The 56236-nt window shown below is 67.7% G+C and carries 55 protein-coding genes and 1 tRNA gene (2 of these 56 running past the window's edge); 31 read left to right on the top strand and 25 right to left on the bottom strand.

The window, feature by feature from the left end; genetic code table 11:
* From AKJ13_RS03385 to AKJ13_RS03335, 11 genes are all read left to right on the top strand, one after another.
* On the top strand, positions 1–582 hold the 3' portion of the coding sequence (locus AKJ13_RS03385) for an ABC transporter permease (protein WP_050732074.1). 225 nt of this gene lie to the left of the window's left edge; 582 of the gene's 807 nt are visible here — the last part of the coding sequence; the start codon falls outside the window, past its left edge; it ends in the stop codon at positions 580–582.
* A gap of 46 nt (positions 583–628) precedes the next feature.
* Complete coding sequence (locus AKJ13_RS03380) at positions 629–1549, top strand: acetamidase/formamidase family protein (RefSeq protein WP_050732073.1); 921 nt, start codon at positions 629–631, stop codon at positions 1547–1549.
* A 391-nt stretch (positions 1550–1940) separates the two neighbouring features.
* Positions 1941–3437 (top strand): ABC transporter substrate-binding protein, encoded by a 1497-nt coding sequence (locus tag AKJ13_RS03375; RefSeq protein ID WP_160320591.1) that lies wholly within the window; start codon positions 1941–1943, stop codon positions 3435–3437.
* Positions 3438–3441: 4 nt separating this feature from the next.
* Entirely contained in the window at positions 3442–4413 is a 972-nt protein-coding gene (locus tag AKJ13_RS03370) for an ABC transporter permease (RefSeq protein ID WP_050732071.1), read from the top strand.
* Positions 4414–4415: 2 nt separating this feature from the next.
* The gene (locus tag AKJ13_RS03365; RefSeq protein WP_050732070.1) at positions 4416–5243 is read left to right on the top strand and encodes an ABC transporter permease; all 828 of its coding nucleotides are present in this window, start codon (positions 4416–4418) and stop codon (positions 5241–5243) included.
* Positions 5240–6856: an ABC transporter ATP-binding protein gene (locus tag AKJ13_RS03360; RefSeq protein ID WP_050732069.1), complete on the top strand. Its 1617-nt coding sequence runs from the start codon at positions 5240–5242 to the stop codon at positions 6854–6856. The genes AKJ13_RS03365 and AKJ13_RS03360 overlap by 4 nt, the downstream gene beginning before the upstream one ends.
* Positions 6853–8034, top strand: coding sequence for an amidase (locus AKJ13_RS03355; RefSeq protein ID WP_050732068.1), 1182 nt, complete (start codon positions 6853–6855; stop codon positions 8032–8034). Before AKJ13_RS03360 ends, AKJ13_RS03355 begins: the two co-directional genes overlap by 4 nt.
* On the top strand, positions 8035–8439 hold the full coding sequence (gene hpxZ, locus AKJ13_RS03350; protein WP_348270929.1) for an oxalurate catabolism protein HpxZ: 405 nt from the start codon (positions 8035–8037) through the stop codon (positions 8437–8439). It begins immediately after the preceding gene.
* Between the two features lie 409 nt (positions 8440–8848).
* The gene (locus tag AKJ13_RS03345; RefSeq protein ID WP_200905575.1) at positions 8849–9679 is read left to right on the top strand and encodes a hypothetical protein; all 831 of its coding nucleotides are present in this window, start codon (positions 8849–8851) and stop codon (positions 9677–9679) included.
* A gap of 234 nt (positions 9680–9913) precedes the next feature.
* Entirely contained in the window at positions 9914–10594 is a 681-nt protein-coding gene (locus AKJ13_RS03340) for a hypothetical protein (RefSeq protein WP_050732067.1), read from the top strand.
* A gap of 11 nt (positions 10595–10605) precedes the next feature.
* Entirely contained in the window at positions 10606–10974 is a 369-nt protein-coding gene (locus tag AKJ13_RS03335; RefSeq protein WP_050732066.1) for a DUF3768 domain-containing protein, read from the top strand.
* A 245-nt stretch (positions 10975–11219) separates the two neighbouring features.
* Here the strand turns inward: AKJ13_RS03335 and AKJ13_RS03330 are convergent, their stop codons facing one another.
* The 5 genes from AKJ13_RS03330 to AKJ13_RS03310 are packed head-to-tail and all read right to left on the bottom strand — an operon-like array spanning position 11220 to position 15639.
* The gene (locus tag AKJ13_RS03330; protein ID WP_082316844.1) at positions 11220–12149 is read right to left on the bottom strand and encodes an arginase family protein; all 930 of its coding nucleotides are present in this window, start codon (positions 12147–12149) and stop codon (positions 11220–11222) included.
* Positions 12146–13429, bottom strand: a complete 1284-nt coding sequence (locus AKJ13_RS03325; RefSeq protein WP_244471496.1) for a M20/M25/M40 family metallo-hydrolase — start codon at positions 13427–13429, stop codon at positions 12146–12148. The genes AKJ13_RS03330 and AKJ13_RS03325 overlap by 4 nt, the downstream gene beginning before the upstream one ends.
* On the bottom strand, positions 13416–14081 hold the full coding sequence (locus AKJ13_RS03320; protein ID WP_050732065.1) for an amino acid ABC transporter permease: 666 nt from the start codon (positions 14079–14081) through the stop codon (positions 13416–13418). The genes AKJ13_RS03325 and AKJ13_RS03320 overlap by 14 nt, the downstream gene beginning before the upstream one ends.
* On the bottom strand, positions 14081–14872 hold the full coding sequence (locus AKJ13_RS03315; protein WP_050732064.1) for an ABC transporter substrate-binding protein: 792 nt from the start codon (positions 14870–14872) through the stop codon (positions 14081–14083). Before AKJ13_RS03315 ends, AKJ13_RS03320 begins: the two co-directional genes overlap by 1 nt.
* 20 nt (positions 14873–14892) lie before the next feature.
* On the bottom strand, positions 14893–15639 hold the full coding sequence (locus tag AKJ13_RS03310) for an amino acid ABC transporter ATP-binding protein (protein WP_280137097.1): 747 nt from the start codon (positions 15637–15639) through the stop codon (positions 14893–14895).
* Between the two features lie 119 nt (positions 15640–15758).
* On the opposite strand from AKJ13_RS03310, the gene AKJ13_RS30180 reads away from it, so the two are divergent.
* Both AKJ13_RS30180 and AKJ13_RS03305 read left to right on the top strand, forming a co-directional pair.
* The gene (locus AKJ13_RS30180) at positions 15759–16658 is read left to right on the top strand and encodes a LysR family transcriptional regulator (RefSeq protein WP_082316843.1); all 900 of its coding nucleotides are present in this window, start codon (positions 15759–15761) and stop codon (positions 16656–16658) included.
* Between the two features lie 218 nt (positions 16659–16876).
* Positions 16877–17119: a hypothetical protein gene (locus AKJ13_RS03305; RefSeq protein WP_050732063.1), complete on the top strand. Its 243-nt coding sequence runs from the start codon at positions 16877–16879 to the stop codon at positions 17117–17119.
* A 365-nt stretch (positions 17120–17484) separates the two neighbouring features.
* Here the strand turns inward: AKJ13_RS03305 and AKJ13_RS31265 are convergent, their stop codons facing one another.
* The 6 genes from AKJ13_RS31265 to AKJ13_RS03280 form a co-directional block, all read right to left on the bottom strand.
* Positions 17485–20415, bottom strand: coding sequence for a hypothetical protein (locus AKJ13_RS31265; RefSeq protein WP_144426172.1), 2931 nt, complete (start codon positions 20413–20415; stop codon positions 17485–17487).
* Positions 20416–20638: 223 nt separating this feature from the next.
* Positions 20639–21028 carry a hypothetical protein gene (locus AKJ13_RS32535; RefSeq protein ID WP_050732062.1) on the bottom strand — a complete coding sequence of 130 codons (390 nt, stop codon included), beginning with the start codon at positions 21026–21028 and terminating at the stop codon, positions 20639–20641.
* Positions 21029–21415: 387 nt separating this feature from the next.
* Positions 21416–21505: transfer RNA gene (locus AKJ13_RS03295), tRNA-Ser, on the bottom strand.
* Positions 21506–21585: 80 nt separating this feature from the next.
* On the bottom strand, positions 21586–22704 hold the full coding sequence (locus AKJ13_RS03290; RefSeq protein WP_007563537.1) for an AAA family ATPase: 1119 nt from the start codon (positions 22702–22704) through the stop codon (positions 21586–21588).
* On the bottom strand, positions 22701–23633 hold the full coding sequence (hemF, locus tag AKJ13_RS03285; RefSeq protein WP_082316842.1) for an oxygen-dependent coproporphyrinogen oxidase: 933 nt from the start codon (positions 23631–23633) through the stop codon (positions 22701–22703). Before hemF ends, AKJ13_RS03290 begins: the two co-directional genes overlap by 4 nt.
* Positions 23634–23704: 71 nt before the next feature.
* Positions 23705–24115 (bottom strand): PaaI family thioesterase, encoded by a 411-nt coding sequence (locus tag AKJ13_RS03280; protein ID WP_050732061.1) that lies wholly within the window; start codon positions 24113–24115, stop codon positions 23705–23707.
* 370 nt (positions 24116–24485) lie between these two features.
* On the opposite strand from AKJ13_RS03280, the gene AKJ13_RS03275 reads away from it, so the two are divergent.
* Positions 24486–24989, top strand: a complete 504-nt coding sequence (locus AKJ13_RS03275; protein WP_050732060.1) for a MucR family transcriptional regulator — start codon at positions 24486–24488, stop codon at positions 24987–24989.
* Between the two features lie 141 nt (positions 24990–25130).
* Here AKJ13_RS03275 and AKJ13_RS03270 read toward each other — a convergent pair whose 3' ends face one another.
* On the bottom strand, positions 25131–25316 hold the full coding sequence (locus AKJ13_RS03270) for a hypothetical protein (protein ID WP_050732059.1): 186 nt from the start codon (positions 25314–25316) through the stop codon (positions 25131–25133).
* Between the two features lie 243 nt (positions 25317–25559).
* On the opposite strand from AKJ13_RS03270, the gene AKJ13_RS03265 reads away from it, so the two are divergent.
* From AKJ13_RS03265 to AKJ13_RS03255, 3 genes are all read left to right on the top strand, one after another.
* Positions 25560–26021 (top strand): GNAT family N-acetyltransferase, encoded by a 462-nt coding sequence (locus tag AKJ13_RS03265; RefSeq protein ID WP_050732058.1) that lies wholly within the window; start codon positions 25560–25562, stop codon positions 26019–26021.
* A gap of 71 nt (positions 26022–26092) precedes the next feature.
* Positions 26093–26446, top strand: a complete 354-nt coding sequence (locus tag AKJ13_RS03260; RefSeq protein ID WP_050732057.1) for a hypothetical protein — start codon at positions 26093–26095, stop codon at positions 26444–26446.
* Positions 26447–26575: 129 nt separating this feature from the next.
* Complete coding sequence (locus AKJ13_RS03255) at positions 26576–27706, top strand: hypothetical protein (protein ID WP_050732056.1); 1131 nt, start codon at positions 26576–26578, stop codon at positions 27704–27706.
* A gap of 132 nt (positions 27707–27838) precedes the next feature.
* Here AKJ13_RS03255 and AKJ13_RS03250 read toward each other — a convergent pair whose 3' ends face one another.
* Complete coding sequence (locus AKJ13_RS03250) at positions 27839–28147, bottom strand: hypothetical protein (protein ID WP_050732055.1); 309 nt, start codon at positions 28145–28147, stop codon at positions 27839–27841.
* A gap of 273 nt (positions 28148–28420) precedes the next feature.
* Here AKJ13_RS03250 and AKJ13_RS03245 point away from each other — a divergent pair, with 273 nt between their 5' ends.
* Positions 28421–30295 carry a PAS domain-containing sensor histidine kinase gene (locus tag AKJ13_RS03245; RefSeq protein WP_050732054.1) on the top strand — a complete coding sequence of 625 codons (1875 nt, stop codon included), beginning with the start codon at positions 28421–28423 and terminating at the stop codon, positions 30293–30295.
* A 27-nt stretch (positions 30296–30322) separates the two neighbouring features.
* A complete protein-coding gene (locus tag AKJ13_RS03240; protein ID WP_050732053.1) occupies positions 30323–31027 on the top strand; it encodes a peptidoglycan-binding protein in 705 nt (234 codons plus the stop codon).
* An 86-nt stretch (positions 31028–31113) separates the two neighbouring features.
* On the opposite strand, the gene AKJ13_RS03235 is transcribed toward AKJ13_RS03240, so the two are convergent.
* On the bottom strand, positions 31114–31371 hold the full coding sequence (locus tag AKJ13_RS03235) for a hypothetical protein (protein WP_244471502.1): 258 nt from the start codon (positions 31369–31371) through the stop codon (positions 31114–31116).
* Positions 31372–31669: 298 nt separating this feature from the next.
* Between AKJ13_RS03235 and AKJ13_RS03230 the strand changes: the two genes are divergently transcribed.
* Positions 31670–32008 carry a DUF1491 family protein gene (locus AKJ13_RS03230; protein WP_050732051.1) on the top strand — a complete coding sequence of 113 codons (339 nt, stop codon included), beginning with the start codon at positions 31670–31672 and terminating at the stop codon, positions 32006–32008.
* A 696-nt stretch (positions 32009–32704) separates the two neighbouring features.
* Here AKJ13_RS03230 and dgcA read toward each other — a convergent pair.
* Both dgcA and dgcN read right to left on the bottom strand, forming a co-directional pair.
* The gene (dgcA, locus tag AKJ13_RS03225) at positions 32705–33688 is read right to left on the bottom strand and encodes an N-acetyl-D-Glu racemase DgcA (RefSeq protein ID WP_050732050.1); all 984 of its coding nucleotides are present in this window, start codon (positions 33686–33688) and stop codon (positions 32705–32707) included.
* A 1-nt stretch (position 33689) separates the two neighbouring features.
* Complete coding sequence (gene dgcN, locus AKJ13_RS03220) at positions 33690–34703, bottom strand: N-acetyltransferase DgcN (protein WP_050732049.1); 1014 nt, start codon at positions 34701–34703, stop codon at positions 33690–33692.
* Here dgcN and AKJ13_RS33035 point away from each other — a divergent pair.
* A complete protein-coding gene (locus tag AKJ13_RS33035; RefSeq protein WP_280137098.1) occupies positions 34593–35552 on the top strand; it encodes a PAS domain-containing protein in 960 nt (319 codons plus the stop codon). The two genes, dgcN and AKJ13_RS33035, sit on opposite strands and share 111 nt — an antisense overlap.
* Positions 35553–35595: 43 nt before the next feature.
* Here the strand turns inward: AKJ13_RS33035 and AKJ13_RS03210 are convergent, their stop codons facing one another.
* Positions 35596–36147 carry an N-acetyltransferase gene (locus tag AKJ13_RS03210; RefSeq protein ID WP_050732047.1) on the bottom strand — a complete coding sequence of 184 codons (552 nt, stop codon included), beginning with the start codon at positions 36145–36147 and terminating at the stop codon, positions 35596–35598.
* A gap of 130 nt (positions 36148–36277) precedes the next feature.
* Positions 36278–37444: a type III PLP-dependent enzyme gene (locus AKJ13_RS03205; RefSeq protein ID WP_050732046.1), complete on the bottom strand. Its 1167-nt coding sequence runs from the start codon at positions 37442–37444 to the stop codon at positions 36278–36280.
* Positions 37445–38278: 834 nt separating this feature from the next.
* Here AKJ13_RS03205 and AKJ13_RS03200 point away from each other — a divergent pair.
* The 7 genes from AKJ13_RS03200 (at position 38279) to AKJ13_RS03170 (ending at position 51010) form a co-directional block, all read left to right on the top strand.
* Positions 38279–38779, top strand: coding sequence for an N-acetyltransferase (locus AKJ13_RS03200; RefSeq protein WP_050732150.1), 501 nt, complete (start codon positions 38279–38281; stop codon positions 38777–38779).
* A 511-nt stretch (positions 38780–39290) separates the two neighbouring features.
* Positions 39291–41390, top strand: a complete 2100-nt coding sequence (locus tag AKJ13_RS03195; RefSeq protein WP_050732045.1) for a HAMP domain-containing methyl-accepting chemotaxis protein — start codon at positions 39291–39293, stop codon at positions 41388–41390.
* A gap of 133 nt (positions 41391–41523) precedes the next feature.
* On the top strand, positions 41524–42966 hold the full coding sequence (locus tag AKJ13_RS03190; protein ID WP_050732044.1) for a polysaccharide biosynthesis C-terminal domain-containing protein: 1443 nt from the start codon (positions 41524–41526) through the stop codon (positions 42964–42966).
* A 121-nt stretch (positions 42967–43087) separates the two neighbouring features.
* A complete protein-coding gene (locus tag AKJ13_RS03185) occupies positions 43088–44275 on the top strand; it encodes an FAD-binding protein (RefSeq protein ID WP_050732043.1) in 1188 nt (395 codons plus the stop codon).
* Between the two features lie 48 nt (positions 44276–44323).
* Positions 44324–45652 (top strand): glycolate oxidase subunit GlcF, encoded by a 1329-nt coding sequence (gene glcF, locus AKJ13_RS03180; RefSeq protein WP_050732042.1) that lies wholly within the window; start codon positions 44324–44326, stop codon positions 45650–45652.
* Positions 45653–46482: 830 nt separating this feature from the next.
* A complete protein-coding gene (locus tag AKJ13_RS03175) occupies positions 46483–49617 on the top strand; it encodes a ribonuclease E/G (protein WP_050732041.1) in 3135 nt (1044 codons plus the stop codon).
* 154 nt (positions 49618–49771) lie between these two features.
* Positions 49772–51010, top strand: a complete 1239-nt coding sequence (locus AKJ13_RS03170; RefSeq protein WP_050732040.1) for a methyl-accepting chemotaxis protein — start codon at positions 49772–49774, stop codon at positions 51008–51010.
* A gap of 3 nt (positions 51011–51013) precedes the next feature.
* Here AKJ13_RS03170 and uraD read toward each other — a convergent pair whose 3' ends face one another.
* The 7 genes from uraD to AKJ13_RS03140 form a co-directional block, all read right to left on the bottom strand.
* The gene (gene uraD, locus AKJ13_RS03165; protein ID WP_050732039.1) at positions 51014–51523 is read right to left on the bottom strand and encodes a 2-oxo-4-hydroxy-4-carboxy-5-ureidoimidazoline decarboxylase; all 510 of its coding nucleotides are present in this window, start codon (positions 51521–51523) and stop codon (positions 51014–51016) included.
* 4 nt (positions 51524–51527) lie between these two features.
* Positions 51528–51881, bottom strand: coding sequence for a hydroxyisourate hydrolase (uraH, locus tag AKJ13_RS03160; RefSeq protein WP_050732038.1), 354 nt, complete (start codon positions 51879–51881; stop codon positions 51528–51530).
* A gap of 27 nt (positions 51882–51908) precedes the next feature.
* Positions 51909–52427 (bottom strand): hydroxyisourate hydrolase, encoded by a 519-nt coding sequence (gene uraH / locus AKJ13_RS03155; protein WP_050732037.1) that lies wholly within the window; start codon positions 52425–52427, stop codon positions 51909–51911.
* A 169-nt stretch (positions 52428–52596) separates the two neighbouring features.
* On the bottom strand, positions 52597–52893 hold the full coding sequence (locus AKJ13_RS33215) for a DUF2934 domain-containing protein (protein WP_050732036.1): 297 nt from the start codon (positions 52891–52893) through the stop codon (positions 52597–52599).
* A complete protein-coding gene (locus tag AKJ13_RS30170; protein ID WP_007567347.1) occupies positions 52893–53063 on the bottom strand; it encodes a DUF3606 domain-containing protein in 171 nt (56 codons plus the stop codon). The genes AKJ13_RS33215 and AKJ13_RS30170 overlap by 1 nt, the downstream gene beginning before the upstream one ends.
* A 230-nt stretch (positions 53064–53293) precedes the next feature.
* Positions 53294–53656 carry a membrane protein insertion efficiency factor YidD gene (gene yidD / locus AKJ13_RS03145; RefSeq protein ID WP_050732035.1) on the bottom strand — a complete coding sequence of 121 codons (363 nt, stop codon included), beginning with the start codon at positions 53654–53656 and terminating at the stop codon, positions 53294–53296.
* A gap of 6 nt (positions 53657–53662) precedes the next feature.
* Entirely contained in the window at positions 53663–54109 is a 447-nt protein-coding gene (locus tag AKJ13_RS03140; protein ID WP_050732149.1) for an iron-sulfur cluster assembly scaffold protein, read from the bottom strand.
* Between the two features lie 250 nt (positions 54110–54359).
* On the opposite strand from AKJ13_RS03140, the gene folE reads away from it, so the two are divergent.
* From folE to AKJ13_RS03125, 3 genes are all read left to right on the top strand, one after another.
* Positions 54360–55196 carry a GTP cyclohydrolase I FolE gene (gene folE, locus AKJ13_RS03135; protein ID WP_050732034.1) on the top strand — a complete coding sequence of 279 codons (837 nt, stop codon included), beginning with the start codon at positions 54360–54362 and terminating at the stop codon, positions 55194–55196.
* A gap of 106 nt (positions 55197–55302) precedes the next feature.
* On the top strand, positions 55303–55725 hold the full coding sequence (hisI, locus tag AKJ13_RS03130; RefSeq protein WP_007567355.1) for a phosphoribosyl-AMP cyclohydrolase: 423 nt from the start codon (positions 55303–55305) through the stop codon (positions 55723–55725).
* On the top strand, positions 55722–56236 hold the 5' portion of the coding sequence (locus AKJ13_RS03125) for a patatin-like phospholipase family protein (protein WP_050732033.1). The gene runs 469 nt beyond the window's last position; 515 of the gene's 984 nt are visible here — the first part of the coding sequence; it begins with the start codon at positions 55722–55724; its stop codon lies beyond the right edge, outside the window. The genes hisI and AKJ13_RS03125 overlap by 4 nt, the downstream gene beginning before the upstream one ends.

Below are 56236 nucleotides of genomic sequence, written 5' to 3'. Positions count from 1 at the left end.
GTCACGGCCCTCGAGACCGGGCTCGGATTCCTCATCGGCAACGTCGTCGGCACGCTCGCCGGCCTGTCGCTCTGGTACTCGACCTTCGTGTCGCGGGTCGTCCAGCCCTTCATCGTCGCGATCGGCTCGATCCCGATCATCGCGCTCGCCCCGATCATCATCATCTGGTTCGGCACGGGGCTCGCCTCGAAGGTCGCGATGTCGACGCTCTCGGTCGTCGTGGTCGCCCTCGTGACCTCCTACAAGGGCGCGCTCGGCGTCGACCCGGACCAGATCAACCTCCTGCGGACCCTCGGCGCGCGGAAGCCGCAGATCTTCGCCAAGCTCGTCGTGCCGTCGAGCCTCGCCGATATCTTCGCCGGCCTGAAGCTCACCGTCGGGTTCGCGCTGATCGGTGCCATCGTCGGTGAGTTCATGTCGTCGTCCGTGGGCCTGGGCCACGCCATCTTCCAGGCGGGATCCCTCTACGCGATCCCGAAGGTCTTCGCCGCGCTGGTCGGCACGATCGCGCTGGCCCTCGTCCTGACCTTCCTGGTCGGCCGAGCTGAGCGGGCGCTCATGCCCTGGCGGGATCGCCTCTGACCCACGCCCCCCTCGACACCAACGCCATCGCCATCGGGAGCCCTACGTGACGCAGCGCATCAGCAAACAGGGAACGATCAAGTACGCCCTCTCGGGTGACGAGCCCTTCGTCGCGACGATCGCACCGGGCGAGATCGTCACGGTCGAATGCGTGATCAACATCGGTGACGGCGTCATCAAGGAACTCGGGCAGAACCTGACCGAGGCCGACGTCACCTTCCCGTTCGTGAATGGGGCGACGGGCCCGATCGAAGTCGCGGGCGCGAAGCCGGGCGACATGCTGAAGGTCGAGATCCTCGACATGGAGCTCGGCCAGCGCGGTTACAGCTCCCTCTGGCCCGGGCACGGCATGTTCCCGGACTGGGTGCGCCGCAAGGAATGGGGCATCCGGACCAAGGTCGTCGACGTGCACGACGGCCATGTGATTTGGAATGACCGGCTCCGGCTGCCGGTGAAGCCGATGGCCGGCGTCATCGGCGTCGCGCCGGTCCACGGCGCGGTCCTGACGGTCGACAACGGCACGCATGGCGGCAACCTCGACGTTCAGGAGGTCACCACCGGCAACACCGTGATGCTGCGGGTCGAAAAGCCCGGCGCGCATTTCTTCATCGGCGATTGCCACGCGCTCCAGGGCGACGGCGAAGCCGTCGGCATGGGGGCGATTGAGATCGGCGCGAACGTGACCCTGCGGGTGAGCCTCGTGCCCGCACCGGTGCGGCTCGGCCACCCGCGGATCGAGACGCCTACGCATCTCTGCACGCTCGGCTGCGCCCGCCCGCTCGAGGATGCGATGCGCATTGCCTTCGCCGACATGATCTACTGGCTCGCCGACGAGTGGAACATCCCTGAGCCGGAGGGTTACCTGCTGCTCGCGCAGATCGCCGAGGCGCGCTGCACGCAGATGGTCAATCCGAAATACACGTACATCTGCAAGGTGCCGAAGGCGATCCTCGCGGCATTCCAATGACTTGAGCCGCCGACCTGCCGTCCGATGATCGGCCGGGTACGAACGGCTGAGCCGCACGGTTCATCGTGCCCGCTGTGCGGCTCCGGGGCCGCGCAGCGGAGCGTCGGCCCCGGACAGAGATGTGCAGAATATCTATCCGGTTCTCGGAGGCGACGGACTGCATCTACAAAAATATTTCCTCCATCATGCGGGATTATCGGTGCTTCCTTCGAAAGCCTGCATGGCATGCGTATTGCTCACCGACGGGAAGTTTCAGGAGTCCTCTGGCTTGTCCCGCACGTTTGACGTCACTGATCTCTCCCGCCGCACGATTCTCGCGCTTCCCATCGGCCTCGCAGCAGCGGCAAGCGGCGCGCGCGCCGCCGAGCCGAAACGCGGGGGGACGATGGTGATGATCGTCCATCCGGAGCCCTCGACCCTGGCGCATTACGCGGTCTCGGCGGGGAACATCCCGCCGATCGCCACGCAGGTCTACGAGGGGCTGTGCACCTACGACTGGGATCAGAGCCCGCAGCCGAACTTGGCGAAGTCCTGGGAGATCGCGCCCGACGGCAAGACCATCACCTTCAAACTTCAGGAGGGCGTGACCTTCCACAACGGCAAGCCGTTCACCAGCGCCGACGTGCAGTACTCCTTCATGGAGATCCTGAAGAAGTACAATCCGATCGCGCCGGTCATGCTCGCGGAGCTGGTGGCGGTCGATACGCCGGACCCGATGACCGCAATCCTGCGGCTGGCCAATCCGGCGCCCTACATCATGAAGGCGCTCTCCGGGCGGGACCTGCCGATCCTGTGCCGCTCGGTGTTCGAGGGTACGGACGTCCTCCAGAACCCCAGCGCCAACAAGCCGGTTGGCACCGGCCCGTTCAAGTTCGTGAGCTGGGAGCGCGGACAGTTCGTGCGCCTGGACCGCAACGAGCATTACTGGAAGCCCGGCCTGCCGTACCTCAACCGGATCGTCGCCCGGTTCATCCCGGACGCGGCCACGCGCTCGGCGGCCATGGAGGCGGGCGAGGCGCATTTCGCCGGGTACAGCGCGGTCAATTACGCCGACCTCGGGCGGATGAAGACCAACCCGATCCTCGATCTCACGACCAAGGGCTACGAGATGACGCCGGCCCAGAGCGTCCTCGAGCTGAACGGCCGTCACCCGCATCTCCAGAAGAAGGAGGTGCGCCAAGCGATCGCCTACGCCATCGACCGCAAGGTCATCCTCAAGGACGTGATGTTCGGCTACGGCCTGCCCGCCACCGGCCCGCTCAGCCGCAAGTTCGCGGCTGCCGGTCTCTACACCGACGACGTGCGCCAGTACGACGTGCCGGACCGGCTGGACATCGCCAACAAGCTGCTCGATCAGGCCGGCGCCCCGCGCGGCGCGGACGGGACCCGCTTCGCCCTGCACCTGGAGGTGAATTCCTTCGGCGAGCAGTGGCTGCGGCAGGCCGAGTACCTGAAGCAGGCGCTCGCCATCGTGGGCATCGCCGTGACGCTCCGCTCGGAGGACACCGCGACCTGGCTGCGGCGCGTCTACACGAACTACGATTACGACCTGAATGAGCCGTTCCTCAGCCAGGGCGTCGACCCGGTCTACGGGCTGAACAAGCAGTTCCTCACCAGTCAGATCCGCAAGGGCGTGACCTTCGTCAACGACACCTTCTACAGCAATCCCGAGGTCGATCGCATGCTCGGCGCGGGCGCGCGCGAGCCGGATGCGGAGAAGCGCGCCGCGCTCTACAAGAAGGTCCAGCAGATCCTGGCGGAGGACAGCCCGATGATCTGGCTCATCGACGTGCAATACGTCAGCGTCTTCAACCGGCGCCTCAAGGACCACACGACCGGCCCCCTGGGAACCCAGCAAGCCTTCGAGCGGGCCTGGATGGACAAGTAGTCCCGTGCGGCTCGCGCGTTTCCTTGGTTACCGGCTGCTGCTGGCGATCCCGGTGGTGCTCGGCATCGTCGTGCTCAACTTCTTCCTGATCCACCTCGCGCCCGGCGATGCAGCCTCCGTGCTGGCCGGCGAGAGCGGGGCGGCGAGCCCCGAATACATGGAGCAGCTGCGCCACAAATTCGGCCTCGACCAGCCGCTTGCCACGCAGTTCGGCGTCTACCTGCTGAACATGCTTCACCTCGATCTCGGCTACTCGTTCCGCAACGACAGCCCGGTGGGAAGCCTGATCGTCGACCGGCTCTGGCCCACCGGGCTGCTGATGCTGACCGCCTTCGCGGCCGCGTTGCTGATCGGCACGCTGCTGGGCCTCGTGGCCGCGACCGGGCGCAATTCCTGGCGCGACGCGGTCATCTCCCTCGTCAGCCTTGTGGCCTACGCGACGCCGGGCTTCTGGCTCGGGCTGATGATGATCGTGGTCTTCGCCATCCGTCTCGGCTGGCTGCCCACCAGCGGCTACGACACGGTCGGCGCCGACAACGAGGGCTGGGACGAGGTCTGGGACGTCGGCCGCCACCTCGTCATGCCGGCGGTGGCGCTCGCGCTGTTCTACCTCGCGGTCTACGCGCGGGTGATGCGCGCCTCCGTGCTGGAGCAGGTCGGCATGGACTACGTCACCACCGCCCGCGCCAAGGGCCAGACCGAGGCAAGGGTGATGACCGGGCACGTCCTGCGCAACGCGCTGCTGCCAGTGGTCACCATGGCGGGCGTGCAGGCCGGCAACCTGATCGGCGGCTCGATCGTGGTCGAGACGGTGTTCGGCTGGCCCGGGGTCGGCACGCTGGCCTTCAACGCGCTCCAGTCGCGCGACCTCAATCTGCTCCTCGGCATCTTCTTCGTCTCGGCCTGCCTCGTCGTGGTGATCAACCTCGCCGTCGACCTCGTCTACGTCTGCCTTGATCCGCGGATGGAGCTCTAGCGATGCGCACGGGCTTGGCGCGGTTCGCGCGCAACCGCCTCGCGCTCGCGGGGGCAATGGTGCTCCTCGGGCTGGTCGCCCTCGTGGCGCTCACGCCGCTCCTCTATCCCGGCGATCCGTTCGGCCTCGTCGGCCCCGCCCTCCAGCCGCCGGGCGGGCAATTTCTGCTTGGCACCGACACGCTGGGCCGGGACGTGGCCGCCGAGATCGCGTACGGCGCCCGCACCTCCCTGATCATCGGCCTCAGCGCCACCGGGGCGGCGATCCTGCTCGGGACCCTGATCGGCGGGCTCGCCGGCTACTACCGGGGCGGCGTCGAGGTCGCGCTGATGCGGCTCACGGAGTTCTTCCAGACGATCCCCGCCTTCGTGCTGGCGATCTTGATCGTGGCGATCCTGTCGCCGTCGCTCTTCAGCGAGGTCGTGGCCATCGTGGCCGTCTCCTGGCCGGGCATCGCCCGGCTCGTGCGCGGGGAGTTCGTGGCGCTCGGCGGCCGCGAGTTCGTGCTGGCCTGCGACGGCCTGGGGGCGGGCGACGCGCGCATCGTCTTCCGCCACATGCTGCCGAACTGCACCTCGGCGATCATCGCGGTCGGCACGCTGCTGATCGGCACGGCGATCCTGATCGAGGCGGGGCTCGCCTTCCTCGGCCTCGGCGATCCCAACGTCATGAGCTGGGGCCTGATCATCAGCTCGGGCCGGGCGGTCCTCCGGTCGGCCTGGTGGATCTGCACGTTCCCCGGGCTGGCGATCCTGCTGACCGTCCTCGCGATCAACCTCGTCGGGGACGGCCTGAACGAGGTCCTAAACCCGAGGCTCCGAGAGCGATGAGCGACGCCGTCCTCAAGATCGAGACGTTGACGATCACGCTGCCGCCCGGCGCGGACCGGCCGAATGCCGTCACCGATCTGGATCTCGTCCTGCGCCCCGGCGCGGTCACCTGCCTGATCGGGGAGAGCGGATCGGGCAAGTCGATGGTGGCCCGCGCGATCCTCGGGCTGCTCCCGGGGCCGCGGGTGCGCGTCGCGGGCGGGCGCATCCTGTTCGAGGGCGCGGACCTCGCGGCGATCCCGCCGCGTCAGATGCGCAAAGTCCGGGGCGCGCGCATCGCGATGATCTTCCAGGAGCCCATGACGGCCCTGAACCCGCTCCACACGATCGGGCGGCAGATCGACGAGGTCCTGCGCATCCACACGACGCTCGGGCGCGCGGATCGCCGGGCGCGCATCCTCGCGCTCCTCGCGAGCGTCCACCTCCCGGACCCGATCCGGCTGCTGCGCTCCTACCCGCACCAGCTCTCGGGCGGCCAGCGCCAGCGGGCGATGATCGCCATGGCGCTGGCGCTGAACCCGCGGCTGCTCATCGCCGACGAACCGACCACGGCGCTCGACGTCACCACGCAGGCGCAGATCCTCTCCCTGATCCGCGACCTGCAGCGCGAGCACGGCACGAGCGTCCTGTTCATCACGCACGATTTCGGCGTCGTGGCCGACATCGCCGACACGGTGGCAGTCTTGCAGAAGGGCGTCTTGGTCGAGCAGGGGCCCGCGGCCTCGGTCCTCGGGGCGCCGAAGCATCCCTACACGCACGCGCTCATCGCCGCCGTGCCGAAGCTCGCGCCGCCGCCCCGCCGGGCCGCCAGCACCGCCCCTCTGGTGGTGGAGGCCAAGAGAGTCGAAAAGACCTACGGCGCCCGCGGCCTGTTCGGGGGCCGCGTCACCCGAGCCCTCGACGGCGTGGACGTTCTGCTTAGGCGGGGCGAGACCCTGGGCCTCGTTGGCGAGAGCGGCTCGGGCAAGAGCACGCTGGCGCGGGCGATCACCCGCCTGATGCCGGTCGATGGCGGCGAAATTCTGCTTGCCGGACACAGCGTCGCCGAGCTGAGCCGCCGCCAGATGCGCCCGCACCGCCGGCGCGTGCAGATGGTGTTCCAAGACCCGTACGGCTCCCTCGATCCGCGCCAGCGCGTGGTCGACATCGTCGCCGAGGGGCCGATCATCCATGGCACCGAGCCCGGGATCGCACGGGTCCAGGCGTGCGAGATGCTGGCGCTGGTCGGTCTCGATCCCACGGCGGTGCAGCGCTACCCGCACGAGTTCAGCGGTGGCCAGCGCCAGCGGATCGGCATCGCCCGGGCGCTCGCCATGAAGCCCGAGATCCTGGTGGCCGACGAGCCGGTCTCGGCCCTGGACGTCTCCGTCCAGGCGCAGGTCCTGGCGCTGCTCGCCGACATCAAGGCGCGGCTGCACCTCAGCATGCTGTTCGTGACCCACGATCTCCGGGTCGCGCTGCAGGTCTGCGACCGGATCGCGGTGATGCGGTCCGGTCAGGTGGTCGAGGTTGCGCCCACGGCCGAGATCTTCTTCGCGCCGAAGCACCCCTACACCAAGGCGCTGTTCGCCGCCGTGCCCGGCGCCCAATGGCAGGAACCGATCCCCACATGACGACCGCGCGGCCCCTCTCGACAGACCCGTTCCTGCCCGGGCCGCGCCTCCGCGTCGCCGGATCCGCGACGGGGCCGCTCGCCGGCCTCACCTTCGCCGTCAAGGACCTGATCGACGTCGCGGATACTCCCACGGGGGGCGGAAACCCGGACTGGCCGCGCGTCTACCCGACGCCGGCCCGCCATGCCGGCGTGGTGCAGACGCTGCTCGATGCGGGCGCCTCGGTCGTTGGCAAGACCGTCACCGATGAGGTCTCGCTGGGGATCCTCGGCGAGAACGCCCACGACGGCACGCCGCTCAATCCCGCGATGCCAGACCGGGTGCCCGGCGGCTCGTCCAGCGGCTCGGCCTCCGCGGTCGCCGCGGGCGCCTGCGACTTCGCCCTGGGCACGGATACCGGCGGGTCCGTGCGCGTGCCGGCGAGCCTCTGCGGCCTCTACGGCATCCGGCCGACGCACGGCCGTGTCGACTTTTCCGGGATCTGCGTTCAGGCGCCGAGTTCGGATACCTGCGGCTGGTTCGCTCGGGACGCGGCGACCTTCGCGCGGGTCGGCGAGGTCCTGCTCGGCCAAGGGATGCCGGACCGTCTGCCGCGCACGCTGCTGGTGGCCGCCGACGCGCTCGGCTTCGCCGACGCGGCGGTCCAGGAGGCGCTGGCGCCGCAGATCGACCGCTTGGCCGCCCTGGTCGGCAATCGCCGCGACGTAACCCTGGCGCCGCAGGGCCTGTCCGTCTGGCAGCGGGCGCAGCGCGTCCTGCAGAGCAGCGAGGCGTGGCGAACCTTCGAGCCCTGGCTCGATGCCTGCAATCCGCGCTTGGCCTTCTCGGTCGCCCGCTCGCTGATCCAGGGCTCGATGATGACCGACGCTGAGCGCAGCGCCGCGAGCCTGATGCGGATCGAGGCCCGGGCCCGCCTCGCCCGGCTTCTGCCCCCCGGCACGATCCTGTGCCTCCCGACCACGCCGTTCCCGGCGCCCCTGCGGGGGTTGCCGCTCGGCGCGCTGCATCTACTGCGTGAGCGCATCGCCTGCCTGACGAGCCACGGCGGCCTCACCGGCGTCCCGCAGGTCAATCTGCCGGGCGCACAGGTCGACGGCGCTCCGATCGGCCTGTCGATCCTCGGTGCGCGTGGAACCGACCTCGACCTGATCCGTACCGCCGTCGCCCTGGAGGCCTGAATGGACGTGACTGTGAACCGCCCCGAGGTCGTGGCCGAGATCACCGCCCTGTTCGAGCGCTACGAGCGGGCACTCGTCGAGAAGGATGTCGCCGTGCTCGACGAGACCTTCTGGGACAGTCCGCACACGATCCGCTACGCCCTCCATGAGAATTGCTACGGCTTTGCCGAAGTCCACGCCGCACGCGTCGCAGCCGATCCGCCGCCGGGCGGGACCAAGGAGGCGCGGATCCGGCTGGAGATCCTGACGCTCGGGAACGACTTCGCTACGGTCAATCTGGAGTTCAAGCCGCGCGGCAAGCCTGGCATCGGGCGTCAGAGCCAGACCTGGATGCGCCTACCCGACCGCGGTTGGAAGGTGGTGTCAGCTCACGTGTCGATCATGCCGGCTGCAGATTGCTCATAGGCGCGTAGGCGGGCTGCTTTCCTGTCAGTTTTTCTCCGAAGCAGCCATTCCGCTTTCGGCCATAATCGGTCATTTGGGATCGCGCCATCTGCCGTGAGAAACGCTCGCGGTGATCGCCTCTCAGAGTTGGGGCAAGATTCCGATCGACCATTGCGCCGGCAACAATAGCTATGAACTAAAATCTGTTTGACAGGCTTATTGCGGCAATTGGTATAGTCGCCGTCATGAAAATAATTTTTCCGATACAAATAAATCTCGTGCTGATCCATGGGATCATTTTTACCGCGTAGTCGAACCAGCGCTTGCCCTCGCTCCGGCCACCTTTCTAAACCACCTAGAAGCCCATCAAAAATCAAACGGTATTTCGCAAGCAGTCGCGACTTACGACAGCGCTCCGATCTTCGACTGGATGATGAGCCTCGTGCCGCTCCAGGGCATCTCCGATCAGATTGCATCCCGCTACGCCGAACAGCATGGCGGGGTGACAAACGCCGAAATCCAGGGGGCCTTGTCGGTACCTCAGGGTTGCTCGCGCCTCACGAGCTACTGGCATTTCGCTGAGTGCAGGTATCGCAAGGTAGGCCGGACCTGCGCCGAACCGGATCACATCAGTTCCTGCCCTTTACCCCTTCCGAGGCTGAGGAAGGGATCGCTTAATCAGGCAGCCTACAGCCTCGCCCTGTTCATTCGCGATGTCTGCGGCGGCGACCTCGTCAGTTGGATCGATGCGCGTCTCGCCGAGGCCGATCCCGACCCGGGGGCACCCGAGCGTGGTCCGCTCATGCGAGAGGCCGTTCTCGATCCCCTCCGGGAAGTCTACGGCATAGGACCGAAGCTTTGGGCGATGATGCTGGCCGACCTCCTGCTCGGCGCCGACCCGAACCGGGAACGCTGGGTGACGGCCGGATCATGGATGATCGCCGTCGACTCATTGGTTCATAATTTCCTGCGTCGGACTGGCACCCTGGCCCGCTTCGACGCCGAACACGCCTTCGGGCCAGCTTGTACCGCGTCTGGCGGCTGTGCGGAGATCATCGAAGGCTTGGCCTGCCAGATCGATGCCCGGGCCTACAACCCAGACTTCCCAGCGACCTTCCCGCGTTTTGTTCAAGCGGCACTGTGGGGCTTTTGCGCGGAGGCTGGCTGGGACATCTGCAACGGCAATCGCATCAACGATCAGGTCGGCTGTCAGCATCAGCAGTGCCCAGCTTTTGAGGTCTGCGACCGTCGCCAAAACTGACGGGCGAAAGTGCGCCGTTGCTCAATAAGTTGACAACAAGATTAAATACCTATATATGCTTTGACGGGCGGTGCAAAGGTGCCCAAAGCCCGAGGTCATGATGATTCGACCGCCGCCCACTCAGAAGCGACCACATCGCCAACAGCGGTCACGGTGTGCATTGAGACTCACCCACCCATCCACACTGAGCAAGGGGTCCCATCCGGGGCCCCTTTCGCATTTCAGGAGCTTGCCATGATCGCCATCGTCACCAGGGCCGAAGACCAGTCGCAGAATCTCGACCCAGCGAGGGGCACCGAAATCGACATCAAGGCGGAAACCCCGGCTACCAAGCCCACACCCGCGCTGATCGTGTTCGGCGCTGATAAGGACGGAAAACCGCACGCCTCCTGGTTCGCCGAGCCCGACGCTGCCCTCGCAATGAAGGCCACCGGGGTGATGAACATGTGGACCCTGCCGCTCAGTACCGAGGCGCATCGAACCTTTGCGGCAGAGCTTCCTCAGGGCCGGGTGTTCGCCTCGGGTCGGGCCTTCGTGCCTTTCGTCAAAAAGGGCGTGTACGACCGCTTGAGTGCCTTGGCTGGGCCTGCCGAGGCACAGTCAACAGCGGCAGGCAAAACCGTTGCGCAGGGGCCAACTACGGCGACGGGCGATGTAGGCGACCAAACCTCCACGGTGACCGCAACCGGCGAAGCCCGATATCCGCGGAGCTGGGCCGGCGTCGCAATCGGCAGCTTGGTGTTGATCTCTGAAGGCGAGCAGGACGGCTGGTACGAGGCAGAGGTGATCGAGGCCAAGGCCGGCGGGATCTACACCCTGCGCTGGCGCGACTGGCCGGACCTGCCCCTCCTCGTGCGCCGGCGCGAGCACATGGCCCTGTTGCACCCAAACACCGCCGCGATCGAAGCGACCTGAGGGGATCTGCTATGAGCACCCAGATCCGTAACGCTGGGTCGAACCCCGCGGCGGCTGACCCCGTCGCGCGGGTGCGGACCCTGAACGATGCCTTCCGGCGCAGATTCGCAGAAGGGCAGGTCGTCGAAACCCCGGGGGTGGTCGAGCTGCGCGAGGCCGACCGCATCGCCTTGTTGCTGGCGGTTCGGCGCTTCGATCGCTTCGACGCCGACAATGATCCTCACGGCGAGCACGATTTCGGCGCGGTCGAGGTCGGGGGCGAGCGGTTCTTCTGGAAGATCGACGCCTACGATCGGGCGCTGCTCGGTCATTCGCCGGACCCAACCGATCCTGCGGTGACGACCCGCGTGCTCACCGTCATGCTGGTTGAGGAGTATTGAAGTGGCTGGCGGGCGCAAGCTACCAGCCCCCGCCATCCCGACCCGCGGCCCCTGGCTGGTACGCGGCACGGCCGAAACGGACGCCGCCCCGGCGGAACTCATGCTCGGCGTCGAGCCTGCGACGGCCGGGCACGCGGGCGGCTGGCTCTACGTCATCCGTCGGAACCGCCCTGTCGGACCCGGCGGCTGCCCCCTACAAATCGCGACCGGGATCCAGTGGCTCGCCGACGCCTGGCTGAGCGGCATCAGGCGAGTAACCCGAACTGACGGGCCAGCAGCACCATCGTCTCCATGATCATATGGGCGCATAGGTGCGCGGCCATGTCGTTCACGTCCTGAGGCGGGCTGACGGTGTTGAAGTCGACCGCGACGATGCGAAGGTCGGTGAGGCTGCGTAGGAGTTCGATCCCCTCCCGTGCAGTCAGGCCGCCCCAACTCGGCGTGCACACGCCTGGAGCAACTGACGGGTCGAACACGTCCATGTCCCAACAAAGATAGACCGGACGTCCGCCCACGGCTTGGCGGAACTCCGCGATGGTCTGCTCGAAGCCGCGCCGCAGCAACGTTTCAGTCGTGATCACCCGGAAACCGAGATGGTCGGCGTGGTCGAGGACGCCGTCGCGAAAGGTGAAGCCGCGGATGCCGACATGCCAGGATAGGGCAGCGTCGACGAGACCTTCCTCGGCCGCGTTCGTGAACTGGGTCGCGGCGTTGTAGCGGTCCTCCGGGACGTAAGGGTAGGCGTCTGTGTGACTGTCGATGTGCAACGCCACGAGACCCGGATACTGGCGAGCGGCTGCCCGCATCAGCGCGAGCGAGACCGACCCGTCGCCGCCGATGCCGACTGGGACCGCACCGGTCTCGAGTATCGCGGCCGCCGCGGCCTCAATTCGCGGCAAGGCATCCTCGATGCGGCCCGGCGTCAGGATCGCATCGCCACAATCGACGGCGCCGAGCAGTGTCAGCACGTCAGCATCAGCCAATGCCGGGTGATATCGGCGGATTAAGCCTGACTGGCGCCGCACGTGGGTCGGACCCTGTCGGGCACCAACGCGGAAGGGGTGGGTGCCGCAGTCGAACGGAGCGCCGAGGATTGCGGCGCGGCAGCCCGGGCCGGGTAGGCCAGCCGGCAGTCCCATGAAGGTTTCGGGGCGGTGGAACAGCGGCTCTGTCATGGCGCGTCCTGAAGCAGGTCGAAGGCTGTCAGCGCATGGACCCGTGCGACTTGGTCGAGTTCGCTGATGAGGACGAACTCGTCTGGGCCGCCCATACCGTTGGGGGTGGGGCCGTAGACGACGGTCGGTAGGCCGGCCATCCGGAACCAACGGGCATCGGATCCCCCGACCCGCATGTTCACGGCGACCTCGCCGCCGGTCACCACGCGAGCTGCCTCTGCGCAGGCCTGCACCAGGGGATGCGTGGGATCAGTGTGGTTAGGGGCGAACCGGCGCAGGATCCGGTGGGTCAGGCCCGGTCCGTCCAGGGCACGGGCGAGGGCTTCCTCCACCACGTCAATCGACAGGCCCACCGGAATGCGGATGTCGAGCGCGGCGGTGGCGCGGGCGGGGACGAGGTTCGGCGAGGTGCCCCCGGCGATCTGGCCAATATTCACGGTCAGGCTACCGAGAACCTCCGCCTCGCCTGCTCCGGCCAGTGGCTCCGAGATCGGCTTCGATGCTGCGATGGCTTCGCTCACCGCCGGCGGAGGCTCCGGCCGCAGATCGCATAGGCCTGCAAGACGGTCGAGAGCGGCCCGTAAGCGATCGATGGCGTTGTCGCCGCGATGCACGTGCGCGCCGTGCGCCGGGCGACCCGAGGCCTCAACCTCGACCCAGAGAAACCCTTTCTCCCCGAAGCGCAGCACCTGCGGTGAGCCAGCATCGCCGATTAAGACGGCATCGCCCGTTGCCCAGACCACGTTGTCCATCAACCAGCGGGTGCCGAGAGGACCCATGGTCTCCTCGTCGCCGCCGAGAGTCAGGACGAGCTCGCCGCGCCAATGTGAGCGGACCTTCGCGAGCGCCGAGAAGGCCAGGATCGCCGCGGCAATGCCGCCCTTCATGTCGGACGCGCCGCGACCGTAGAGCCTGTCTCCATCGAGAGCGCCAAAAGGATTGACCGTCCAATCTTCCGATGGGCCTACGGGATAGGTGTCGAGGTGTCCGTTGAAGATCACGCGCCGGCCTGCCCCGCTGCCGTGAATGCGGGCGGCAAGGTTGACGATACCGGGTGCCGCCTCATGAAGGACGACCTCCGCATCCGGAACGTGTTCGCTGAGGATTGCCGCAGCGACTTCGGCTGCTTCCTTCGTTGAGCCGGGTGGATTCGGCGAAGCGGCCCGGACTAAACGGAGAGCGAGTTCGGCGACCTCCGCTGGTCGGCTCTGTGCGAGCCGGCTCCGGATCTCGGCAGCCGTCAGGTTCTCGGCATTGGACAGATCTTCAACGACGGGCAAGACGGCGCTCCCAGATGCGGATCGACTGCGTCAGCGGCCAGCAGATCGCGAAATAAACCACCCCGATGAATGTGAAAATTTCTAGAGGTCGGAAAGTGCTGGAGGATAATTCCATTCCCCGTCGCGTTACCTCGCCAACGGAAATAACTGAAGCGAGTGAGGAATACTTGATCAACTGCACGAAGTTGGCAGCAAGCGGAGGCAGAATCAGGCGCACGGCCTGGGGCAGGACGATACGAACGAAGGCCTGCCCGCGGGTCAGCCCGAGCACCTGCGCTGCCTCACGATGTCCGACAGGGACGGCTTGGATGCCCGCTCGGAAAACCTCCGCAATGAAGGCGGATGAGTAGATCGATAGCCCGACGATGCTGGCGGTGAAGGCGTCCAGCCGGATGCCGAGCAGCATCGGCAGCACGTAGTAGACCCAGAGAAGCTGGACCAGGATCGGGGTGTTGCGGATCACCTCGCCGAAGACATAGGCAACTGCACGCGCTGGCCACAGCCGCGACGCAGACATCGACGCGATCACAAGTCCGCCGAAGGTCGCGAAGACGAGAGTCAGTGCAGAGATGAGCAGCGTCATCCCAACGCCAGACATCAGGAAATCGATGTTGGCGGGGATGACGTCCCAGCGGAACTGGTAAGCTCCCATCACGGCGCTACGATCGGCCCGAGCCCATTGCGCTCCGCGGCCTTGGCGAGGCGCCCGTCGAGCTTGATCGTTTCGACGAACAAGTTGACGTAGTTCAGCCAGATCTGGTCACCTTGAGGCACCACATAGGCGTAGGGCGTAACGGCCAGCTTCTCGGGCGGAGTGAGGAAATCGGTCCCGAACTCCTTCTTCATCTTCAGCGCGGTTGGGAAGTCCGACATGATGACGTCGGCACGGTTAGACATCAGCTCCGCTTGCACCGTTGCCGGTGCGGTGACAGCGGTAAGTGCTGCGTTCTTTAGGTAGCCCCGCATAAACGGCTCGATGTAGCTGCCGAGTGTCACCGCGACGGTGGCGCCCTTCTTGTCGATGTCGCTCCACTGCTTAATCGAGCCACCTGGCCTGATGACGGCGTATATGTTCGTGACAAGATAGGGCCTGCTGAACGCAACCGCCTGCGCCCGCTTCATGGTTGCGCCGACGCCAAACATGCCGATTTCGCACTTATTGGCTTGAAGATCGGCAGTGAAGGTTCCGAATGAAGTTTCGACATATTCGAGATCTACGCCGAGATCTTTGGCGAATTCCTTCGAAAGGTCGGCGTCTATCCCCTCCAGCTGGCCAGTTTGCGGATTGCGCATCGTGATCGCGTAGTAAAGCGGCCAGACGCATACGCGCAGCTTGTGCGCCTTTGTGACCTGATAGAGCCGAGACTCCATCTGCTGTGCCTGTGCTGCGCCGCCGGAGAAGGCGAAGAGTCCAGCAGCTACCAAAGCCTTGAACCGTCTCATCGATCTCTCCTCGTTCCAGGTCAGTCTTCGAGTTGCGCAAGGAAGCGCTGGGCCCGTTCGCTTGAAGGCGTCGCGAAGAAGCGCGCAGGAGGCGCCTCCTCGACGATCCGCCCCCGATCCATGAAGATAATCCTGTCCGCGACGCGGCGGGCGAAGCCCATCTCGTGGGTCACGACCATCATCGTCATGCCCTCCTCGGCGAGGGCTTGCATAACGACCAGCACCTCGCGGCGGAGTTCGGGATCGAGAGCGCTCGTCGGCTCATCGAACAACAGGACTGCGGGCCGCATCGCCAGCGCTCGCGCGATCGCGACACGCTGCTGCTGACCGCCCGAGAGGCGGGTTGGGTAAACGTCGCGCTTATCCGCCAATCCGACTTTGGCCAGGAGCGCCTCAGCCTGCGCGACCGCTTTGTCCCGTGGAACGCCGCGGGCGCGCATGGGCGCCTCGATGATGTTGGCAAGCACGCTCATGTGCGGCCACAGGTTGAACTGCTGGAAGACCATGCCGATGTCGGCGCGCACGCCCCAAGCCGACTGCCGGATCTTGGCTGATGGCTGTGGTGCGCCGACGATCTGGTCGCGCATGACGATGCGGCCACCCTGCGGCTCTTCGAGCAGTGCTAGGCAGCGAAGCAAGGTCGTTTTTCCGGACCCGCTCGGACCGATGACGCAGACGACCTCGCCCTCTCGCAGGCCCACGTCGACCCCGTTCAGGACGGGGTTCGTGCCGTAGGCCTTTGTCAGGGCCTCGGCCGCAAGAATCATGCCTGGCATCCTCAACTCCATGGCCCAGCATCAGCAATGATTATGCCAGAATTCGAAAACCAGCAACGGCTGACAAAAAAGCCTTTGCCGCTATCGGCTTGATCCCATAAATATGGCTTATGGATACCAGGCAAATTCAGATCTTTGTGGCCGTGCTTGAGAGCGGCTCGATGACAGCAGCGGCTCGATCGCTCGGCGTGACCCAGCCTGCTGTGTCGGCAGCATTGGCTCAGCTCGAACGTCACGTTGGCTTCCGCCTGTTCGAGCGCGAAGGACGGCAGATCGTGCCAACCTCGGAGGCGCTACTGCTGCATCAGGAAGCAATGCATGCGTTGGCCGGCTTGTCTCGGCTTGATGAGGCTGCTGCCGGCATCCAGGCAGCGACGCGCGGACATCTGACTATCGCAACGAACCCAGGGCCTGGCATCGCATGGTTGCCACAGATTCTCGCAGAGTTCCGAAGCACCCGCCCTGGGGTTACGGTCCGCTTCTTGACCCGCAGCTCGCGTGAGGTACGCGACCTAGTCGCGACGCGCGCTTTTGACCTGGGCATCGCCGAGGCGCCGTTCGATCGGACGGATGCCGTCGTGCATCGCTATCGATTCGATTGTGTTGCCGTGCTTCGCGCCGATCATCCACTCGCGATTGAGGGGCAGCTGACACCGGCCCTGCTCGACGACCAACCGCTGATCTGCTTACTACCTGGGCACGGGACCACGATGCCAATCGCTCGCGCCTTCGAGGCCGCCGGCGCCCATGCGAACGTCGTTGCTGAGTGCGAGTTCTATGCGACCGCTCTAAACCTTGTCCTGCATGGGGCTGGGATCTGCCTTTCCGACCCGATCAGCGCAGCACAGGCTGCCCAAGGGCGGCCCGACCTCGTAATCCGGCCATTCCTCCCGATTATTCCTTATGAGGTCGGCGTTTTGCGGCCCTCGCGAGGGGGCACGTCTCGTCTCGCCGAACAGTTTATTGAGGCTCTAGACCGATTTGTATTGCCTCGCCTTGGGGCGCGGTGACGTGCTGATTAGGTCTCCGATCATCGTCGGCTTGACGGTACGCGGCGATGTTCGAGGGACGGCAGCCGGTTCCAGCGGCGTTCGCGGGCGTCTGCGGGCCTGTTCGCGATGATCGACGCGCACTACCCCGAAGATGCCGGCAAATTCGCGAAGTGGCAGAAAGCGGTCCAAGATCCGGCGCTGGTCCGCGGCCTCGCCCCGGCCCTGTAACCGCAGCGGTGCAGGATGACGCGGAGCACCTCGCCCACCTAAGCGCGGCCCGGTATCTCGCTGGCCCGGACACGGCGCTCAACGCTCGCCTGTTCCTGTGGCATGCCCTGGGACTGAACCAGTACTTCGTCGGCGATGGCTGGTCCACCGACCCGCTCACGATGGAACGCGTCGAGGAGTACTTGACCGGCAACGTTCCTCTCGCGACCGTGGCCGAACACCGACTAATCGACCTGCATGTCGTTGCATAATCGGAGCGTCAGGTGCTGTAGACCGCGCCCTGCCTACCGCAACGTTCGCAGGTGTCACTTCAGGGCCTAGGTCTGAACGGGCCGTTGTCACATTGCCCGGTTCGAGCCCACATGTGACGGTCGGCGACGTACCGAATGTGACGTAGCCCCAGGGTATACCCTATAGAAATAACTAGGGAGGAATTTTCGCGCCAAGCTACACGCATGATCAAGAGTCCTTTTCGACCAATCCGGAACATCTGGTGCATCGCGCCGGGCTACATATACATTCTGTCTTTTGATTACTTCAGCACTCGAATCGTTGAGCAGAGAAAACTGTTCGAGGAACGCATCAACGTCGAAGCGCTGCAATCCAAAAAATGCAATCAGTTCGCAGGCTCGAGCTTCAGCGAGCGAACTTCCAACCCTCTCCCTCTACTTTCCCGAACCTGAATAGATACAGGAACTCCCGGTGCGAGGTCTGCTCTCAAATCGTGCGCCACTCTTCGTGGAATATAAACATCCTCACCCGAGCCAGCGATAGTCACAAAACCGAAGCCCTTAGTTTCGTCGTAAAATTTTACGACGCCCTTTGCATTTGTTTCGCCGATCCCTCGATCTCCGGGAATTTCGACCGAGTGGAGCATAACAGCTTGGAGCCTACCCTCTTTGCCGGGGCCAACATCGCAGATAACAATCGAATTTTCCTCAGGGACATCGAGGAAGCGTTCCCGGAATAGTCGAGCCGATAAAAATATGTCTTCACCACTCACAATATCAGTTGCGAAACCGTAGCCTTTGCCAGCGTCAAACCATTTTACTTTCGCACGAACAGAGTCGCGTGTCTCTGCGCCGATCGTGGTGCCTTGGCTTGATCTATTGCGACTTGCCTCCGAACTTGATTCAACCCATCGCGCGACCAAATCAGTTCTCAGTTGTGTTTGTCCGGCAAACATAGAGTCTGCGGGTATATTCAAGAAAACTTTGTCATCCTGAACGCAATGTTTTATGAATATGCCGCACACATTTCGCCACTCATCCCCCTTCATGCTGCTATTTTTAATCGAACGGAGGGCATCAACAACAGCATGAGATCTGATTGGCGTCGCAAATGCCATGTGAGCAACATAAACTTCGTCGCGGAGAGCCATTTCATAATGCATCCGCCCCGCATGTGTGACAGCAAATCTTTGCTGTTCATTGACGTGCCGGTCGTCGGCATCGAACGGCTCTATAAGGCCGTCAGCAAGTGCTCGCTCAAGGCAATCCCTGACGGCGTCGTCTAGTGCTAGCATTGCGCTGAAGTAGCTAGCAATTTGGTCATACGCCGCAAATCCAAGATTTGTGTTGCTTCCTTCTTCTCCAGCTTTGTCAATCAAGAGCTTGATCAAACTTAGTGTGAGAAGAGGACTCGAGGGGAAGTCGGCCGATGTTTCAAATACGTCTCTAATATATCCATGCTTCGATACGTCGAATTGATTATAGTCACCTGAAATTAAAGCCTGCATAAACTTTCTATGTTTTATAGTTACATGCGGCTTCTCTCTTTTCAAATAAGATCCGACAAGCTCGTCTATACTAAGGTACGGGGAAGTGATAATATTTCGAGAAAGTTCCAATCCTTTGCTCAAGTTATGATTAGTCAGCCAGCCAATGCGCCTTGAAATGAAATCCTCATTTACAAAGATCTCCTCCATACAAGCAGCGAAAGCATTTATATCTTTTAATTTTAGATGTATGCCTTTGTCGAGGAAATAGCGTTCTTTGCCCTTATGTTTAGAGCTTCGATCTTTTAGGTAATCAATCCTTTTAGTCAGCACCTCTCTCGTGGACGGTGTTGGAAGATAAAATATCCTAGTCTGATTAAGCCGAAATGGTCCTTCGCGTGACAGTCTCCAAATCGTTTTATCGGAAATCGGGAATATTATGAGACAAACAGGTATTTTCCTTTTTATTGTTTGAGACCATTCGTACACAACTTCCTGAAATGCCACTGAGCGGGAATCTGAATTATCAAAAACAAGAACTGGAACCTTCTTTCGGTTTTTTGCTACATTTTCGAGCATGTGAATAACATAGGTGATCGGATCGTCCCTCAAACTTTCGTCAAGAAATTCTCCAAATTTTACCTTGAATGCTGACTTGTCTGTCTCGTAAAGAGTTTTATGCTGCCCCTCACTCCAGCGCTTATATTCGTCAAAGTACAATCCCAGAAGATCATCATACTTCGGATAACCATCTGAGAACATTTGAGCTTCGAGGAGCTTTTTTGTAACAGAGGTTAGATCGCTCGCCGCCGTTGATGGGTTATCAATAATTTTCGATAGGTCAATTCGTACGATCAAACATTTCTCTTTCAACGAACGATCGAGAATGTCTTCAAAAAACCTATTAATAAATGTGCTCTTCCCTGAACCTTCCCCTCCTGCTATCAAAATCGTACTGCTTCTTCCGGACTCCACAGTTGCGTCAATATGGTCGGCGATTTGCTGCCCTGTATCGGTAGCAATCTGGATCACAGTTGATGAAATCGAACTAATCATTTTTTGCATCGCAAGGTCCGCTGTACGGCTCTCGCGAGTTTCGACGAAGCAGTGCCGCCGAAGGTCTGGATCATCGTGTCCTGCTAGATCACTGAAAAAGCTCGTTAGAATAGGATCTAGATCCTGTGCCAGCTCGCTTTTACGGAGTAGTTTTGCATCTTGCGCCTTGTTTGCGCTGATCAATGGCTCGAAAGATTTGGCAGATACTCCGTCTATTTTTGCAAAATGCGTTCGATAGAGCTTTTTTGACAATCCTTCCTTCGAGAAGAGATCATAAAACGCAGCAAACTCCGTCTCTATCGAATCAAGATTAGGAAATACGATGGCCTTGTATTCACGGTAGGATTTTCCGCCAGATCGGAAGGCGATGAAGGCAATCCATACCTCGCCTGTCGTTAGTGCGGCGAAGTCTACACCGTGCTCAATACAATAAGATACAGCTTGAGAAAATCCGCTACTTGCTGATTTCAGCGCAGGTCCCGATATAACATAACTTCCGTACCGTTTATCCACGGTGTCAACCAATATTTTTCCGACGCGCTTAGCCTCAACTACGAAAGTCGCCGTACCACCTATGTGAAGTAGATAGTCAGTGTAGCCGGCTGTTGTGTGTGGCTCCATCTTGAAATCAGACCGATCCCAGCCAAGTGCCTCAACTAGGAAGCGATCGATCATTCGGAATCGTGCATCAGCCTCTGTTTCAATCGTTGCAAGCTGTGATCGAACGTCGCTTATCAGCGATCGAGCGTGGCCATAAAATGCATCGACGTTCATAGCAGGATCGCTACCTAAGGGTCGGCGTGGGCGCGACCGTTCCGCATATATTCTGCCTTGTAGCACAGATGCAGCCTAGCGGTGCATGTCGAGAGCATTTAGCCATACGCTTATCAAGTGCTATTGCCGCCTGCCGGGCTTGCCGCTTGCACCGACGACATTGGCAAAGCTAAGATTGCGGGTGCTGAGCCATTCCCGCCGCTTTGTTCAGCGCGGCTTCTTGTCACCGTCGCGCACCACGATACCAACGGCCTTCCTCTGTCAGATCAGCACCACCAGTCGCTTGCCGCGCGTGACAGCCGTGTTGAGGAGATTGCGCCAGCGTCATCCAGCAGCCCGTCGTGCATGGGAACATCACTGCGGGATACTGGGCGCCCTTGATGGTGAAGCGGCGACGCGGTCCGCCCTTGCGCTTGGCGAGGATGGTGCCTTCAGACTGCTTCGCGTCGGTAACGAGGCCACCCTTGAAGTCGTCGGTGTCGAGATCCTCGATCCGGAGGATGCCGAGACGCGCGCACAGCTCTTGGATCGGCACGGGCACCGGAAGATTCGACTCGGCCTGTAGGATGCGTTTGACGGTGGCCTCCGGGGAGCCCGCGTCCACGAGTTCCATTTCGTGACCACCGACAACCCTTCGCGCGACGGTTGTGGGACGCACCTCCAGCCGGGACAAACTGTCAGACGCCGGCTGTGACAAGCCTGCGCCGCGCCGTTTCCGAGGGGCCGACCGTGGTCCAGATAGATTTCGCACGCCCGCGACGGTTCCGCTAGGCTCTGAACCGGATCAGCGTGGCCGCCACCTGCCGGATCTCAACGGTGCTGCTGCACGCCACATCACCCTATCGAGGCGAGGCGTCAGCCCTTGCGCGCGCGAGGCCATTGTCCGTCAACGTCCGAAACGATCCCGTACAAGCCGCTTCAAAATGTGGGTTATAAAGTGGGGCTGCGGCCTTGGTTGGACCGATTTTTCAAATCAAAACAATGGTTTATGACAGTTAAGTGGCGGAGAGGGGGGGATTCGAACCCCCGATGCCCTTGCAGGCATGCCGCATTTCGAGTGCGGTGCATTCAACCGCTCTGCCACCTCTCCGCAAGGTGCCTCGATGAGACGGGCGGTGCCTAGCACGCGCGCTCGGGCTTCACAAGCGATGTCGACGCGCCGGGGGCCGATCAGACGACGATCGTGATCGCCTGCGCGGCCCGGGTGAGGCCGGTATAGAGCCAGCGGGCGCGATGCTCGCGGAAGGCGTAGGATTCGTCGAACAGGGTCACCCGGTCCCATTGCGAGCCCTGCGCCTTGTGCACGGTCAGGGCGTAGCCGTAGGTGAATTCGTCGGTCTCCCGGCGCAGGAACAGCGGGATCTCCTCGTCGGTGCCGGAGATCATCGCGCGCAGCACCTTGATGTCGGTGGCTCGGCGGCGGAGCGCCGGGTCGTCCTCGGGGACGACGTCGAGGCGGACCAGGTCCGGGCGCGGCGGGGCGCGCAGGGCCTGGACCGTCCAAGTCGAGCCGTTGAGCAGGCCCTTCACCCGGTCATTGCGCAGGCAGACGAGCTTCTCGCCCACCGCCGGCATCGGGTCGGTATGGCCGGCGAGTTCCCGGAGCCGGTTGTTGTAGAGGCGGCGGGTCTTGTTGAGGCCGACCAGGACCTGGTCGCATTCGAGCACCTCGGCCGGGTCGAGGGTGCGACGGGAGACGATCCGGCTCTGGCCGTAGGTGCCGAGCTCCAGCCGGCCGCCCTCGCGCACGGTCATGGCCATGCGGACGATCGGGTCGTCCTTGGCCTGGCGATGGACCTCGGTGAGCATCACGTCCGGCTCGGCCTCGGTGAAGAAGCCGCCGCCCCGCACCGGGGGCAGCTGCGCCGGGTCGCCCAGCACCAGCACCGGCCGGTCGAAGGACAGGAGGTCGTTGCCGAGGTCGGAATCCACCATCGAGCACTCGTCGATGATGATCAGGTCGGCCTTCGCGGCCGGGCCGGAACGGTTCAGCGTGAAGGTCGGGCCACCCTCCTCCGCCTCCTTAGTGCGGTAGATCAGCGAGTGAATCGTGGCGGCGTCGTAGCAGCCCTTCTGGCGCATCACCGAGGCCGCCTTGCCGGTGAAGGCGCCATAGACCACGGTGCCATCGACATCCTCGGCGATGCGGCGGGCGAGCGTGGTCTTGCCGGTGCCGGCATAGCCGAACAGCCGGAACACCTGGCTTCCGCCCGTCTTCCGCCAGGCGGCGATGGCCTTCAGCGCCGCGTCCTGCTGCGGCGCATAAGCCGACGGCAACCCCGCGCTCACGGCCAGCGCACGGTCGGCGGCAGGGACGAGAGGATCGAGGCGACGTTGCCGCCGGTCTTCAGCCCGAAGATCGTACCCCGGTCGTAGAGCAGGTTGAACTCGACGTAGCGCCCGCGCCGGACCTGCTGCTCCTCGCGGTCGGCCTCGGTCCAGGCGGTCGCGACATTGTCGCGGACGATCGTCGGATAGGCTTCCAGGAAGGCGCCGCCGACATCGCGCGTGAAGGCCAGATCCGCCTGCGGATCCCCCGTCCAGCGATAGTCATAAAAGATACCACCGATGCCGCGGGGCTCGCTGCGGTGCTTGAGGTGGAAGTATTCGTCGCACCACGCCTTGTATCGGGCATGGTCGACCCCGTGGGCCGCGCAGGCGCGCTCGAGGCAGGCATGGAAGTGGCGGCTGTCCGGGTCGTCCTGGTTGCGCCGCCGCTCCAGCACTGGGGTGAGGTCGGCGCCGCCGCCGAACCACGCCTTGGTGGTCACGACGAAGCGGGTGTTCATGTGCACCGTCGGCACATGCGGGTTCCACGGATGGGCGATCAGCGAGATGCCGGTGGCGAAGAAGCGCGGATCCTCGGCAGCCCCGGGCATCTGGGCCCGGAATTCCGGGGCGAACTCGCCGTGGACGGTGGAGATGTGCACGCCGGCCTTCTCGAACACCCGACCCTTCAGCATCGCCATGACGCCCCCGCCCCCGGGCTGTCCGGTATGGTCGGTGCGGTTCCAGGGCGTCTTCACGAAGGTCCCGGCGCCCGTCGGCGCGTCCGGGTGGAATGGCCCCTCGGCCTCGGCCTCCAGGGTCTCGAAGGCCGCGAGGATGCGGTCGCGCAGGGTCGCGAACCAGGCCGCGGCCTCGGATTTCATGGCCGTCACGTCGGCCTCGGACAGGGGGGCAGTCAGGGCTGCGCGGGGGTCGTCCGGCATCGTCATGCGCTAGGCTTTCCCATTGCGCCGATGGGGCGTCAATCGGCGGGCGGCAATTCGCCGAGCCGAATGCGCGATCAGCGGGAAGCGCTCTCGCCCACCGGCTTGAGCAGGCCGGTGGCGCTCGCCACGAGCTCGCCTTGCACGTCGCGGATCTCGGCCTCGCAGAAGATCACCGAGCGTCCGGCGCGGGTGACGCGGCCCTCGGCGAGCAGGACGTCGCGGCCCGGGGCGAGGAAGCGGGTCTGCATGTCGAGGGTGACGACCGGCCGACCGGCCCTCAGCCGTGCGGCGGTGCCGAGGGCGACATCCAGCAGCGTGCAGATCACGCCGCCATGCGCGATGCCGAGATTGTTGGCGTGCTCCGGCCGCAGGGCCAAGCGCAGCCGGGTCCGGCCCTCCTGCACGTCCAGCGCCTCGATTCCGCAATAGGTCACGAACGGGATGTGGGCTCCGAAGACGGTGCCCTGTTCCGATGGTTGATCCACGCCGCTATCCCCAGATCATGTCCCGCCGACATCGTCATCGCGCAGGCGGTATACAATCCCACACGGCCGAACCCACGGAGCGGGACGTGTTTCCGGTCTGTTGCGAGACCGGACAGGGATTTTCGCAGACGAAGCCGGCCGGTTGACGCCCCCCAAAGGCGTAACGTGCGCGGCCCGAAAGGACCCGATCCCGTTCAAGTGCGGCGCGCCGCTATCGGTTTGCTCGGGCGACGATTTCAGGTGCACCCGCGGCTTGAGTAATATGCGTGTTCACGACCGACGCATTGTGTAAGGAAACTCTCGACGACGACTTGATTTTGCTGCACAGACGATAGAACCGTGCACCACCGTCGGATAGAGGGAGTCATCGATGGACGACATCGCCACAGATCAGCAGCAGACCTTTATCGAGCAGGCGTCGGACATCGTGTCCGCGTATGTCTCGAACAATTCCGTCCCGATCAGCGAATTGCCCGCGCTCCTGGCCGGCGTTCACGCGGCTCTGGCGAAGCTCTCCGCTCCGGCAGCCGCCGTCACCGAGACGGCCGACAAGCCGACGCCGGCGCAGATCCGCAAGTCGGTGACCCCGGATGCGCTGATCTCGTTCATCGACGGCAAGCCCTACAAGACGCTGAAGCGGCACCTGTCGCGCAACGGCCTGACCATCGAGCAGTATCGCGAGCGCTTCGGCCTGCCGCGGGACTATCCCTCGACCGCCGCCAGCTACTCGGCCCAGCGTTCCGAGCTCGCCCGCAGCCTCGGCCTCGGCCAGCAGCGCCGCAAGTCCGCGGCGCCGGTGCAGGAGCCCGATGAGGAGCCCGCCGAGAAGCCGAAGAAGGCGACCCGTGGGCGCAAGGCCAAGGAAACAGCCTGATCGAGCAAACGGTCTGATCTCGAGAGACCCGATCCAGGGACCTCGATCAGACCGATGATCCCGGGCGGCGGCGCGCATGCGTGCCGCCCGGATCGTATGGGCCTTCGCCCAGGCTTCGCGGCCTCGCCCCCTCGGCGTCGATCAGGCGAAATCCGCGAGATCGTCGGCCACATCACCCGCGGCCCTCTCCGTCTCGGCCTTTTCGGCCTCACTCTTTTCGGCCGTGTCGGCTTCGGGCCGCCGGCCGGGCGACGGCGGCCGACCGCCCTCCGCCGGCGTATCGCCGTCCGGCCCGTCCGTGGTTTTGTCCGGCACCCGGCTCGCCATTCTGTGCTCTCCCGTCGTTCGCGCGGTTGTCGAGCAAAGACGTCAGTCTTGCGCCCGTTCCGCACCCGCCGCCGCACGGGTGCCGGCTGAGGGGCTGCCGCGGCCTTCCCCAAGACCTTGTAAGCAGTGCCCGGCAACCCGGCGCAGCGCGCAATCCCGGGACGAAGCGCCGCTCGGGCCCGCTTCGCGACGCGCGCGACGATTGCGTAGGATGAACGCAGATTACGGCCACGGGAGCAGGGATTGGGCAATCGCTACGGGCTGGAGATTCGCGCAGCGGCAGGGCCCGATGCTTCAGGCCTCGCCGACCTGTTGGGCGAGGCGGGCGTCGCGGTCGGCGCGGTCGATCTCGCCGCCAGGCTCGACGCTCTTCAGGGTAGCGGCGGCACGGCGCTTGTGGCGGTCGAATGGGGACCGCCGAGTGGGTTGATCGCGCTCAGTCCCGTCCGCACGCTGGATGCCCCGAAGGCCTTGGGCCTCATCACGATCCTGGTTGTCGCGTCGGATTCCCGCCGCAAGGGCATCGGCCGGGTGCTGCTGAAGGCGGCCGCGCGGGCTGCGCGGCAGGCCGGGTGCGAGCGGCTGATCCTCAGCGTCGGCCCCCGCCAGGATGCGTTGCACGCCTTCTGTCTGGCGGCCGGCTTCACAGGCGATGGGCAGATCCTCACGCGCCCGTTGCTGAAGCGAGGCTCCACGGACCCTTGAGATCCGCGACACCATGGGCGCAGCCAGCGGGCCGTGTCGGGCGTTGACCTCACGAGACTGGAGTTCGACCGATGCTGCGATCCGAGACCCCGCCGCCGCCCGGAAACCTGCCGGCCGATGCCCCGCCGGATTCCGAGAACCCGACCTCGGCCCAACTCAAGGGCGACATCGACAGCGGCCGGACCGGCGACAAGATCCCTCATGTCGATGTCGGGGCCGCCCCGCTCGGCACCTGCGACGAGGCCGGAGGCACGCCCCCGACACCGCAGCGGGTCCGGCTCGCCCGGCTGACCGAGCGTGCACCCTCCGAGAAGGCGGCAGCGGGCGTCATGCAGCAGCGCACGCCCTGGATCACCCCGGCCTACGCCGGCGCCATCGTGGCGATCGCGGCCGTGCTCGCGCTCGCCCTCTGGTTGACGCACTGAACCGGAGCCGGAGGCGGACAGTACCGGGATGGTGCAGGACGGCACGGTGCAGATGCGGGCGGCTTAAAGGTCGATTCACGTCGATGCGGTTAGCGTGAGCTTACTGCAGTCTTGCGTAACCCGATCCTCATGCCCCCATCCGTCGACGCTCCGCCGGACCTGTCCGGGCTCCTCGAATTGTCGCGGATCGAGAATCTCGATCTCAAGCCGGTGATCCTCCGGGTGCAGACCGACCTGTTCGTCCGGTCGCCCGGTCGGGATCGGGCCCAGATCGAGATCTTCGAATCCCTGGCCTGCGGCCTGATCCCCACGGTGGACGACGAGACCGCCGAGGTCGTCGCCCGCAAGCTGGCCCCCTTCCCCGAGACGCCCCCCTCGGTCCTGGAGGCACTCGCCGTCCGGGGCGGCGCCGTCCGCGACACGGTGGTGACGTTGGCCCCCGTGCTGAGCCACCGCCTGATCGAGGCCGCGCTGGCCGACGGCTCCGATATCGCCGCCCGCATCGCGGCCCGGATCGGGCTGAGCCGCGAGGCGGTCGACGAACTCTCCCGCGAAGGCCGTCCGGAGATCGACCTCGCCCTGGCGGCCAATCTCGGCATCACCCTGCGCGGGGCGGCGCTGGCCCGGCTCGTGAGCCGCGGCCGCAGCGTCGCCGAACTGGCGCGCCTCCTCCTCGCCCGCCCCGATGTCTCGGCCGCCGACCTCGTGCCGCTCTACCTCCATGCCGACCCGATCCGTCGCGAGGTGATCGGCCGGACCGTCGAGGCGACCGCCGCCCTGCGCCCCTGCCCGCCCCCGCCGCGCGGCCTCGGCGAGACGCTGACGGGCCTCTCTTCCAACCAAGACGTCCCGACCTTCATCGCGGCCCTGGCCGACGGCCTCGGCCTGGCGCACGATTTCCTCACCGTGGTCGCCGAACCCGGGGCGCGCTACGACCTGCTGACGCTCGGCCTCCGCGCCGCCGGTCTGCACGAGGAGGAGGCGGTCTACATCTTCCTCACGCTCAACCAGGGCGTGGCGCGGTCCGCCGAGCGGGTGGCCGGCCTGGTGCGCCTGTTCCGGACCGTGAGCCGGCCGGCCTCGCGCGACCTGATCGCGGCGATCCTCGACACGCCCCTCGCCGAGCGCGGACGGAGCGAGGCCCACCAGCCGCTGCACGGCCCGGAGGCCAAGCTGCGTCAGGGCCCCGACCGCGCCGGCGTGCAGCGCCCGCCCCTGCCGATGCGGACGTTCCGGGCGACCGGCGGCGAAGCCGGCTGACGCACGAAGGTCAGGGATCCAACAGGGTGAGCCCTTTTGCGGGTGAAGGGCGGAGCCCTTCCTCATCAGGGTTCCGCCCTGATGACCCGCCAAAAGGCACAGCCCTTTGGGAACCCGCGGCTCTACGTCGGTTCAGCGAGGCTCCGCCGGCCCATGCCAGGCCGGTTGCCGGTCGGAGGCTTCCAGCGTGTCGTTCGATGCGGGCTCGTCCACGCCGGCGCGGCGGCTCAGCTCGGCCATCAGGCCCCGGGCCAGCACGGCGCGCACCGCTCGGCTCTCGGGGGGGACCGCCTCCAGGGCCGCCGGCAAGGTCGCCTTGGCGCCCGCGACCGCCGATCCGGTGAGCTTGCGCGTCTCCGCGGCCGGATCCGCGCCGTTACGCAGCATCGCCAGATACGAGAGCGCGCCGATCACCAGCGCGGCGCGCAACAGGAAGGTCATCGGACGGGCTCCTTCGCGGACATCGCGCGCTATCGAAACCCGAAAATGCGTCGGGTTTCGTGAACTCCGCCGCAACCCTCCCGGTTTTCGGCATCCATGGTGAACGAAGCCCGTTCCCGGGCGTCTGGTTACCTTGCGGAAAGCATCCCGAGCAATCGGACAAGTCCCGCAACACTCGTTTAAGCCGCCCCTGCGACTGTCCGGTAGTCGTTTTGAAGTCGAGCCGGAGGCGCGAGGAATGTCGATTGGCATTCACCGCGGCGCGTGTGAGCCTTGCCTGTTAAAAAAGCCCTGACTTCTCTGCTCGACCACCGCCTCGCGGGTCTGGTCCACGAATCCGTGGCCGACGATGCGAGCGTGCGGTTCCGGCATGAGCGTTTCCTGGTGTCGCGCCTCGCCACCGGCATGGTGATGATGGCGGCGCTGCCGCCCTATCTCGTCTGGCGCGGGGTCCCGTCGGGCATCGAGGTGCTGGCGATTGCGAGCCTGCTGCTGCCGGTGCTGGCCGCTGTCCTGCTCGCCCGCACCGGCTCCCTCTGGGTGGCGCACGCGGTCTCGTCGGCGGGCCTGACCGGGCTCGTGGTCTGCCTTGCCGGCCTCACCGGCGGCGCCGCCTCCCCGGCCGCGGTCTGGCTGGTGGCGATTCCCCTGGAGGCCTTGGTCTCCGGCTCGATGCGCGCCACGGCGGCCGCGGCCGTCCTGGCCGTGCTCGGCGTGCTCGGTGTCGTCGCCCTCGGCTCCTGGGCCGGCACCGTGCCGATGATGGACATCTCCGCCAGCGTCGCCCTGCCGGTCTTCGCGATCACGGCGATCGGCCACGTCGCCGCCCAGTCCCTGGAGCACATGCGCAACGAGGGCACCTGGCGGGAGCGGCTGCGCGACAACGAGGCCCGCGACCGGCTGCTGCTCTCGGCGATCGACGACCTCGTGACCTGGCACGACCGCAACGGCCGGGTGATCGAGGCCTCGGTCTCGGCGAGCCGCCTGGTCGGCAGCGACGCAGCGCGGCTGCGCGGCCACGGCCTGCTGGAGCGCGTCCATGTCGCCGACCGGCCGGCCTTCCTCAAGGCGGTGAGCGATGTCGCCGCGACCGGGCGGCCCGCCACCCTGCCGCTGCGCCTGCATGTCGAGCCGGCCGCCGGCCGTCCCGACGGCGCCCGCCTGATCCATGCCGAGATGCGCGCCCACCGGATCGAGCACGGTCCCCACGATGCGGCCATGACCGTCGTGGCCGTGACCCGTGACATGACCGAGCATCACCGCCACGCCGAGGAGCTGGAGCGCGCCCGCGCCGAGGCCGAACGCGCCGACGCGATCAAGGGGCGGTTCCTGGCCAACGTCACCCACGAGCTGCGCACGCCGCTCAACGCGATCATCGGCTTCTCCGAGGTGCTGGCCGGCGAAGGCGCGATCAGCCTCAGCCCGGATCAGGCGCGGGAATATGCCGGGATCATCGGCTCGTCCGGCCATCACCTGCTCGGCGTCGTCAACACGCTGCTCGACATGAGCCGGATCCAGAGCGGCAATTTCGACTACGCGCCGGAGATCTTCGATGCCGCCGCGCTGGTCCGGTCCTGCTGCGACCTGATGCGCCTCAAGGCCGACGCGGCCGGTGTCACCCTGGTGGCCGCCGTGTCGGGACCGGTCGAGATCACGGCCGATCCGTCCGCCTGCCGTCAGGTACTGATCAACCTGATCTCGAACGCCGTGAAGTTCACCTCGCGGGGCGGCCGGGTCGACCTGTCCCTGCGCCCGGGTCCGGACGGGATCGACATCGTCGTGGCCGATACCGGGGTCGGCGTCGGCGAGGGCGACCTGCCCAAGCTCGGCACGCCGTTCTTCCAGGCCGGGAGCGGCGGCTACAAGCGCCAGCACGAGGGGACCGGCCTCGGCCTCTCGGTGGTGCAGGGCCTCGTCGGCCTGCATGGCGGCGCGCTGCAGATCGAGAGCGCGCCTCAGGCCGGCACCGTCGTGACCGTGACGCTGCCTCTGGTCTGCCGGGATCCGGCGGCCGCCACCGGCCCAGCCCCGATCCGCACCGCCGTGCGGGGCGCCAGCCCCCCGCGCCGGTCGGTGGTGCGCCTGCCGCTCGGCCTGTTCGACACCGAGCCGGCCGCCTCGGAGCCGACCCTGCGTCGGGCCGGCTGAGCCATCGATCCGCGAGAAGGAGACACGATGTCAGGCTACCGCGAGATCACCGTCCCGGGGGAGGCACGCTCCGCCCGCCGTCCGGCGCCGCGGCGGGCCGCAGCCCCGAGCGATTGGCGCGGCGTGCTGGTCGGTGCGTTGAAGGCCACGGGCGCCTCGTGCCGGAACAGCCCCGGCACGGTGCTGAGCAGCCTCGTCGCCGTGGGCGCGGCGGGCTTCATCTGCTTCAACGCGCTGGGGCACCAGTCCGGCCGCCATCCGGCGCCGATCCTCCCGAAGGTCGCCGCGCAGAAGGCCCCTCCCCCGCGCGAGGCGGCGCCCCCGAAGGAGGCGATCCGGGATGTCGCCAAGGAACCGACGCAGCCCGACCGGGCCGCCCCCGCCAAGCAGGCCGCCCGCGATCCGATCGCCGAGCTGATCCGCTCCGACGAGACCACCGCCTCGGTGACGCCCCGGGCCGTCCCGGCCCGGAGCACGGCCAAGCCGGTGCAGAAGGATGCGCCCAAGGAGGCTTCGAAACCGGCGAAGTCCGAAAAGGACGCGGATCCGGTGCTGCGGGCGCAGAAGGCGCTCTCGAAGCTCGGCTATCCGGTCAAGCCCGACGGCGCCATGGGGCCGGGCACGCGGGCGGCGATCGAGAAGTTCGAGCGCAGCGCCAAGCTGCCGGTGACCGGCGAGGCATCGGGGCAGACCCTGCGCACGCTGATGGCCCGCGCCGGCGGCCAGGGCTAGAGCGCCCGCCGCCTGGGCGAAGACCGATCCGGCGGCCAGCGCGTGGTGACAACGACGACCGATCAGGTCCCGCCGGCGCGATGCGCTCAGGATTGCGTGCCGGTGAAGCGGCAGATCGTCTTGCAGCGCGGGCCGCCATTGCCCTGCCACGACTTCGCGTGACCGATCGACCCGGTCATATCCTGCGTCGGATTTCCGCCCGGGCGATGGACCACGATGTTGCAGGCATCGCTCGGCGTCCGCTGGTAGCGCGGGCAAGACCGCGACTCGCGATTGCCCAGCAGATCCATCAGCGTGTCCGCCCCGGCGCTGGCCGGCGCGCTCACGGTGAACACCGACGTCATGACCAGTGCAGCAATCCAAGCGAATCTCGGCATGCAGATGCTCCTTTCCGCGCCGCCTCCTGCAGTTTTGAGCGGCTTATGCTCAGTTAATCATCAGATTTCCGAGTATATGTGCGGAAACACACATCAATAGATTTGGTTTTAATCCCGGACATCTCGGAAATTATTTCGGGAATATTTTGCGCCGTCCATCGTATCGGCGGATACCGCAGCGACGAGGCGCTCCGACCCGATCGTCCGGTTGCACCGGTCGGCGCTTTCGCGCATCCCGGGGACGCTTCCGGGAGGCCCGACACGCATGCGCCTGCGCTCCGATTTCTGGGTCTCCGCCCATCTGCGCCGCCTTGGGGTCGAGGGCATCCCGGCCGTGCTGCGCCGGCGCGGCTCTCCCGAGGCCGGGGCGATTTTCGTGAAGGTCGACCGCCTCGACGGCACCGCCGACCTCTACGGGCCCGCTCCTCAGGCCCTGTTCGAGGCCGAGGACAGCGGCGACCGCCGCTTCACCGCCCTGATCACGGGCGGCACGCCGCTCGACGTCGAGGAGTGGCTGACCAAGGAAATCCGGTTCGATACCGACCTCTGGGTCATCGAGATCGACGATCGGGCGGCGCGGCATTTTTTGGATCTGGCGGAGTAGATCTGTCCCTTGGCGAGCGAACGATCACCGGAAAACATTCGCCCCACCTGGAATCCATAAATAGTATTCAGCGTTTGACCGCGTCGCACAGAGCTGCCGCAATCCCGGGCAGGCGTAGCGAAGGTGGCTATAGCGTCTCGAAAGCAGCCGTCTATCGACCGTCGTTTAAGGCCGGCTCAGAATAAGAGAATGGACCGCCCATGCGAACAGCTCTTGCCGTCGCCTTGCTGTTCCCCGGTCACCCCGCTGCTGCCGAAACTTCCAAGGATCAGATCGCCTATCTCGACGTTGCGACGAAGTTCGTCATCGCTTAGCGCCTAGGCTTTGAAGCCAACGAAGCGGCCAAACGCGTGGCTCTACGCGCGAGCGGCATGTCTGTTGCAGCACTCGCGAACCCGCCGAGCGGTAGCGGCGTTCACAGGCTCACCACCGACTTACTCGCGAACAAGCCTATAAGCTGTCGCGCCGCGTGGCACGATTTCGGATCTTACGGCTTCATCGCCCCCGAGATCTTATCGAGCCGCCAACCTGCACGAGATTTCGTGGGCTGATAATGATCCGGAAGCGCCGCGAGAGGCGTGGCGATCGCGCCTGATTCTTGCGGTTCTGTTCCAGGAACAAACAAGCGGACATCCGGCCTTTGCGATCCTCCCGTGCGGCGACCAAGCGTCGGGGTTCACCGCCTCGTCATGCCCCCTACCCCCACAAATCCGCCTCCGGCGGATGCACGATGCTGCCGTCGTAGCGCAGCGGCGGGTCGCGGTCGCGGGCGAGCAGCAGGGGGCCATCGAGGTCGACGAAGTCGGCCTGGGACGCCAGCAGCGTGGCGGGCGCCATGCCGAGCGAGGTGCCGAGCATGCAGCCGACCATCACGGAGAGCCCCCGGGCCCGGGCCTCGCGGGCGAGCAGGATGGCCTCGGTCAGGCCGCCGGTCTTGTCGAGCTTGATGTTGATTGCGTCGTAGCGGCCGGCCAGCGCGTCGAGGCCGGCACGGTCGTGCAGGCTCTCGTCGGCGCAGACCGGGACCGGGTGCGGGATCTCGGCGAGCAGGGCGTCGGCATCGGCCGGTAAGGGCTGCTCGATCAGGGCGACGCCGGCCTCCAGGCAGGCCGCGAGGTTGGCCTCGACGGTCTCGGGCCGCCACGCCTCGTTGGCGTCGACGATCAGCCGCGCTTGCGGCGCGCCCGCCCGCACGGCGGCGATGCGCTCGGGGTCGCCGGCCCCGCCGAGCTTGACCTTGAGCAGCGGCCGGTGGGAGGCCGCCCGGGCGGCCTCGCCCATGCTCTCGGGGGTGCCGAGGCTCAGCGTGTAGGCGGTCACCGCCGGGGCGGGGGCGGCCAGCCCGGCGATCTCCCAGGCCCGGCGGCCCAGGAGCTTGGCCTCCAGGTCGAACAGGGCGCTGTCGAGGGCGTTGCGGGCGGCGCCGGCCTGCATCCGCGTCGCGAGTTCCTCCCGCTCGATCCCGGCGCCGATCGCATCCGCCTGTCCCTCGATCAGGGCGACGACGCTCTCGACGCTCTCGCCGTAGCGCGTATACGGCACGCATTCCCCGCGCCCGACCCCGTTCGCGTCCGTGAGGGTCGCCACCACCACGGCGATCTCTGTGCGGGTGCCGCGGGAGATCGTGAACGCGCCGGCGATCGGGAAGCGCTCGACGGACAGGGTCAGGCGGCGGGCCATGTCAGACCTCCGGGAAATCGGCGACGATCCGGTCGACCAGCCCGGCGACGCCGAAGCGCACCGGGTCGGTGGCGGGTAGGCCGTGCTCCGCGGCGAGCTTGTCGAGCAGCGCCTTCGCCTCGCTCTCGCCGAGCGCCTGCGTGTTCACGGAGATCCCCACCGGCTTGATCGCCGGGTTGGTCAGGCTGCCGAGCTGCACGGTGAGGTCGATGACCTGCTGGAGGGTCGGGAGCGGGTGCTTCACGCCGCGCATCGTGCTGCGGGTGGGCTCGTGGCAGACCACGAAGGCATCCGCCTGGGCGCCGTGCAGTAGGCCGAGGCTGACGCCCGCGAAGGAGGGGTGGAACAGCGAGCCCTGGCCCTCGATCAGGTCCCAGTGATTCGGGGCGGCCTCGGGGGAGATCGTCTCGACGGCGCCGGAGATGAAGTCGGCCACCACGGCATCGATGGCCACGCCCCGGCCGGAGATGAACACGCCGGTCTGGCCGGTGGCGCAGAAATCCGCGTCGAGGCCGCGCTCGCGCATGCCGCGCTCCAGGGCCAGCACGGTGTACTTCTTGCCGACCGAGCAATCGGTGCCGACGGTGAGCAGGCGCCGGCCCGCGCGCTTGGTGCCCTTGCCGGTGGGGAAGCGCTCGTCGGTGTGGCGCACGTCGTGGAGCTGCCGGCCGCGGCGCGCAGCGGCCTCGGCGATGGCGGGGACCGCACCGAGCTTCACGTGCAGGCCGCTCGCGACGTCGAGCCCGGCCTCGATCGCCGCCACGATCTCCTTGACCCAATGGTCCGGCAGCACGCCGCCGGCGTTGACGACGCCGATCACCAGGGTCCGGCAGCCCTTGGCCAGGGCCTCGGGCAGGGTCATGTCAGGGATGCCGAGATCGGCGGCGCAGCCCGGCAGGCGCATCTGGCCGACGCACCAGTCCGGACGCCAATCCTTGATGCCGTAGGCGGTCTTGGCCGCCAGCGTGTCGGGCACGTCGCCCAGGAACATCAGATAGGGCGTGGCGATCTGCATCGGTCGGGAAACCTTCTGGGAAAACCGGCGCCCCGTCTATGCGGGATCGCGGCTGCCCGGCGCAATGCACGATGGCGGCCAGGGCGGTGGACGCCGCCTCCGCCCGGTGTATCGACGGCCTACCCCGTCCGCCGCGGCGCCGCACTTACCCGCGCGTTTCGCACTTTCGACCCGCCGCGACCGGAACGGGCCGCCTGCGAGCACGATTGCCGTTGCACCCCGTGCTCCCGATTTGCGATTTATGCCGATCGAGCCGCCATCCGCAACCGGAGGCCCTCCATGATCTTCATGACCGACGCCGCGGGGGCCCTGACCTATGTCAGCCCCGAATGGCACGGCCTGACCGGACAGAATCAGCGCGACGCCGTCGGCCAGGGTTGGTTCGAGCGGCTGAACACCGAGGACGGTGCGGTCTTGCGGGCGGTCATCAAGGAGGCGGCGCAGGCCAAGGCAGAGTTCATCGTCCGGTTTCGCCTGTCCCGCGACGGCGGCGGCTCGATCTGGGCGGCGGCCGGCGCGGTGCCCTCCTACGGGCCGCCCGACCACACGTTTCTGGGTTTCCTCGGCTCGATCACCGAGCTCGTCCCCGGCAGCGAGGCGCTGACTGCGCAGGGCAGCCTCGGCCGCTTCGTCCCGCCGCCGCCGCGCCCCTCGACGGCACCGGCCTCCACCCTCGACCTGGTGGCCGACCACCTGCTGATGGCCCACGGCCTGATCGAGGTCGATGGCGGCAAGTCGGCGCTGGCGCCGCTGCGCGAGGCCCTGTTCCGGGTCGGCCAGGAGATCGCGCAGAAGATGGCGGTGGCGCCGGCATCGTCGACGCTCGAGAACGGCGACACGCTTCACTGACGCCGGTCCCGGCGCTCACCGCGACCGGTCGCGGCGGGCGTGATCAGGCGGCGCGTCGTCGCGCCACCGCGGCCTCGTCCGCCACCGTCTCGGCCGGCGCGACGCGGCCGGTGGCCCGGACCATGCCCTCGGCGCCGGCGAGTGCGCCCGGGCGCAGCTCTAGGCCGAGGAAGCGCGCGCGTTCGAACGGGCCCGGCAGGGTCAGGCCCTCTGCCAGCACGGGGGCGAAGCCGAAGCGGGTGTAGTACGGCGCGTCGCCCACGAGCAGCACGGCGCCGTGTCCGAGCGCTTCCGCCCGGCCGAGGGCGGCCTGCATCATCACCGAGCCGAGTCCCTGGCCCTGGATCTCCGGATCGACCGCGAGCGGCCCGAGCAGCAGCGCCGGACGGGCTGGGCCGGCCTCGACGTGCCACAGGCGCAGGGTGCCGACGAGGCGTCCGCGCCGGGTCGCCGCGAAGGCGAGGCCGCGGGCGGGCAGCCGTCCCTCACGCAGGCGCTCCGAGGTCCGAGCGCGTCGATTGCCGGCAAAACAGGCGTCGAGCAGGCGCTCGCGCGCTGGGACGTCATGGAAGCGCTCCGCGCGGATCTCGATCATGACTGTGCCCTCCCCGGGCCGACAAGCGGGAGAAGCAGACTTTTGCCGGAGGGCCGGACGCCCTTCGGCAAGGTGGCGCTGGAGATCGATGTCCGGCGGCTCGGGGCCGCCGGACATGTCCTACACAGATTCAGATGACGATCTGCTGAAGAGGCGGGAAGCCGTTGAAGGCCACCGCCGCGTAGGTCGTGGTGTAGGCGCCCGTGCCCTCGATCAGGACCTTGTCGCCGATCGAGAGCGAGACCGGCAGCGGGTAGAGCTGCCGCTCGTAGAGCACGTCCACCGAGTCGCAGGTCGGCCCGGCGATGACGCAGGGTTCGGTCCGGTCCCCGTCCCGGGTGGTGCGGATCGGGTAGCGGATCGATTCGTCCATCGTTTCGGCCAGCCCGCCGAACTTGCCGATGTCGAGATAGACCCAGCGCACCTCGTCGGCGTCGGCGGACTTCTTCGACACCAGCACGACCTCGGCCTCGATCAGGCCGGCATTGCCGACCATGCCGCGGCCCGGCTCGATGATCGTCTCCGGGATCTGGTTGCCGAAATGCTTGGTCAGGCCGCGGAAGATCGCCTCGCCGTAGCTCTCCACGCCCGGCACCGCCTTGAGGTACTGGGTCGGGAAGCCGCCGCCGAGATTGACCATCGACAGGAAGATGCCCCGCTCGGCGCATTCGCGGAAGATCGCCGCCGCGGAGCCCAGCGCGCCGTCCCAGGCCTCGGTGTTGCCCTGCTGCGAACCGACATGGAACGAGATGCCGTAGGCCTCCAGCCCCTGGCGGTGGGCGTGCTCGAGCACGTCGGTCGCCATCTCGGGCACGCAGCCGAACTTGCGCGACAGCGGCCAGTCGGCACCGGCGCCGTCGCACAGGATGCGGCAGAACACGCGCACGTCGGAGGCCGCGACCGCCACGGCCTCGGCGGCCCGGGCGATCTTGTCGACCTCGGCCTGGCAATCCACCGCGAACAGGCGGATGCCGAGCTTCAGCGCGCGGCCGATGCACCGCTCCTTCTTGATGGTGTTGCCGAAGGAGATCCGGTCGGGGGTGGCGCCGGCGGCCAGCGCCATCTCCATCTCGGCCACCGAGGCGGTGTCGAAGCAGGAGCCCATCTCGGCGAGCAGGCGCAGAACCTCCGGGGCGGGGTTGGCCTTCACCGCGTAGAACACGCGGGTGTCCGGCAGGGAGCGCGCGAAGGCGGTGTAGTTGTCGCGCACGACGTCGAGGTCGAGGACCATCACGGGCCCCTCGTCCTGACCGAGGTCACGGCGCACGCGCAGGAAATCACGGATGCGATCGGTCATGGTCGTCTCCCGGCACGGGTTCGCGAGCGCCCGTCTCGCGGGCGCGCTGTCGATGTGACGACCCCACGGGTCGCCGGCGTCAGGGGGCGATGCGTCGCGCGGACCCACGCGCTTTGGAGACGCGTCGATCCAGGCGGGCGCAGAGCACCCGGAAGCTGCCGTGGATTGGAAGGGAGGACCCCCACCGCACGCCGGGCAAAGAGAAACAAGCCTCTTCGGTGCCGGCCTTTGGAGGGCCGACGAGACCAAAAAAGCCCGTTCGTCGTTGCTTTAAGCTGCGTCCCCCGTGGAGAGCGGGGTTCGCCGGTTTCGCCTCCGGCTGCCGGTTGTTGTCGGGGTCCGGTGTTGCCACCTGGATGCCGGCCGTAGGGATCCACCCTTGCGACCATCGATCCTTTAAGACCCCTGGCGGCTGTCCGGCAGTTGACCGGATGCCCACCAACCGGCACGCGGCCACAGGCACGTGCGAAATTGGGCAGGGCGCATATACGGAGATCGACCCCCGACAACAAGGGGATCGCGGCCCGATCAACCCGTATTTCCCCGCCAAATCCGCACCGCGGCCCCGGCGTTGCAAAAACGGCGCAGTCCCGGTGCCGCCGCCTGGCCGTGCGGGCTTCCCAAGCGGTCCGGAAGCAGGCATCTGACCGCCGGAGCGATGTCCTCAGACGAGCGTATGATGACCGGGCCGAACAGATCGAGAGCGGTGCCCGATCGCCTCGCCGTCGCGCCCGGCTCCGGAGCCTCATCCTTCCATATCGGCCTGGACCGTTCCGGCTTCGGCGCCGGCGCGACGGCCCGGGCGTGAGCGCCCCTGTGAATGCCGCCGCCGGCATGCCGGTGCCCGCGCCCCGCGGTGACGCGCTTCCGGAACCGCTGATCCGCACCGCCGATCTCGCCGATCTCGATGCCCTGGTCGCCCTGGAGCACGCCGCCTTCGCCACCGACCGGGCGGAGCGCCGGGCGATCCGTCACGCGATCCGGTCGCCCAGCATGGATGTGCTGGCGGCACTGATCCCGGGGCCGGACGGGGATCGGGAGCCGGTCCTGGTCGGTGCGGCGGTGCTGGAGCGCCGGCGCGGCAGCCGGATCGCCCGCCTCGCCTCGATCGCGGTGGCGCCCAATCGCGGCGGCCTCGGGCTCGGCGGGAAACTCCTCGACGCCGCGGAGGCCCAGGCCCGCGCCCATGGCTGCGACCGCCTGCGCCTCGAGGTCCGCGCCGACAACGGCGCCGGCATCCGCCTCTACGAGCGTCGCGGCTACACCCGCTTCGCCGTGCAGCCCGCCTATTATGAGGACGGGATGGAGGCCTGGCGTTACGAGCGCGGGCTGTAGGGATCACGCGCCGGGCCGATGCGCGGTCGTCGCGGCTTCCGCCGGGGCGCCCATCGCGGCCATCGGCTCCATGCGACGGCACTGATCCGGCGAATCTCGCGAGACCCAGGCCTTACGCAGTCTCGGCGAACGGGACCGACACCCGCCACGCGCCTACCATGCACCCGGACAAGCGTAGCCGATTGTTATCTTACGCACCTCAGTCGATCCACAGTAAAACAATACGATATTATGGCTCTACTTTTTGGAAATGAGCACATAATGTCGAGTATTATGCCGGATAATGGCAGCCTCTAAGCGCAAATTTACTAAATCAATTCGAATAAGCTTGGAATTTACGCTTAATGTCCTTGATTTTTTGACACATTATCTATACCTGCTGGCCGTCTATCCCTGGGATGATTTAACTTATCAGGTAAAATCGATAATATCTGTCGATAATTTTGAAGATATTCAAAACGACGCCGGGCACAAACCATCCCGTTTTATATTCAGAGTTCAGAGACTGAAGATGCCGCGCCTAACCGGTTTCTCGATCCGCACGACGATCTGTCTCGTCCTGTCGGCTATGGGGCTGATCATCCTGAGCTACGCCACGAGCACGCTCATCGAGGTGCGCAGGCAGGCAGTGCAATCGGCCCAGGTAGCGACCCTCGCCCAGGTGAGCCGGGCGTCGCTCAACGGCCTGCTGGCCACGCGCCTGGCACGGGGCGTCGCCTTGCAGGGCATGTCCGGCGACAGTCCCGCGGACGGGCCGACCCTGGACGCGCTCGACACGAACGATCGGCTTGTCCGTGCCGCCACGACGGAGATCGTGACCCGCCTGCGGGATCAGGATCTGCCGGCGGTGGGGGCGACGCTTGGGCGGCTTCAGGCGGCGCAGGACGCCGTGACGGCCCTCCAACCTCGCCTCGACAAGGGCCTCCGCCTGTCCAAGACGGAGCGCGAGGCCGGTCTTCCGGAGGAGGCGAAGCGGATCTGGCAGGAGATGCTGGATGCGCTCTCCGTCACGGCCGATGCCGTGGACGCCGCGATTTCCCTGTCGGATCCGGTCCTGCGCCGCAACCTCGAGATCAAGCGCGCGGCCTGGGCGATGCGCATGGCGAGCGGGGCCGTCGGGCTGCGCCTCCAGTCGACGCTGGCGGCGGGGCGGTCCTGGCCCCTGGCCGAATCCATGGTGGCGTCCGCGGAGCTCGGCCGGATGGAAGCGGCCTGGGCGCGCCTGAGCGAAGCGGTCCCCGGGGCCTCGGATACGGTCCGCGCGGCGATCCGGAAGGCCGGGGCCAGCAATTTCGAGGGGACCGGCCTAGCCCGCCGGACGAGCCTGTACGATGCGTTCAGCCAGCAGAAGCCGCCGGGCATCGCGCTGCTGGAATCGCGGATGCGCAACACGGCCGATCAGCAGACGATCGTGGACGTCGGCACGGCCGCCCTCGACGAGATGATCGGGCGCGCCGACAACCTCGTGCACGAGGCGAACGCCGCGCTGGCGCGGAATGCTGTGGTCTTGCTGGCCGCCGTGGTGCTCGTCGGCCTGGGCCTGCTCGCGGTGTTCCGCGGCGTCCTGAGGCCGATCCGGCGGATCACGACCACGATGCAGATGCTCGCTGACGGCGATACATCCGTCGCGGTGCCCTTCCGCGACCGTCGCAACGAGATCGGCGAAATGGCCGCGGCCGTCCAAGTGTTCAAGGACAATCTGATGCGCGCCCATGCGCTGGAAGAGGAGACTGCCCGGGCGCGGCGCGCCGCCGAGGAGCAGCGCAAGGCCGGCATGCGCCAGATGGCCGAGGCGTTCGAGCAGGCGGTCGGCGGCATCATCGGTCAGGTGTCGTCCTCGGCCACCGAGCTGCAGGTCACCGCCCAGGCGATGACCGCGACCGCCTCGCAGACCGCCAGCCAATCCACCACGGTGGCGGCCGCGGCCGAGCAGGCAGCCAGCAACGTCAACACCGTGGCGGCGGCCGCCGAGGAGCTGGGCGTGTCGGTGCAGGAGATCGGCCGGCAGGTCGACGGGTCCGCAAAGCTCGCCCAGGGCGCCGTCGACGAGGCCGGGCAGACCGGCGCGTTGGTTCAGGAACTGAGCACGGCGGTCGGCCGGATCGGCGATGTCGTCGGGCTGATCTCGAACATCGCCGGTCAGACCAACCTGCTGGCGCTCAACGCCACGATCGAGGCCGCCCGGGCCGGCGAGGCGGGGCGCGGCTTTGCCGTGGTCGCTTCCGAAGTGAAGGCGCTCGCCGAGCAGACCGCCAAGGCGACGGAGGAGATTGCCGGGCAGATCGCCGGGATCCAGGCCTCCACCGGCGATGCCGTGACGGCAATCGGGTCGATCAGCACGCGCATCCAGGAGATCAATAACGTGGCAACCACGATCGCCGCGGCGGTCGAGCAGCAGGGCGCGGCGACCCAGGAGATCGTGCGCAATGTCGGGCAGGCGGCGACCGGGACCGGCGAGGTCACCCGCAACATCGCCGGCGTCGCCGGCGCCGCGGACGAGACCGGCAACGCGGCGAGCCAGGTGTTGAACGCGGCGACCGAGCTGTCGCGCCAATCCGAGCACCTCAATGCCGAGGTCGCCCGCTTCCTCGACACCATCCGGGCCGCGTGACGGACCCGCACCGGCTCACCGGATCGTGCGATCCGGGGCCCGCCCTGTTCCCGCCCTGTTAGGAGAGTCTTACAGCCCCCACCCTACATCGCTGAGGCCGCCCCGAGACCTCGCCGCGCATGAGACGCCGTCCATGGCCGTGATCGCCGCCTTCGTGATCAATGCGGGGCTCAACTTCGTCCTCGGACTGCTGATCGCCCAGCTCCTCGGGCCGGCCGATTTCGGCCGGTTCGCCCTGGCGACCACCGGGGCGGTCGTGCTGAACACGGTGCTGTTCGAGTGGCTGCGGCTCTCGGCGACGCGGTTCTATTCGGGGCGCGTGCGCGTGGACGAGCCCTGGATCCGGCACGGGCTCGACCGGGCCTATCTGCGCATCGGCCTGCTGCTGCTTGGCGCCGCCGCCCTGTGCGGGGCGTTCGGCTTCGGCGGCGGGGCGGGCGGGCGCGAGGCGGTCCTGTGCGGCACGGGGCTGGCCGCGCTCGGCATCGGGGTGTTCGACTACCACGCGGCTCTGGCCCGCGCCCGCTTCGACGGCAGGCTGTATCTCGGCCTCGTGGCGGTGAAGAACGTCCTGGCCTTCATCCTGATGGCCGCGGCCGCCTGGTGGCTGCCGCAGCCGGCCTGGGTGCTGGCGGCGGCAGGCCTCAGCCAGCTTGCCGCCGTGATCCTGCTGCGCCATCCGCTGCGCGACCCCGCCATGCCGTTCGAGCGGCCGCGCCTCACCGCGACCTGGGGCATCTTCGCCCGCTACGGCCTGCCGCTGATCGCCGCCAACACCGCCTATCAGTGCCTCGCCTTCGTGAACCGGGGCGCGATCGCCGGCCATGCCGGCTTCGCCGAGGCCGGCTACTTCGCGCTCGCCGCCGACGTCACCTCGCGCTCGCTTATGACGCTGGGCACCGCCCTCGACCTGCTGCTGTTCCAGTTCGCCGTCCAGGCCGAGGAGCAGCACGGCCGCGCGGCGGCCGAGGCGCAGGTCGCCGAGAATGCCGGCACCGTGTTCGCCCTGCTGGCGCCCTGCGCGGTCGGGTTCTGGGCGGTGCTGCCGGCGCTCCAGGGGCTGGTGGTGCCCGACGCCTATCGCGGCCCGTTCGAGCGCTACAGCGTCGCGCTGATGCCCGGCCTGTTCTGCCTGGCGATGATGTTCTACGCCCTCAACCCGGTCTTCCAGATCCGTCGCCGGACCTTACCCGTAATCGCCGCCGCCCTGGTCGGGCTGGCGGTTAACGGCGCCGGCCTGCTGCTGCTGCCCGCGCTGATGGGCGGGATGGGCGTCGCGCTGGCCCAGACCCTAGGGCTCGCCGCCGCCGCGCTCTGGCTCGGCTGGCGGGCGCTCACCGGCGCGGACCGGATCGTTCTGCCCTGGGGCCAGATCGGCGCGGCGGCCCTCGCCTGCGGGGCGATGGGGCTGGCGCTCGCGCCGTTCCGGCACCTACCGCCCGCCGCCGCGCTCGCGGTTCTGGTCCCGGCCGGGGCGGCGCTCTACGGGGCGCTGGTCTGGATCTTCGACATTGCCGGCCTGCGCCGCCAGGTCGTCGCGCGCCTGCGTCCGAACCGGACGATCGCCGCCGGATAGGCCGGCGCGTTTTCATCTTCCACGCTTCGCCAAGCCCGCGACGCCACCTCCGCTTGAATCCGCCGCGCGTTCCGGCGAAACCGGGGTTGGAACAAGTCCAAAAAGAACCGGGGCGGAGACGATGGGCGGCTACGAGCCCGGCACCGAGGCGGAGGCGGAAGACATCGTGCGCGCGGCGTCCGGGCGCGGCGAGCGCCTGCGGCTGGCCGGCGGCGGCACCGCCGCGGGGCTTGGCCGGCCCGCGCAGGACAGCGCGACGCTCTCGGCGCGGAAGCTCACCGGGGTGACGCTCTACGAGCCGGCCGAGATGGTGGTGGCCGCCCGGGCCGGCACGCCGCTCGCCGAGGTCGAGGCGCTGCTCGCCTCCCGGGGCCAGATGCTGCCGTTCGAGCCGATGGACTGGCGCGGCCTCTACGGCACGACCGGCGAGCCGACGCTGGGCGCCGTGGCGGCGACCAACAATGCCGGCCCCCGCCGGATCAATGCCGGAGCGGCCCGGGACAGCCTGATCGGCGTGCGTTTCGTCAACGGGCGCGGCGAGGCGATCAAGTCGGGCGGCCGGGTGATGAAGAACGTCACCGGGCTCGACCTGGTGAAGCTCATGGCCGGGGCGCACGGGACCCTTGGGCTGCTCACCGAGGTCACCTTCAAGGTGCTGCCGGCCTGCGAGCGCGTCGCCACCCTGGTGTTTGCCGGACTCGACGATGCCCGCGCGGTCGCGGCGCTGGCGGCGGCGCTCGGCTCGCCGTTCGAGCTCACCGGCGCGGCGCACCTGCCCGCCGGCATCGGCGCCCCCGAGGCCCGGACGCTGATGCGCCTCGAAGGATTTTCCGAGTCGATCGATTACCGGACCGGCGAATTGCGCCGCCTGCTCAAGCGCTTCGGAACGCCCGAGCTGGTCGAGGGTGAGGCCGGCACCGCCCTGTGGCGGGCGGTGCGCGACGCCAGCCTCCTGGCCGAGCCCCGCGACGCGGCCCTGTGGCGGATCTCGACGGCCCCCACCCATGGGCCGGTTCTGGTGGCGGCGATCGCGGCCGAGCGCGAGGCCCGCTGGTTCTACGATTGGGGCGGCGGCCTGATCTGGCTCGCCACCGGATCGGCGGGCGATGCCGGCGCGGCCCTCGTGCGCGCCGCTGTGCGCGACCAGGGCGGCCACGCGACGCTGGTGCGCGCCCCCGATTCCGTACGGGCGGCCGTGCCGGTGTTCCAGCCCCTGGCGGACCCGCTGATGCGGATCACCGCCGGGATCAAGACGGCGCACGATCCCGCCGGGGTGCTGAACCCGGGCCGGATGTACGCGGGCGTTTGAGACGGGTCCCCTCCCCTCCGGACCGGGGAGCGCAGGCAGGAAGGCATCGTGCAGACCAATTTCAACCTCGCCCAGCTCGCCGATCCCGCCATGGCGGCGTCGGAGAAGATCCTGCGGACCTGCGTGCATTGCGGCTTCTGCACCGCGACCTGCCCGACCTATCTCCTGCTGGGCGACGAGCTCGATTCCCCGCGCGGGCGGATCTACCTGATCAAGGACATGCTGGAGGGCGGCAAGCCGGCCTCCCAGGAGGTGGTCAAGCACATCGACCGCTGCCTCTCCTGCCTGTCCTGCATGACCACCTGCCCGTCGGGAGTGCATTACATGCACCTCGTCGACCACGCCCGGGCACATATCGAGACGACCTTCGCGCGCCCGGCCGGCGACCGCTTCCTGCGCGCGCTGCTGGCGCAGGTGCTGCCCTATCCGAACCGGTTCCGGCTGGCCCTGATCGCCGCCAAGCTCGGCGCGCCGTTCCGCGGGCTCGTGGCGCGGCTGCCCCGGGTCGGGAACCGGCTGGCCGCGATGCTCGACCTCGCCCCGGCCCGGCTGCCCGGCAGCGAGCCGACCAACCGGGCCGGCCGCTTCGCGCCGCAAGGCGGAGCCGCGACCAAGCGCGTCGCCCTGCTGCGCGGCTGCGCCCAGAGCGTCCTGCGGCCGGATTTCAACGCCGCGGCGATCCGGCTGCTCAACCGACACGGGGTCGAGGTGGTCCATGCCGAGGAGGGCTGCTGCGGGGCGCTGACCCACCATATGGGCAAGGAGGCCTCCTCCCACGCGCTGGCCAAGCAGGCGATCGACGCCTGGGACGCGGAGATCGCCAAGGGCCTCGACGCGATCCTGGTCACCGCCTCGGGCTGCGGCACGACCATCAAGGATTACGGCTTCATGTTCCGCGACGACCCGGCCTATGCCGAGAAGGCGCAGCGGGTCTCCAGCCTCGCGAAAGACGTGACCGAGTACGTGGCCCAGCTCGATCTGGTGGCGACCGTGGAGAGCGACCTCGTGGTGGCCTACCACTCGGCCTGCTCGATGCAGCACGGCCAAGGCATCCGCACCGAGCCGAAGACCCTGCTCAAGCGCGCGGGCTTCACCGTAAAGGACGTGCCGGAGGGCCATATCTGCTGCGGCTCGGCTGGGACCTACAACATCCTGCAGCCCGAGCTCGCCGCGAAGCTGCGCGCGCGCAAGGTCGCCAATATCGAGCGCATCCGCCCCGACGTGATCGCCACCGGCAATATCGGCTGTGCCACGCAGATCGGGAAGGGTACCGGCATCCCGATCGTGCACACGGCGGAACTGCTCGACTGGGCGACCGGCGGCCCGAAGCCCGCCGCCCTCGCCGGCGTCGCGCCGCGGCTGGAGGCGGCGGAATAGGGCTGCGGCCGGATACGGGCGCCAGCCCCCTCTTATGCGGGCTAGCGGATCTACAGAACGCAGTCCGGATGGTTCTCCGCTGCAAGAGACGTCGCTCCGAGGCCGACACGCGCCTTCCCTCCCCTCTGCGGGGAGGGCGGGCGCGCTTGGGTCCGGCCGTTGCCCTCGTTCCGTCAGCGATCGGTGAGGAGAGTGCGGCACTTCGAGCGTCCGCTGCCGGACCCAGCAAGAAATCGCCCCCGACAAGACCACTGCGCCGCGCCCGCGCGCCGTGACGATACCGTGACATCGTCCCGCGCTTGACCCTTGCCAAATCCCTGCGGCCGTCTGTAATGATACTGACCCTTCTCCGGTCCCGCCGGCCGTCGTAACGGTTTGCGGACGCGGCCGAATTCCTTCGCGGAGACGGACGCGGCGTCGCGGTGGGCCTTTTCGGCTCGCCTTGCGGCGGCGGGTGTCTTTCCCGATCGGACAGGTGTCGCACGACGCGGTGGAGATCCTTCGCCGCATCCAGGAATTCACGGCCGGTCTCACCCGGCCGAGATTGTTTCGCGAGGTCGGAGCCAGGATGGACGGACGCACGGCTCAGCATGGCGCTGCGCGTGCCCCGGAGGCGCAGGACATGCGTCGTACCGGCCCGTTCCCCCTACCGGCCAAGTTCAACCCCAGGCGCCCAGGGCGCCGAACGGCGGTTGACGGCAATTTCCCCTCGAACCCAGCCGCCTCGGTGACGAGGCCGGCTCCATGCCAGGCCACAAGCAGGTCGGGCGAGGCGCCGCCGGGACCACGGGCACGGAGAACGACGTCGGCCGCCATGCCGAGAGTCCGACATGGCCAACAAAATGCTGATCGACGCGATGCACCCGGAGGAGACCCGGGTCGTCACGGTCCACGGGTCTAGGGTCGAGGAGTTCGACTTCGAAGCCGCCAACCGGCGCCAGCTGCGCGGCAACATCTATCTCGCCAAGGTCACCCGGGTGGAGCCGTCGCTGCAGGCGGCCTTCGTGGAGTATGGCGGCAACCGCCACGGCTTCCTCGCCTTCAACGAGATCCACCCCGACTACTACCAGATCCCGCTAGCCGACCGGCAGGCGCTGCTCGAGGACGAGGCCCGCGACGCGGAGGAGCACCGCGAGCGCGAGGAGCGCCGCCGCCGGTCGCCCCGCCGCTCCCGCGGTCGCCGCGCCGAGGCCCGCTCCCGCACCGACGAGACGGTGAGCGCCGAGGACGTGTCCGAAGCCCCGCAGGGTTCGGAGGCTGCCCAGGTTCTGGAGTCCCAGCAGGATTCGGACTTCCCGCAGGCCGCCGAATCCTCGGAGGCCCAGGCGTCTGACGCCGAGACCGCGCAGACCGAGGGTCATGCCGAAGGGCACGTGGCCCAGGATGCCCAAGCCGGGCAGCCCGACACCCTCGCCGAGAACCCGGAAGCCGTGCAGGAGGCGATCGCCTCCGAGCACGCCGCCGGGGACATTCCCGCGCAGGCCGCCGAGGCCGTGCCGGCGACCGAGCCCAAGGCCGAGACTGAGACCGAGGCCCGGCCCGAGCAGCCGGCGGCCGACCGCGACGAGGCGGTCGAGCCTGAGGCCGTGGTCGCCGTGGCCGAGGCCCTGACCGTCGCCGACGCGCCGGCCGAGACGATCGCCGAGGACGCCGCCGAGGCATCCTCCGTGCGGAGCGGGTCCGTGACCGGAGAGGCCGACGACGAGGCGGATCTGGAAGACGAGGAGTCCGAGGACGACGAGGACGAAGACGATTCGGACGACGAGGACGAGGACGAGTCCGACGAGGAATCGGATGAGGATTCCGATGACCCCGACGCCGAGCCCCGGATCGCCCAGGTCGGCGGCAACGGCGACGCGCTGGCCGAGATCCCCGAGCGGCCCCGCCATTATCGCCGCCACTACAAGATCCAGGAGGTGATCAAGCGCCGCCAGATCATCCTGGTTCAGGTCGTCAAGGAAGAGCGCGGCACGAAGGGCGCGGCGCTCACCACCTACCTGTCGCTCGCCGGCCGCTACTCGGTGCTGATGCCCAACACCGGCCGCGGCGGCGGCATCTCCCGGAAGATCACCTCGGCGGCCGACCGCAAGCGCCTCAAGGAGGTCGTGGCCGATCTGGAGGTGCCGGAGGGGATGGGCGTGATCCTGCGCACCGCCGGCGCCTCGCGCTCCAAGCCCGAGATCGCCCGGGACTTCGAGTACCTGATGCGGCTCTGGGAGTCGGTCCGCGAGCTGACCCTGACCTCGATGGCTCCGGCCCTGGTCTACGAGGAGGGCTCGCTGATCAAGCGGGCGATCCGCGACCTGTACAACAAGGACCTGGACGAGGTTCTGGTCTCCGGCGAGGAGGCCTATGCCGAGGCCAAGGACTTCATGCGGATGCTGATGCCCGGCCAGTCCAAGGTCGTGAAGCCCTACCGCGACCCGACGCCGATCTTCGCCCGCTACGGCGTCGAGCAGCAGCTCGACGCGATGTTCTCGACCCACGTCTCGCTGAAATCCGGCGGCTACCTGGTCATCAACCCGACCGAGGCGCTGGTCTCGATCGACGTGAACTCCGGCCGCTCGACCCGTGAGCACGACATCGAGGACACCGCGCTGCGGACGAACCTGGAGGCGGCCGAGGAGGTCGCCCGCCAGCTGCGCCTGCGCGACCTCGCGGGCCTGATCGTCATCGACTTCATCGACATGGAGGAGAAGCGCAACAACCGCGCGGTCGAGAAGAAGCTCAACGAGTGCCTGAAGAACGACCGCGCCCGCATCCAGGTCGGCCGGATCTCGCCCTTCGGCCTGATGGAGATGAGCCGCCAGCGCATCCGCACCGGCGTGCTCGAATCCTCCTCGATCCCGTGCGTGCATTGCGGCGGCTCGGGCTACGTGCGGGCCACTGCCTCGGTGGCGCTGCACATCCTGCGCTCCATCGAGGAGGCGCTGCTCAAGTCGGCCTCCCACAACCTGATCCTGCGCACCCGGACCGAGGTGGCGCTGTACATCCTCAACCAGAAGCGCGGGCACCTGCGCGAGCTGGAGCTGCGCTTCGGCGTGACGATCACGATCGCGGCCGATGAGCGGCTGGCGGTGACCACCGCGTTCCAGCTGGACCGCGGCGAGCCGGCCCAGCGGGCCGAGGGCCCCGTGACGGGCGTGCGTGCGCAGGCGATCTCGCCCGCCATGGAATTCGATGACGAGGAGGAGGTCGAGGAGACCGACGAGGCCGAGGCCGAGGCCGAGGCCGAGGCGGGTGCCGAGGGCGAGTCCGAGGAGCGCGCCGACGGGTCGCGTGAGGACGGCGCCCGCGAGGACGGGACCCGCGATGAGGGCGACGGCCGTCGCCGCCGTCGTCGGCGCCGCCGGCGCGGTGGCCGCCAGGATGGCCGGTCCGAGGAGGGCCAGGCCGAGGGCGAGCGTCAGGACGAGGACGATCAGGACGAGGAGCGCGGCACCGAGGAGGCGCCCGAATCCGCCGAGGCCCCGATCGCGGCCGTGGCGTCCGAGGGCGTCGAGCCCGACGAGACCGTCGCCGGTGCGGATGAGGGTGCCCGGACCGAGGAGGACGGCGCGCGCCGCCGTCGTCGCGGCCGCCGGGGCGGTCGCGGCCGCGCCGAGGGCCGGACCCGCGAGGGTGGCGACGCCGAGGGTTCGACCGAGACGGAGGCCGATGCGGTCGCCCTGTCGGCCGAGGAGCCGGTGAGCGCCGAGGCCGTGGCCGAGGCGGTCGAGGCCGCCCCGTCCCCCGTCCACGACGAGGTCGCCGTCGACCTGCCGGTCGCGCCGACGCCGGCGCAGGAGGCCGCCGTGCAGCCGACGGAGCCGCAGGCCGCGGAAACGCAGCCCGAGCCGGCAGCGACGGAGGCCGCCCCGCCGCGCGAGCCCGTCGCCGTGGTGCTGACGCAGCCCAGCGATCCGGACCGCCCCAAGCGTGCCGGCTGGTGGTCCCGCACCAAGGCCGCCCTGACCGGCGAGTGAGTCACCGCGGCGCCCTCGGACATCACGGTCCGGGGGCGCCGACAGGGGAGCGGACGCCTTCGTCCAATTCCAATAAGGGATGGTTATCCTTCATCTTCGGTTGAAGGTTTGGTGCGAACATGGCTCCCGAATCGACCTTCGCAGGAGCCCTCGCATGTTGAGTTTGCGCCGCAAACGCCCGGTCCAAGATCTGGCTGGGACCGCGGCGACGGCCGACGCCCAGGCGGCCTCGCCCGTCGCGCCTCCCGGGGATGCGCTCCTGCCGAAGGCCCCCGAGCCCGATCGCGAATTGATGTCGCTTCTGGCGCGTCTGTCGGCGGCGGCCTCCGATGCCGGCACCTCGATCGGCTGGATGACGCATGACGCCTCCGGCACCGCCGAGCAGGCCCGGCTGATCGCCGCCGCCAGCGAGGAGCTCGCCGCCAGCACCAGCGAGATCGCGGCCCGCTCCTCCTCGGCCGCCGAGACCGCCGAGACCGCCCGCGCCGGCATCGCCACCTGCGTCGACGACCTGCAGCGCGCCAGCGACGGCATGCGCGGCATTGAGCAGGGCACCGAGGAGATCGGCAGCCGGCTCGACAGTTTCTCGGCCGCCGCCCTGCGGATCGAGGAGATGGCCGGGACCATCGCGGCGATCTCGGCCCAGACCAATCTGCTGGCGCTCAACGCCACGATCGAGGCGGCCCGGGCCGGCGAAGCGGGCCGTGGCTTCGCCGTCGTTGCGGCGGAAGTGAAGATGCTCTCCGCGCAGACCGCGAAGGCGACGGACGAAATCCGCGCCCGGCTCGGCGGATTGCGCGAAGAGATGGCGGCGATGCAGGCCGCGGTGACGCGCAGCCGCGGTGCCGTCGAGACCGGCGCCGCCGCGATGGTGCGGGCCAATGTCCGGGTCGAGGCGGAGAGCGGCGCCGTCGCCACCGTGGCGGCCCAGATGCGCGAGGCCTCCGAGATCATGGGCCAGCAGATCCAGGCGACCGGCGAGATCGCCCGGAGCGTCGGCCGGATCGCCGAGGGCACCGACAAGGGCCGCCGAGAGATCGGCGATGCGCTCAGCCAGCTCGACCGGATTGAGGATCTCGGCCGCACCCTCCTCGACCGGCAGGCCGGCGAGGACGCGGCGATGCGGCTCGCGCGTATCCCGGCCGATTGCGCCGCCTGGCGCCGGGCCATGGCGGCGACCCTTGTGGGAATGCGCTCGATCGATACGCCCCCGGTCGGCATCCCGGCCGATCCGAGCCGCCCGGCCGCCGTGGAATCGGCCCTGACCCGGGCCCGCGACCTCGCCGCGTCCCTGGCCCGGCACATCCGCGCCCAGGCCTGGGACGAGGCGACCACGGCCTTCACCAGCTTCGAGGCGGCCCTGGTCGAGGCCAAGGCGGCGGCCGAAGCCTGAGGCTCACTCCGCGACCAGCCCGTCCAGGCGCATGCGGGTGATCAGGGCGACCTCCTCCAGGGCGGTCGCCGCCTCGTCGGCCGAGTCCCGGTCGAGCCGCACCTCGAAGGCGGCCAGGATCTCGGCCCGGCTGCGCCCGCGCACCGCGATGATGAACGGGACGCCGAACCGCGCCCGGTAGGCCGCGTTCAGGCGGTCGAAGGCCGCGGCCTCCTCCGGCGTGATGCGGTCGAGGCCGGCGCTGCCCTGCTCGCGCGTCGATTCCACCGTTAGGCTGCGGGCCCGGGCCTCCGGGCCGGCGAGCTCCGGGTGGTTGTTGAGGAAGGCGCGGCGGCGCTCCGCCGGGGCGGCACGGAGAACCTGCATCATCGCGTCGTGCAGGGCGCCGACGCTGGCGAAGGGACGGTGCGGCCAGGCAGCCTCCGCCACCCAGGGCGCGTGCTCGAACACGCCGCCGAGCAGCGCCACGAAGGCCTCCGCCTCCATCCGGTTGATCGCGGCGAGATCCGGCATGGTGTCAGCTACCGCGATAGGTGGTGAAGCTCGCGGGCGCGCACAGCATCGGCACGTGGTAGTGCTGCCGGGCGTCGAAGATCGCGAAGCGCACCACCGGGTCGTCGATGAAGATGTCGGCCTCGGCCGTGCCCGGGCGCTGCCGGAAATAATCGCCGACATGGAAGACCAGCTCGTACTGGCCCGTCCGGGCCTCGTCGGCGGGCAGGATCGGCGCATCGGTGCGCCCGTCCGCGTTGGTCACCGCGCTGCGCACCAGCCGCCACGTTTCACCGTCCAGCACCGAAAGTACGATGCGCACCCCGGCAGCCGGGCGGCCGCGATCGGTGTCGAGGACATGGGTCGAGATGCCGGCCATGGATGCGCAGTCCCGGTAGGGTTGGGCTCAGCTGCCGCGATAGTAGGAATAGCCCCAGGGCGTGAACAGCACCGGCAGGTGGTAGCGCTGGCGCGGATCGCGGATCTGGAAGCGGATCGGCACGCGGTCGAGGAAGTTGGGGCTCGGGAGCGCCACGTCGAGGCCAGCGAAATACGCCCCGACATGCAGCAGCACTTCGTAGCGGCCCGGCTTCAGCGCATCGTCGACCAAAAGCGGTTCGGCCGGGCGACCATTGGCCCTTGTGGTGACCGTCTTGATCGGCCGGTACAGGTCGCCCTCGCGGATCGACAGGTCGCAGACCAGGCCGGCACCCGGGGTGCCGTGGGCGTTGTCGATCGCGTGCAGGGTCAGCCGGGGCCCGAGCCCGACCTGCGAGGTCGGGGCCGCGGCGAGCGGCCCGGGCTGGGTGCCTGAAGCCGGAGCAGTTTCGCCGGACTGCGCCTGGGACGGCGTCCCGGCCACAGCCACGGCGCCGCCGAGACCGAGCCCGCCGAGGCTCCGGCGGGTCAGGGCGATACGGTCCACGCCGGTCTCCCGTTCGTCCGAACCGAACGCCCCTCGCCCCGGGATGCGGCACGTTTCGGCCGCAGAGGACGACAAAACCGGTGTGAAACGGATCGCGACCACATCCAGCCTGCCCCTGGCGCCATCGACAGGCACGGTCTCGCAAAGGCCGAGCCAGCCATCGAGGGCCTCAAGGTGTCTCGGGGTCGGTCGGCGGGGGCGGCGGTGCGGCATCGGCCTTCTTGCGGTCGCGCTCCTTGCGCAGTTCCCGCTCGGCCAGAAGCCAGAACTCGATCTCGAACCCCTCCGGCCGGTGATTGCGCTCCCACAACTCGTAGGCGCGCTCCCGAATCTGCTCGAACGGGATCGCGTCCGGCGCGCCCCTGTCCTCGGATCGGTTCGAGGGCGGGCGCGGGCCGCTCTCCGGAGCGCTGGGCTCCGGAGCGGACCGTATGTCGGGACCGGTTTCCGGCGCCTCGTCTTTCATCAGGAGGCCGGCCTGTCGAGATAAGCGGCGACGCTGGTAATGCGGCTTCCCACCATGGTTACGGCCTTGCGCAGCCGCTCCTCGCTGACGCCGAAGCGCTGCGCCCACTCTTCGCGCATCACCCGGTCGTAGATGTCGATATGCGTCTTGCCTCTGAACTCGGTGGACATGGTTCGCACGCTCTGGATTGCTGGTCAGCCGCGGCCGGGCCGGGCTGTCTCAAGGGACAACCGGAGAGGGCGGGATCGGTTGCCAGGCATCGTTCGATCGGACGGCGCCTTCGGGTCGTGAAGGCTGTGGCGGGCAAGCCCTCGGTCGTCGGCCGCCTGAACCGGCCTCGATCCGGATGCCGGCGCCCGTCTGAGACGTCGTATTTTTGGACGATCGTTCTTCCGATTCGTCACCCGGCCCGGCCCCCAACCGGGCGGCGCTCGATCGGCGCTTCCTCCGCGCCCACCGGCTCGCACAGGAAGGGCGATGGCGGGGCCTCGACGCCGCGCCAGCGGGCATAGGCCCAGGGGCGATACCAGGCGGCCCCATCTGGGAGGCGGTCGGGCACGAGATCGATGCCGTGCGTGCCGAACGGGCCGCAGCGGCAGATCCGCGAGAAGCCCATCCAGGCCCCCGGCCAGACCCCGTGCCGGGCAATCGCCTGGTCGGTATAGTCGGAGCAGCTCGGCCAGTGCCGGCACTGGCGGCCGATCAGGCCCGACAGGGTGAGCTGGTAGGTGCGAATCGCCCAATGCGCAGCGCGGCGGGCCATCGGGCTCTACGCGGCCGCCTGACGCTTGGCGGCGATCTGGTCGAGGGCGTCGACCACCGCGTCGAAGGTCAGCAGGGTCGAGGCGTGCCGCGCCTTGAAATCCCGCACCGGTTCAAGGACTGCGAGATCCGCCCAGGAGCCCCCGGGGGCCGGGCCGTTCTCCTTCAGCATCGTCCGCATGGAGTCGCGGACATTGCGCAACTCCTCTGCGCTGGCGCCGACCACGTGGCGGCCCATCAGCGACGAGGAGGCCTGGCCGAGGGCGCAGGCCCGGACCTCCTGGGCGAAATCGGCCACGCGGCCATCCTCGCCCAGGACGAGGTCGACCGTCACCGTCGAGCCGCACAGGCGGGAATGCGCAGTGGCGCTGGCGTCGGGCCGTTCCAGGCGTCCCAGCCGCGGGATATCGGCGGCCAGTTCGAGGATACGGCGGTTATAGATGTCGTCGAGCATCGGAGCCTCGGCCGGGTGCGTCATCCGATCGGGCTCTTGCCCATCGGGATTCTGCCGCGCGACGCGTGCATTGCGTGTTGCCGCGCGAACAATGATATAGGCCGCATGCGGTCGCTTCGCGAGGAGGCGGCTCGTCGACCAGGGTCGCGCCCACGGCCAAGGTAGTTCCCACGGCTCAAGTCCAACCGGGGCGCCGGCTCGAAGCTGTTTCGAGCCCGGGATCTCCCTCTCAGCCCGACGCGATCCGACGATGTATGCCAAGCCTGATAGCACCACGATGAAGTCCCGTGTGGCGCGGGCCGGAGATGCCATGGATGCCGCGCTTAAATCACTGTCCTACCGGGGTGAGGGAAACGGTCTGGACCGTGGCGGCCTCGATGGGCGAGATCTGGGACAGAGTCTGACGGGTATGCGCAACGACAACCGCCCGGTCGATGACGGCCGCCCCGCTCCGGTCGAGATCGCGCCCGAGCCCGCCTCCGCCACACGCGTACCCGAGGGCATCGAGACCGGCCGACCGAGCCGTGCCGAGGCCGAGGCCGCCGTGCGCACGCTCCTGCGCTGGGCCGGCGACGACCCGAACCGCGAGGGCCTGCGCGACACGCCGGCCCGGGTCACCAAGGCTTTCGGGCAGCTGTTCGGCGGCTACGAGATGGACGCCGAGGCCCTGCTGGCCCGGGTCTTCGAGGAGGTCGAGGGCTATTCGGACATCGTGCTGGTGCGCGACATCCCGTTCTACTCCCATTGCGAGCACCACATGGTGCCGTTCATGGGGCTCGCCCACATCGCCTATTACCCGACCCGCGGCGTCGTCGGGCTCTCGAAGCTCGCCCGCGTGGTCGACACCTTCGCGCGCCGCCTGCAGACGCAGGAGACGATGACCGCCCAGATCGCCGACGTGATCGAGAGCATCCTCAAGCCCCGCGGCGTCGCCGTGATGGTCGAGGCCGAGCATCTCTGCATGGCGATGCGCGGCGTGCAGAAGGCCGGCGTCTCGACCATCACCAGCCAGTTCCGCGGCGTGTTCAAGGACGACGCCAGCGAGCAGGTGCGCTTTCTCACGTTGGTGCGCGGCGGGACCAAGTAACCGCGGGCCGGATCGCCCGATCGGGCAGCCACCGTCACGCGGTCTTCATCGATCCGCCTACACGCAATAGCCTCGACGCAGCTTTACCGGACTCGCTTCTGCCGCCATGACCGCAAGCGACATCGCTTTCGATCCCCCCGGCACCCGGGCTGAGGTCGAGGAAGGCACGACCTTCACCCCGCGCTTCGACCGGGACGGCTTGGTCACTTGCATCGCGGTCGACGCCCATGACGGGCGAGTGCTGATGCTCGCCTACATGAACGCCGAATCGCTGGCCCGGACCATCGCCACCGGCGAGGCCTGGTACTGGTCACGGTCCCGGCAGGAGCTCTGGCACAAGGGCGCGACCAGCGGGCAGATCCAGCGCGTCGTCGAGATGCGGGTCGATTGCGACCAGGACGCGCTGCTGATCCGCGTGGAGGTCGGCGGCGACGGCGGCTGCTGCCACACCGGCCGCCGCGCCTGCTTCTATCGCCGGGTCGTCCGCGGGCCGGATGGCGCCGTCGCCCTGGAGGCGGCCGGGACATGAGCTCGTCCCTTGCCTTGCAGTGGCAAGAGTGTCCGGCCGTACCCCATTTCCTTCCCGGCACCGTCGAGCCGATCCGCCCCCCGCCCAGCGCCGGCCCCCGCATCGGGCTGGCACTCGGCGGCGGCTCGGCCCGGGGCTGGGCCCATATCGGGGTGATCCGCGCGCTCGAGGAAGGGGGCATCCATCCCACCGTGGTGGCGGGCTGCTCGATCGGCGCCGTGGTCGGCGCCTGCTACGCCGCCGGCCGCCTCGACCGCCTGGAATCCTTCGCCCGGGAGCTGACACGGCGCCGGGTGGTCCGGCTGATCGACCCGCGCTTTCCTGGTTCCGGGCTGATCGCCGGCAACCGCCTGCGTCAGCGGCTGTTCGCCGATCTCGGCACGCGCCGGATCGAGACCCTGCCGATCCGCTTCGGCTGCGTCGCGACCGAGTTCGGCAGCGGCCTGGAGGTGAGCCTGACCGAGGGCCCGACGGTCGAGGCGGTGCGCGCCTCCTACGCGATCCCCGGCCT

It is taken from the genome of Methylobacterium sp. ARG-1, assembly GCF_001262595.1.
Lineage (GTDB): Bacteria > Pseudomonadota > Alphaproteobacteria > Rhizobiales > Beijerinckiaceae > Methylobacterium > Methylobacterium brachiatum.
Note: the sequence above shows the minus strand (reverse complement) of the source record. Positions and strands in the feature narration are given on the sequence as shown.

Bases quoted from the DNA above. Each gene is read 5' to 3' on its own strand.
- AKJ13_RS03375 (WP_160320591.1), top strand. From the start codon at position 1,941: ATGATCGTCCATCCGGAGCCCTCGACCCTGGCGCATTACGCGGTCTCG.
- AKJ13_RS03365 (WP_050732070.1), top strand. From the start codon at position 4,416: ATGCGCACGGGCTTGGCGCGGTTCGCGCGCAACCGCCTCGCGCTCGCG.
- AKJ13_RS03360 (WP_050732069.1), top strand. From the start codon at position 5,240: ATGAGCGACGCCGTCCTCAAGATCGAGACGTTGACGATCACGCTGCCG.
- AKJ13_RS03355 (WP_050732068.1), top strand. From the start codon at position 6,853: ATGACGACCGCGCGGCCCCTCTCGACAGACCCGTTCCTGCCCGGGCCG.
- hpxZ (WP_348270929.1), top strand. From the start codon at position 8,035: ATGGACGTGACTGTGAACCGCCCCGAGGTCGTGGCCGAGATCACCGCC.
- AKJ13_RS03345 (WP_200905575.1), top strand. From the start codon at position 8,849: ATGATGAGCCTCGTGCCGCTCCAGGGCATCTCCGATCAGATTGCATCC.
- AKJ13_RS03340 (WP_050732067.1), top strand. From the start codon at position 9,914: ATGATCGCCATCGTCACCAGGGCCGAAGACCAGTCGCAGAATCTCGAC.
- AKJ13_RS03335 (WP_050732066.1), top strand. From the start codon at position 10,606: ATGAGCACCCAGATCCGTAACGCTGGGTCGAACCCCGCGGCGGCTGAC.
- AKJ13_RS03330 (WP_082316844.1), bottom strand. From the start codon at position 12,149: ATGACAGAGCCGCTGTTCCACCGCCCCGAAACCTTCATGGGACTGCCG.
- AKJ13_RS03320 (WP_050732065.1), bottom strand. From the start codon at position 14,081: ATGGGAGCTTACCAGTTCCGCTGGGACGTCATCCCCGCCAACATCGAT.
- AKJ13_RS03315 (WP_050732064.1), bottom strand. From the start codon at position 14,872: ATGAGACGGTTCAAGGCTTTGGTAGCTGCTGGACTCTTCGCCTTCTCC.
- AKJ13_RS03310 (WP_280137097.1), bottom strand. From the start codon at position 15,639: ATGATTCTTGCGGCCGAGGCCCTGACAAAGGCCTACGGCACGAACCCC.
- AKJ13_RS30180 (WP_082316843.1), top strand. From the start codon at position 15,759: ATGGATACCAGGCAAATTCAGATCTTTGTGGCCGTGCTTGAGAGCGGC.
- AKJ13_RS31265 (WP_144426172.1), bottom strand. From the start codon at position 20,415: ATGAACGTCGATGCATTTTATGGCCACGCTCGATCGCTGATAAGCGAC.
- AKJ13_RS32535 (WP_050732062.1), bottom strand. From the start codon at position 21,028: ATGGAACTCGTGGACGCGGGCTCCCCGGAGGCCACCGTCAAACGCATC.
- hemF (WP_082316842.1), bottom strand. From the start codon at position 23,633: ATGACGATGCCGGACGACCCCCGCGCAGCCCTGACTGCCCCCCTGTCC.
- AKJ13_RS03275 (WP_050732060.1), top strand. From the start codon at position 24,486: ATGGACGACATCGCCACAGATCAGCAGCAGACCTTTATCGAGCAGGCG.
- AKJ13_RS03270 (WP_050732059.1), bottom strand. From the start codon at position 25,316: ATGGCGAGCCGGGTGCCGGACAAAACCACGGACGGGCCGGACGGCGAT.
- AKJ13_RS03260 (WP_050732057.1), top strand. From the start codon at position 26,093: ATGCTGCGATCCGAGACCCCGCCGCCGCCCGGAAACCTGCCGGCCGAT.
- AKJ13_RS03255 (WP_050732056.1), top strand. From the start codon at position 26,576: ATGCCCCCATCCGTCGACGCTCCGCCGGACCTGTCCGGGCTCCTCGAA.
- AKJ13_RS03250 (WP_050732055.1), bottom strand. From the start codon at position 28,147: ATGACCTTCCTGTTGCGCGCCGCGCTGGTGATCGGCGCGCTCTCGTAT.
- AKJ13_RS03240 (WP_050732053.1), top strand. From the start codon at position 30,323: ATGTCAGGCTACCGCGAGATCACCGTCCCGGGGGAGGCACGCTCCGCC.
- AKJ13_RS03235 (WP_244471502.1), bottom strand. From the start codon at position 31,371: ATGACGTCGGTGTTCACCGTGAGCGCGCCGGCCAGCGCCGGGGCGGAC.
- AKJ13_RS03230 (WP_050732051.1), top strand. From the start codon at position 31,670: ATGCGCCTGCGCTCCGATTTCTGGGTCTCCGCCCATCTGCGCCGCCTT.
- dgcA (WP_050732050.1), bottom strand. From the start codon at position 33,688: ATGGCCCGCCGCCTGACCCTGTCCGTCGAGCGCTTCCCGATCGCCGGC.
- dgcN (WP_050732049.1), bottom strand. From the start codon at position 34,703: ATGCAGATCGCCACGCCCTATCTGATGTTCCTGGGCGACGTGCCCGAC.
- AKJ13_RS03210 (WP_050732047.1), bottom strand. From the start codon at position 36,147: ATGATCGAGATCCGCGCGGAGCGCTTCCATGACGTCCCAGCGCGCGAG.
- AKJ13_RS03205 (WP_050732046.1), bottom strand. From the start codon at position 37,444: ATGACCGATCGCATCCGTGATTTCCTGCGCGTGCGCCGTGACCTCGGT.
- AKJ13_RS03200 (WP_050732150.1), top strand. From the start codon at position 38,279: ATGCCGGTGCCCGCGCCCCGCGGTGACGCGCTTCCGGAACCGCTGATC.
- AKJ13_RS03195 (WP_050732045.1), top strand. From the start codon at position 39,291: ATGCCGCGCCTAACCGGTTTCTCGATCCGCACGACGATCTGTCTCGTC.
- AKJ13_RS03190 (WP_050732044.1), top strand. From the start codon at position 41,524: ATGGCCGTGATCGCCGCCTTCGTGATCAATGCGGGGCTCAACTTCGTC.
- AKJ13_RS03185 (WP_050732043.1), top strand. From the start codon at position 43,088: ATGGGCGGCTACGAGCCCGGCACCGAGGCGGAGGCGGAAGACATCGTG.
- AKJ13_RS03175 (WP_050732041.1), top strand. From the start codon at position 46,483: ATGGCCAACAAAATGCTGATCGACGCGATGCACCCGGAGGAGACCCGG.
- AKJ13_RS03170 (WP_050732040.1), top strand. From the start codon at position 49,772: ATGTTGAGTTTGCGCCGCAAACGCCCGGTCCAAGATCTGGCTGGGACC.
- uraD (WP_050732039.1), bottom strand. From the start codon at position 51,523: ATGCCGGATCTCGCCGCGATCAACCGGATGGAGGCGGAGGCCTTCGTG.
- uraH (WP_050732038.1), bottom strand. From the start codon at position 51,881: ATGGCCGGCATCTCGACCCATGTCCTCGACACCGATCGCGGCCGCCCG.
- AKJ13_RS33215 (WP_050732036.1), bottom strand. From the start codon at position 52,893: ATGAAAGACGAGGCGCCGGAAACCGGTCCCGACATACGGTCCGCTCCG.
- AKJ13_RS30170 (WP_007567347.1), bottom strand. From the start codon at position 53,063: ATGTCCACCGAGTTCAGAGGCAAGACGCATATCGACATCTACGACCGG.
- yidD (WP_050732035.1), bottom strand. From the start codon at position 53,656: ATGGCCCGCCGCGCTGCGCATTGGGCGATTCGCACCTACCAGCTCACC.
- AKJ13_RS03140 (WP_050732149.1), bottom strand. From the start codon at position 54,109: ATGCTCGACGACATCTATAACCGCCGTATCCTCGAACTGGCCGCCGAT.
- folE (WP_050732034.1), top strand. From the start codon at position 54,360: ATGTATGCCAAGCCTGATAGCACCACGATGAAGTCCCGTGTGGCGCGG.
- hisI (WP_007567355.1), top strand. From the start codon at position 55,303: ATGACCGCAAGCGACATCGCTTTCGATCCCCCCGGCACCCGGGCTGAG.